This window comes from Alteribacillus sp. JSM 102045 (assembly GCF_041949975.1).
Lineage (GTDB): Bacteria > Bacillota > Bacilli > Bacillales > Marinococcaceae > Alteribacillus.
In genome coordinates, this window is record NZ_JBHFQG010000007.1 from 115,344 (window position 1) to 157,756 (window position 42,413).

Here is a 42,413-nt window from a genome sequence, read left to right on the forward strand (position 1 = left end):
GATAATGTGCATACTCCGTTTTTCTACTATAATGTTATTAATCAAGTAGTTATGCAGGATACTGGGGATAAATATTAATCTGTTCCCCTTATAGACAATCTACTCAACATGCCGTTGATCTGAAGGCTTCCTTCTTCCATCTAGAAAGAATTGGAGGCCTTTCTTGTCCTTTAAAAGTATTAGGGAACGGAAAACATTACGGACGAAAAGGAGGGGTCGACTTTTGGAGAATATTAAAGATTTATGGAATCAAACGTTAGAAGTTATGCGGAAAAAAGTTAGTAAACCCAGCTTTGAAACGTGGCTGAAGTCTACTAAAGCTTCGGAACTTCACGAAAATACCATAATCATTACAGCTCCTAATGAATTTGCGAGAGACTGGCTGGAAAATCGTTATTCTGGACTTATTTCTGATACTTTGCAAGATATTACTGGAGCTGAATTACAAGTAAAATTTATTATCCCTGATACTGGGGAAGAAAATGACATTTCCATAGAACAAGAAGTTAAAAAGATGCCGGCTGGTTCAGATAATCAAACAGACGAAGTTCCAAAAAGTATGCTTAATGATAAATATACTTTTAATACTTTTGTCATTGGTTCAGGAAACCGCTTTGCCCATGCAGCCTCGCTTGCAGTCGCTGAGGCACCAGCTAAAGCATATAACCCGCTTTTTATTTATGGAGGAGTCGGATTAGGGAAAACTCATTTGATGCATGCTATAGGCCACTATGTAATAGATCATAACCCGGAAGCTCGGGTAGTATACCTCTCCTCAGAGAAATTTACAAACGAATTTATTAACTCTATTAGAGATAATAAAGCGGTCAATTTTCGCAATAAATATCGAAGTGTTGATGTTCTTTTGATAGATGATATTCAATTCTTAGCTGGAAAAGAACAAACACAAGAAGAATTTTTTCATACTTTTAATGCTTTACATGAAGAAAGCAAACAAATTGTTATTTCCAGTGACCGTCCTCCAAAAGAGATTCCAACATTAGAAGACAGACTGCGTTCACGCTTTGAATGGGGCTTAATTACTGATATTACTCCGCCTGATTTAGAAACAAGAATTGCTATTTTACGAAAAAAAGCAAAAGCAGAAAAACTGGATATTCCAAATGAAGTCATGCTCTATATTGCAAATCAAATCGACACAAATATCCGTGAATTAGAAGGCGCATTAATCCGAGTAGTTGCTTATTCCTCTCTTATTAATCAAGATATGAATGCTGATCTTGCTGCAGAAGCATTAAAAGATATCATTCCAAGTTCCAAGCCTAAAAAAATTACCATCCCAGATATTCAGCAAATAGTGGCTGAACAATTCAGCATTCAGGTTCAGGAACTAAAAGCAAAAAAGCGAACGAAAACGATTGCTTTCCCGCGCCAGATCGCTATGTACTTATCAAGGGAGATGACGGAATCCTCTTTGCCAAAAATCGGTGAAGAATTTGGTGGGAGAGACCATACCACTGTAATCCATGCGCATGAAAAAATTTCAAAGATGCTTCATTCAGATACAGATCTGCAAAATCAGCTTCAAGAAATTATCGACAAGTTAAAAACATGATGTGTAAAAAACACAGAGGTTGTACACAGATTATCCACATGTAAATAACTCCGTTTTGAAGGATAATTCGCCATTTATCCACACAGTGCACAGCCTCTATTACTATTACGACTAATTATTTATTAATTAATATATATAAAGGGAGATGTAGTATGCATTTTGTCATTCAGAATGAACAATTCGTTCATAGTGTACAGCACGTTAATAAAGCTGTATCTTCCAGAACAACCATACCTATTCTTACAGGAATAAAGATAGAAGCTTCTTCAGAAGGGGTTACATTAACAGGCAGTGATTCTGACATATCTATTGAATCGTTTATCCCTGCTGCTGATGAAGAAAGAGAATACGTAGAAATAAAAGAAGAAGGCAGTATTGTTTTGCAAGCACGTTTTTTTGCTGATATTGTTAAAAAGCTGCCAGGAGAAGAAATAGAAGTTATCGTTCAAGATCAGTTTGCTACAACGTTACGTTCCGGCAGTGTTGTATTTAATTTAAACGGACTAGACCCAGAAGAATACCCGCGGCTTCCAAAGTTAGACGAAAGCCGATCTTTCAGTCTGCCTCAAAATTTATTGAGAGATATGATTAGGCAAACGGTATTTGCCGTGTCCACTCAGGAAACACGACCGGTGTTGACAGGTGTAAACCTTGAGAGTGAGGGAGGACAATTAACCTGTACTGCAACAGACAGCCACCGCTTAGCTATGAGAAAAGCTTCAATGGAATCAAACTCGGAAAACCTTGAACTTTCGAACATAGTGATTCCGGGGAAAAGTCTGAATGAATTAAGCAAAATTTTAGAAGATACAGATGAACTTGTAGAAGTAGTAGTAACAGACAGTCAGGTCTTATTTAAATTTAAATACCTGCTTTTCTTTTCCAGACTGCTTGAAGGAAAATATCCAGTAACTAAGAATATGATTCCTGAACAATCAAAAACCCAAATGGAACTATCTGTAAAAGAATTACTGCAATCACTTGAAAGAGCGTTACTTCTTTCCAAAGAAGCAAAAAACAATGTTATTAATTTAAAAACGTTAGAGGGAGATGAATTAGAAATTACTTCTATTTCATCAGAAGTAGGAAAAGTAACAGAGAAAATAACCTGCAGAGCTTTAGAAGGGGAAGAAATACGTATATCCTTCAATGGCAAAAACATTATGGATGCGTTAAAAGTAATTGATAGTGAAATGGTGCATATTATGTTTACCGGGGCAATGAGCCCATTTATCCTGCGTCCGACTGATCATAATCAAATGCTTCATCTGTTTTCTCCTGTACGTACTTATTAAGAAAAAGTTTAGGGCGGACTGCGATCTGGAAAAATATAACACAGTCCCTGGGGATTAAAGTAAACCCGGGGGCTTTCTTTCTCTTCTGAAACAGGAATTTGATGGTACTTCAGGTTTTCTTCTTTGTTCCTATTGGCGTTAGGCGTATAGTTTAGTAAAATATATAATGTATTCATATGTCGTTCGAAGGATAAATTTTCAACCTATTAAGTATGGAACGGAATTTACGGTCGATGTTGCAGGCACAGGAGGGATAAATATGAGCCAATCCATTGAGATAGAAACGGAGTATATTACTCTAGGGCAGCTTTTAAAAGAAACGGGCGTTATTGATAGCGGCGGTATGGCAAAGTGGTTTTTGTCTGAGCATGAAGTCCTTGTGAATCAGGAACCGGAACAGCGGCGCGGTAAAAAGCTATACCATGGTGACGAAATAAAAATTGAAGGAGCCGGTACTTTTATGGTTTCTTCAAAGTAAGAGGGATCTTCTTGTATATTAATGCGCTCCGTCTTAAGCAATTTCGAAATTACAGCCAAATAGAACTTAACGTAGAGAATAAAGTTAATGTCATCTTAGGAGAAAACGCTCAAGGTAAAACAAATTTAATGGAAGCTGTCTATGTGCTTGCCTTTGCTAAATCACATCGAACGTCCAAGGATAAAGAATTAATTGAATGGAATGAAGATTTTGCCCGTATAGAAGCTGATATTACTAAAAAGAACCACTCTCTATCTCTAGAAGTAATTGTTTCTTCTAAAGGGAAAAAAACAAAAGTAAATGGACTTGAACAAAAAAAATTAAGTGAATTTATTGGTTCTTGCAATGTTGTGATGTTTGCACCGGAGGATCTTAATCTTGTTAAAGGCGGACCGCGTATGCGGCGCCGTTTTATTGATATGGAAATTGGGCAGATCAGCGCTGTATACCTTCATGATCTTACTATTTATCAGCGTATCTTAAAGCAAAGGAATCAACTTTTAAAAAGTATGTTTCCTGTACCGGCCCAGGAGCAGGAAGTCATGCTTGATGTTTTAACTGATCAATTGTCTCAAGCTGCAGCAAAAGTGATAAAAAGAAGATTTTCTTTTCTCGAAATGCTGCAAACATGGGCAAAAGATATCCATCGGCAAATTACAAGAGAAAAAGAAGACTTAGTCATCACATACGTTCCCGCATCACAGGTATCAGAAGACATGGATTTGTCGAAGATAGAAGAAAGAGTAAATTACAAGTTAAGAGAGGACAGACAAAATGAAATTCGCCGCGGGGTTACGTTAAGCGGACCACACAGGGATGAATTGTCTCTTCTCATTAATAATAAAGAAGTACAAACATTTGGGTCGCAAGGCCAGCAGCGAACCGCTGCACTTTCTTTGAAACTCGCAGAGATCGAATTAATACACGATAATATCGGGGAGTACCCGATTTTATTATTGGACGATGTCCTTTCTGAATTGGATCACTACCGGCAGTCTCATCTGTTAAATACCATTCAAGGGAAAGTTCAAACATTTGTAACAACGACCAGTGCAGATGGAATAGAACACGAAACATTGAAACAAGCCTCCACGTTTTATGTGGATGAAGGTACAGTGAAGCAAAAGAAATGAGGTGGAAGCGATGTTTATTCATTTAGGCGGAGACACAGTTATCCGGTCTAAAGATGTTGTGGCCATACTTGATCAAGATACCCATGATTCTTCAAGTATAACAAGACAATTTTTATCCTCTCAGGAAAACAGTGACGTAGTAGAAATTTCAAAAGAGCTGACAAAGTCTGTAGTCGTAACGATAGATAGAGTTTATTTATCTCCTATTTCTTCTTTAACGCTAAGACGGCGGGCACAAGTAGTGTCAGAATTTGAAGATTTCAGTGAAGAAGTTGGGGAAAATGCCGAAACGTAAGGTTTTTTACACTTTTTATTGTTAAGTTTAAGAGCCCGGCAGGTCCAGGTTATATAACTTATCGCGGCTGAACAGGTTACGAAAGCTTTTCTCATTAGTCTGTCTTATGTTCAAACGGAACATGTATGGAAGTGAAGGTGAATAGAATTGTCAATAGAACAACACTCATACGATGAAAGTCAAATTCAAGTGTTAGAGGGGCTAGAAGCTGTACGCAAACGGCCTGGAATGTATATCGGTTCTACCAGCGGGCGCGGCCTTCATCATTTGGTTTGGGAAATCGTAGATAACAGTATTGACGAAGCCATGGGCGGTTATTGCGATTATATTTATATAACCGTAGAAAAAGATAACAGCATTACAGTCCAAGATAATGGACGCGGTATTCCTGTCGGTATTCAGGAGAAAATGGGAAGACCAGCTGTTGAAGTTATCATGACCGTACTGCATGCAGGCGGTAAATTTGGCGGCGGAGGCTATAAAGTATCCGGCGGCCTGCATGGTGTAGGGGCTTCTGTAGTGAACGCTCTTTCTGAAATGTTAGAAGTCGAAGTACATCGTGATGGCGAAATTTATTATCAAAACTATGAACGCGGTGTCCCTCAACAAGATCTGCAGGTCATTGGCAAGACAGACAAACACGGAACTAAAATTCATTTTAAACCGGATCCTGAAATTTTCAGAGAAACCGGAGAGTTTGATTATGATACACTTGCTACTCGATTAAGAGAGCTTGCTTTTTTAAATAAAGGGTTACACATTATTTTTGATGATAAACGCGATGAAGAAATTGAACCGGTAGAGTATTATTATGAAGGCGGCATTGCCTCTTTTGTTGAGTATTTAAACCGGCAGAAAGAAGCTCTTCATGAACCGCCAATATTTATAGAAAGTGAAAAAGACGGAATTCAAGTAGAAATAGCGGTTCAATACAATTCAAGTTTTACAAGCAACATCTATTCTTTTGCTAATAATATTAATACACACGAAGGCGGAACCCATGAATCCGGCTTTAAAACAGGTTTAACTCGTGCTATTAATGATTACGCGAGAAAGCACAATTTATTCAAAGAAAATGACCCTAACCTTGTAGGAGACGATGTTAGGGAAGGGTTAACCGCTATTATTTCGGTTAAAATTCCAGACCCGCAGTTTGAAGGACAAACAAAAACAAAACTAGGAAACAGTGAAGCAAGAACTATCACAGACTCGCTGTTTAGTGAAAATTTTTCAAGGTTTTTATCTGAAAATCCTGATACTGCGAAAAACATTGTAGAAAAAGGTCTTATGGCATCGCGTGCAAGAGAAGCAGCCAAGAAAGCAAGAGAACTAACGCGTAGAAAAAATGCATTAGAAGTAAGTTCCTTGCCAGGTAAGTTAGCAGATTGTTCTTCCAGGGATGCATCCATCAGTGAGATATATATTGTCGAAGGTGATTCTGCCGGCGGCTCTGCAAAGCAGGGAAGAGACCGTCACTTTCAAGCCATTCTGCCGCTGCGCGGTAAGATTATTAACGTTGAAAAAGCACGGCTGGATAAGATACTTGCTAACAATGAAATTCGTTCTATCATTACAGCATTAGGTTCTGGTATTGGAGACGAATTTGATATAGAAAAAGCCAGGTACCATAAAATCTTCATTATGACAGATGCTGATGTAGATGGTGCTCATATTCGAACGTTAATTTTAACTTTTTTCTATCGGTATATGCGGCCTTTGATTGAAAAAGGATATGTTTATATTGCACAGCCGCCTTTATACAAAATACAGCAGGGAAAAACAGTTCGGTACGCATATGTAGAGAAAGAGCTGGAAGAAATTCTTGCGGAACTTCCGTCTCAGCCTAAACCAGGCTACCAAAGGTATAAAGGACTCGGTGAAATGAATCCTTCTCAACTTTGGGAAACGACAATGGATCCTGAAACAAGAACGGTACTACAGGTTACGCTTGAAGATGCTATGAAAGCAGATGAAATCTTTGAGACCCTAATGGGAGACCGTGTAGAACCACGAAGGGATTTTATTCAAGAAAATGCTCACTACGTAAAGAATTTAGATGTGTAAAGACAGCAGGCGCCTGTAATAGCCATTCAGGGCGCTTCCGCTTTTCTTATCACAGCTCCATAATTTTGGGAGGTTGCAGGAATGGCAGAGAATGAATCAAGAGTCACAGAAATAAATATTGGCCAGGAGATGCGTACATCTTTTTTGGATTACGCGATGAGTGTCATTGTCAGCCGGGCGCTTCCGGATGTGAGGGACGGCCTTAAACCCGTACATCGCCGCATACTGTATGCGATGAATGAGCTTGGTATGACACCAGACAAGCCTTACAGAAAGTCAGCTCGTATTGTCGGTGATGTTATTGGTAAGTACCATCCGCATGGTGATTCTGCTGTGTATGAAACAATGGTTAGGATGGCACAGGATTTCAGCTACCGAAAAATGTTAGTAGACGGCCACGGAAATTTTGGATCTGTAGACGGAGATGCTGCAGCAGCAATGCGTTACACTGAAGCAAAAATGTCCAAAATTTCTATGGAAATGGTCCGAGACATTAATAAGGATACAATTGATTACCAAGATAACTACGATGGAAATGAGAAAGAACCAATCGTGCTGCCAGCAAGATTTCCAAATTTACTAGTTAATGGGGCAGCGGGAATTGCTGTGGGAATGGCTACTAATATTCCTCCACATCAGCTTGGAGAGGTAATTGACGGTGTACTAGAGCTGAGTAAAAATCCGGAAATGACAGTGCCTGAATTAATGGAATATATTCTAGGTCCTGATTTTCCAACCGGAGCTTTAATTCTTGGACGTTCTGGAATTAAAAAAGCTTATCAAACAGGACGGGGCTCAATTATTATACGTGCTAATGCTTATATTGATGAAAACAAAAATGGAAAACAATCAATTATTGTCGATGAATTGCCATATCAAGTCAATAAAGCACGTTTAATAGAAAAAATAGCAGAACTGGTAAGAGACAAAAAAATTGAGGGCATTACCGATTTACGCGATGAATCAGACAGAAATGGTATGAGAATCGTTATAGAAGTCCGTAAAGATGCTAACGCCAACGTACTGCTAAATAATTTATATAAACAAACAGCTCTTCAAACAAGCTTTGGAATTAATATGCTCGCTTTAGTGGACGGCCGGCCGCAAGTACTAAATCTTAAAGAATGCTTAAACCATTACCTTGAACATCAAAAAGAGGTAATTAAACGGCGTACTGCATTCGAATTAAGAAAGGCAGAAGCGAGAGCTCATATTCTAGAAGGATTACGGGTAGCTTTAGATCATTTGGATGAAGTGATCGAGCTGATTCGCGGGTCGGAAACGACGGATATCGCAAGAAACGGGCTGATGGAGAAATTTTCTCTTAGCCATGATCAGGCTCAGGCTATTTTAGATATGCGTCTGCAGCGACTAACAGGTTTAGAGAGAGATAAAATTGAACAGGAATACAAAGACCTGGTGGAGAGGATTAAAGAACTTAAAGCCATTTTAGACAGTGAAGAACGGGTTCTCGAGATCATTCGAGAAGAACTGGGAGAGTTAAAAGAAAGATTTAATGACGAACGCAGAACGGTTATTACAGCAGGCGAAAATCAAATTGAAGACGAAGACTTAATCCCTCGTCAAAATGTAGTCATTACTATTTCCCATCAAGGTTACTTGAAACGGATGCCTATTGATACCTATCGCAGCCAAAGAAGAGGAGGCCGCGGGATCCAGGGTATGGGCACCAATGACGATGATTTTGTCGAACACTTATTTACGACAAGTTCTCACCAGACGATTCTCTTTTTCACAAACAAGGGAAAAGTATACCGGTTAAAAGCCTATGAAATTCCTGAACTAAAACGGACAGCAAAAGGAATTCCGATTATTAATCTACTTCAAATAGAAAAAGATGAATACATTAGCACGGTAATCCCTATTGAAGAATTTTCGGATGATGCATACCTGTTCTTTTTAACAAAAAGAGGTATTGCAAAACGAACAGTACTATCAGCCTTTTCAAATATTCGTAAAGGCGGCCTGTTTGCCATTAATGTCCGAGAGAATGATGAACTGCATGGGGTCCGTTTAACCCATGGTGATGAAAGCCTGATTATTGGTACCAAATCTGGTATGGCTATTCATTTTAATGAAAAAGATGTAAGGTTCATGGGCCGTACTGCCACCGGTGTGAAAGCTATTTCATTAGATCAGGATGATGAAGTCGTTGGAATGGATATCACCTCTGAAGACAAAGATGTGCTCATGGTTACTAGTAAAGGGTTTGGAAAACGTACACCAATTGAAGAATTTAAAGTCCAAAACCGCGGCGGAAAAGGCCTTAAAGCGTGTAACTTAACAGAACGTAATGGAGACCTTGTTTCTATGCGTTGTATTTCAGAGGATTATGATATTATGATTATGACCATTCATGGGGTTTTAATAAGAATGCAAACCCAGGAAATATCTAGACTGGGCCGCTATGCTCAAGGGGTCAAATTAATCCGCCTTTCTGAAGGAGAAGAAGTTTCTACTGTAGCACCAGTAGAAACACCGGAAGAAGAGTCAGATAATGAAACAAACAGCCAAAACGAAAAACTATCAGAAGAAGCTCCGCCTTCTAATTCTAAAGAAGAAACTAATTCTGACGAATAATATCAACCTTCGGCTTTTATGGCCGGAGGTTTTTTATAGGAAAAAAGTTTATAAACCAATAGTCCTTGTTGTATAATGAAAGCATTAAGGAATTATTCAGATGTTCATTTTTTTTCACTGTTAGAAAAGTCGGCAAGTTTTTTTAAGCTGGTTACCTTTAAAGGGCGATAAACCGAGTGTTTCTTAAAGGGGAAGAGGAAGAATATGAAGGTACAAAGCCACCAATTAAAAGAAGGCTGTATACTCGATGTTTACGCAGTCACTTCTCATCCTGTTGTAAGAAAAAAGACTGTGCTAAATGCAGACCACTTAAAAGTTTTAGAAGTGTTTTTTATACAAGAAGTAAGTATAGAAAAAACTTTAATAGATAGCAGCCCTTTTTATCCGACTGTTCAAGAAGAAGAAGAGCAAGAAACTCACACATTTACTATAGATGAACTGAAAACATTTCTAGATCATTACTTAGAAGCGGTGCAATCATATAAGAGGTTATTTCAATCCTGGCTGGTGGAACAAAAGTAGAAACGGGTGAAGTAAGAAAGCTCTCCTCCCCGCTTGTTAATAAAATGATGGAAGAACCTAATAAAGTGTTAATGCTGCACCACTATAGCACTAGAGAAAATTATCTATATTCATCATGCAATTGCTACCGGGTTGTTAGCCGTATACTTAGCCAAAAAGCAGCATTTCCCAAAAAAATTATGGCAACGGGCAGGAGTTGCAGGGCTCTATGTGATGCTGGAATGGCAAGACTTCCAGCATCTATATTAAACAGTAAAGGTCATTTATCAGAAGAAAATTATGTGGAAGTGAAAAATCACCCTTATTACTCTTATAAAATGTTAAAAGAGACAAAGTCTGTTTCCGATCACGTGCTGAATGCTTCATTACAGCATCATGAAAGAGAAGATGGAAGCGGGTATCCCTTAGAAGTAAAAGGGGACAAGATACATAAAGTGAGCGTGAGCCGGGTAATTGCGGTTGCTGATGTCTATCACGCGATGACAAGTGAACGGTATTACAGAAAAAACAATCTTCATATAAAGTTATTGATAAAATGTCAAAAGAGCAATTCGGAAAACTTCACCCTAAAACTGTTCAAATATTTCTATTGGAACCAAAGTACGTTTAAGTAATGGAGAATCAGGAGAAATCATTTATATTGACAAAAAGTATCCAGCTGCTCGATTGGTACGCTTGCAAGATAAAAATAAAGTCATTCAAATAACAGCAAAAGAAGGACCATTTATTGAAGAGGTAGTGTCTAATTGAAAAACGGTTTAAAAAGGGAAGGAATGGACCCTTCGGCTGCCGTTAAATATGTTTTAATAAAAGGATAATCTTCAGAGTATTGCAATGAGATTAACTCTCCCCACCATTCTCCCTCATATCTGCAAATCATGCTCAAATTATATAACAGTAAATAATGTACACACAGTTTCGGAAGAAGGCGGTCATGAGCAGAACGCAATGGAGGCAAAAATAGCTGGTTATTATTTTCTAAAAAAAGAGATTTTTGATGCTCAGTTAATTTATTTATTTTCAAACTAACAGAAGTATCATTAACCTGTTTAATCCCCTGCAGTTGGATACCCATATTTTCAAGGGTATTTGAGAAAGATTTAATATCTTCCTGATAAATAGGCTGTGGTGTTTCTATCATTAAATATGAATTGTTTATATCAATTCGGGGAAGGTCCCCTGTTCCTTTGACTTTACAATATAGGGGGAGTATTTCCTCTATCAGCAAAAGCAATTCGCTCATTTTCCATTTTTCTCCGGTTGAATGTTTCATGTGAAACATAAATTGAGAAAAGTGAGGAAAAAAACCTTTTTTTTGAATTTTAATTTCGTCATCGAGAAAGGTATATCCTTTCTTTTTTCTTTTTCTTGAAGTTACTCCGTGAGCAAGAACTTCAACAGTGGAAGGATAACTGGGGTCTACAATTAACACCAGCCCTTTTAACAGATGAGTAAGTCCATAAAAAAGAAGAAGCGGTTTAACCAATAACGAAGAATGTATACCTTCTATCCAATAATTTCTTCCTATCAGCCATTCATAATGAAAGATGGAGGCATTTTGATAACTCCATTCATAAGCTTCTTTTTTTAAATCCGGCCGAAGCAGATATGTTTCTAAAAGCCATCGGCGCAGTACTTCTTGTGATTCGTAAGGAGAGAAATATGAAAAAAGTGCAGTATCGTTATTATTCACAATAAATGAGCACCTCCCTTTCATATTGTATTAGACGCTTCCAACTAATGCTGAGACTCTAATGCACGGTCTTCTATATTTAACAACCATTTGTAATGTAACAAGGGAAAAGGAAGCTAGTGTTAGAGTGAAAATTCTAAAGAAAAAAGGAATGTATTTTTCGGAATGTTTAAACTTATTCCATTTACTCGTGCCATTCCAAAAAAAATGATAAGATATTAGAAAATCTCAGGAATAAAGACGCACTAAAAGCTTACATAAAAAATCTGTGAGTTTAGTTTGAGCAGCAGACTGTTAATTTATGATGGAATGACCATCAGAGAAGTATTAATTATTCTCGGCTGTTTAGTTTAAACATAAAGAAAGGATGAGATAACTGTGAGAGAAGACAAGTTTGCAAAAGAAGGCCTGACATTTGATGACGTACTGCTGGTCCCAGATCGTTCTGATATCCACCCGAGGGATGTCTCAGTAAAAACAACTCTTTCAGAGAAATTAAAATTAAATATTCCAATTATTAGTGCTGGAATGGATACGGTAACAGAAGCATCATTAGCTATTGCAATTGCCCGTGAAGGCGGCCTTGGTATTATCCATAAAAATATGTCGATTGAAGATCAAGCCGAAATGGTAGATCAGGTTAAACGTTCAGAAAGCGGCGTAATAACTGATCCTTTCTTTCTAACTCCCGATCGGCAAGTATTTGATGCGGAACATTTAATGAGCAAGTATCGCATTTCAGGAGTGCCTATTGTTGATCATGAGCAAAAATTAGTCGGTATTTTAACCAATAGAGATTTGCGTTTTATTGAAGATTATTCAATTAGAATAGAAGAGGTTATGACAAGCTCTAATCTGGTTACTGCTCCTGTTGGTACTACTTTGCAAGAAGCAGAGAGTATCCTTCAAGAACACAAAATTGAAAAACTGCCGCTCGTGGAAAAAGATCAAACCTTAAAGGGTCTTATTACTATTAAAGACATTGAGAAGGTCATTGAATTTCCTCATTCTGCAAAAGATGAACATGGTCGTTTATTAGCAGGTGCAGCAGTAGGTGTTACAAACGATGCATTAAAGCGTGTCGAAGCGCTGATAAATGCAGAAGTAGATGTAATCGTTATTGATACGGCACATGGTCATTCTCAAGGTGTTTTGGATAAAGTAAGAGAAATTAGAGACGCTTACCCTTCACTAACCCTTATCGCAGGGAATGTAGCGACTGCTGAAGGTACAAAAGATCTTATTGAAGCAGGAGCAGATGTTGTGAAAGTTGGTATTGGACCCGGTTCTATTTGTACCACACGAGTGGTTGCAGGCGTAGGGGTGCCGCAAATCACAGCTGTATATGATTGTGCCCGTGAAGCTAGTAAACACGACATACCAATTATTGCAGACGGAGGCATAAAGTACTCCGGAGATATTGTGAAAGCATTAGCAGCAGGCGGACATGCCGTGATGCTCGGCAGTATTTTAGCCGGTGTTACTGAAAGTCCAGGAGAAACAGAAATTTATCAAGGCAGACAGTTTAAAGTTTATCGCGGCATGGGTTCCATGGGAGCTATGGAGCAAGGAAGTAAAGACCGTTATTTCCAGGAAAATAATCAAAAATTAGTCCCTGAAGGTATTGAAGGAAGAATCCCTTATAAAGGCCCGCTTTCTGATACTTTGCATCAATTAATCGGGGGTATCCGAGCCGGCATGGGTTACTGCGGAACAGCAACTATCCATGATCTAAGGAAAAATGCACGATTTACCCGTATTACAAATGCAGGGTTAAGGGAAAGTCACCCGCACGATGTTCAAATAACAAAAGAAGCTCCTAACTATAACTTATAAGACCCGCCTATAATTAGGATCTGCCTCAATAAGGTGTTTCTGTTTATGAATTGGCTGTTACCTCTCAATAAGAGAGAGCCCAGAAAAAAACCTTGTTGAGGCAGTTTTTTCTTTTCCCGGGAAATATTTAATTAACAGGAAATAGGTCTCATGACTATCTATTTTTTTACTTATTCCTGTGATAAAATATCGATTGTGCAAGTAGACCGTGGAGGTGCAAGATTTTGAAAAAAATGAAATGGATAAAAACAAGTATTGCTGCGTTTTTAAGCTTAGGCCTTCTATTTGGTGGGGATAAGGTTGTTTCAGGCCAAGAACCAGATCTAGAAGCAGATTCAGCTATTTTAGTGGAAGCAGAAACCGGGAAAATAGTATATGAAGACAATATAGATTTAATTTTACCACCGGCGAGTATGACAAAAATTATGTCAGAGTACCTCGTACATGAAGCTGTAAACAATGGAGACATTGCCTGGGATGAGGAAGTGGAAATTAGTGATAACGTACGGCAGCTATCGCTTGATACGACGCTTTCCAACGTGCCGCTTCGACAGGATGAGACGTACACTGTTCAAGAGTTGTATGAAGCATTGGCGATTTATTCTGCAAACGCAGCTACTGTAGCTCTGGCAGAACACATAGCTGGGTCAGAGAGTAATTTTGTGGATATGATGAACGAAAAAGCAGAAGAATTAGAAATGAAAGAATATGAGTTTGTCAATTCAACGGGCCTTAATAATAAATCAATGAACGGTGCTCACCCAGATGGAACAGAAGCGGATGCTGAAAATATGATGTCAGCTCGAGCAACCGCTATACTTACTTACCATTTATTGAAAGATTATCCAGAAGTACTCGATACGGTAAGTATTAATGAAAAAACATTCAAAGAAGACACTGAAGATTACATAGAAATGCAAAATTGGAATTGGATGCTTCCAGATGGACCAATGCCTTATGAAGGTGTAGATGGATTGAAAACAGGTTTTACTGATCTGGCCGGGAACGCATTTACTGGAACTGCCGAAAAAGACGGACTTCGTTATATTTCTGTAGTAATGCGAACCGCTTCAAGACAAGCCCGTTTTGAAGAAACCGCTAAATTGCTAGATTATGGTTTTGATAATTATTCCTTTGAAGAATTAGTGGCAGAGGGAGATCATTTTAAAGATCAAAATACCGTTCCTGTTACTAAAGGAAAAGAAAATGAAGTTTCAGTTTCTGCAGGTGATTCATTGTCTGTGTTAGTTGAAGAAGGAGAATCAGAAAATGTGAAGGCAGTTGTGTCGTTAGATGAAGAATTACTTGATGAAGACGGACAGTTAGAAGCTCCCGTAGAAGCCGGCGAAGTAGTTGGTACCGTTACGGTGGAAGATGAAGGAAATAATTATTTACAAGAAACCATGGCAGATCACAACCAAGTACCATTGGTTGTAGACAAAGATGTTGAAAAAGCAGGATGGCTGGCCCTGACTGCTCGCAGTATCGGCAGCTTTTTTGGTAATGTTTGGGACAATGCTGCAAGTTTTATGAGAGGTTTGTTTTAAACACACAGGCAATATCTTAAAAAGGCCTGCTCACTACCGCCGAAAGCGGAAAGAAAAAGTTCAGTACTTTATTCTCGGTAAAGGTAGTGTTACAATAAATAGCATAATAAAATCAATCTGTTTGCTCATGATTAGTATTACCCATATGTTAGCAAACAAATCATATATTTTAGGACAATAGCGGGAGGAATTAGAAGATGGCAGATAGAGGAACAGATAGAGTAAAACGTGGAATGGCAGAAATGCAAAAAGGCGGCGTCATCATGGACGTGGTGAATGCAGAACAAGCAAAGATTGCAGAAGAAGCTGGCGCTGTAGCGGTTATGGCGCTAGAGCGGGTACCGGCAGATATTAGGGCAGCTGGCGGAGTAGCTCGGATGGCTGACCCGACAATCGTAGAGGAAGTAATGAATGCTGTATCCATCCCTGTTATGGCTAAAGCACGTATTGGTCATATTGTGGAGGCGAGAGTTTTAGAAGCTCTTGGGGTAGACTATATTGATGAAAGTGAAGTATTAACTCCCGCAGATGAGGTTTATCATCTAGATAAAAGCGAATATACCGTACCTTTCGTATGCGGTGCGCGTGATTTGGGCGAAGCCCTTCGACGCGTTGGGGAAGGTGCTTCTATGCTCCGAACAAAAGGAGAACCTGGGACAGGCAACATCGTAGAAGCTGTTCGTCATATGAGAATGGTGCAATCTCAAGTGAAAAAGGTTACTGGGTTGTCAAAGGATGAACTCATGACAGAAGCGAAAAACTTGGGAGCCCCTTATGGATTGCTGCTTGAAATTAAAGAAAATGGAAGATTGCCTGTAGTGAACTTTGCTGCTGGCGGTGTCGCAACTCCATCTGATGCGGCGCTTATGATGCAGTTAGGTGCAGACGGCGTATTCGTAGGTTCGGGTATTTTCAAATCAGATGAACCAGATAAATTTGCACGTGCAATTGTAGAAGCAACGACTCATTATGAAGATTATGAATTGATTGGGCGTTTATCCAAAGGTCTCGGCACTGCGATGAAAGGTATGGAAATTTCTAATCTCGAACCTTCTGAACGTATGCAGGACCGCGGCTGGTAAAATCTACCCTCATCGTATCTTTTATCGTATATATGTGAAGGAGGGTTCCCATGATAAAAATAGGAGTACTAGCGCTGCAGGGAGCTGTTCGTGAACACGTGAAATCTTTACAAGCACCCGATGTAGAGGTCAAGGTAGTAAAGCGTGTGGAGCAGCTGGCCGAACTTGATGGTTTAGTTTTTCCCGGCGGAGAAAGTACCACCATGCGCCGTTTAGTTGGTAAATATGGATTTTTTGAGCCGTTGCAGCAGTTTGCTGAAGCAGGAAAACCTGTTTTCGGCACGTGTGCCGGGTTAATTTTAATGGCTGAAGATATTAAAGGCGAACCTCGAGGCTATCTTCAATTAATGGATATGGAAGTTCAGCGAAATGCTTTTGGCCGCCAACGGGAAAGTTTTGAAACAAAGCTTTTTGTCAAAGATGTAGGTGAAGAAGTCGAAGCAGTATTTATTCGTGCGCCGCTTATTACTGGTGTAGGAAAAGAAGTGGATGTTCTTTCTGAATATGAAGGAGAGATTGTAGCTGCAAGACAAAGTCATTTACTAGCTTGTTCATTTCATCCAGAATTAACAGAGGATGCGCGTTTCCATCAATATTTTGTACAAATGGTTAGAGAATCAAAAGAAACAACTGCTGATTCAATGGCAGTGACATAAAAAAAGCATGGAAGGGCATTAGTAATTGCATTTCTGATACCCAGAGAGCCGGTGGTTGGTGTGAACCGGCTGCAGAATGTAATGAATCCCGCTCTGAGTAAGAGAGTGAAAAGAAGTAGTTCTCTTCGTTTTATCCGCGTTACTGGGTTCAAAGAGGCAGGGATAATATCCATTTATCTTTGCAATTTGGGTGGCAACGCGGGCTATTCCCGTCCCTTTTGAATAAGGGGCGGGTTTTTTCACGCCAGATGCGAATCTTATGATCAAGCGCGCATTTGCAGACGTTATGCTCTAACTAAATCAACTTTTACTTAAATTATTATTACAATCGAAAAGTTTAGCTGAAGGAGGTTTTTATATGCTAGATGTAAAAAGACTTCGAAATAACTTTGACGAAGTAAAACAAAAGCTAGACAAACGAGGAGAAAATGTAAGTGAAATCGACAAATTTCAAGAACTAGATGAAAAACGAAGAACTCTTATCCAAAAAACAGAAGAATTGAAACAGCGAAGAAATACAGTTTCTCAAGAAGTAGCAAAGCTTAAAAGAGAAAAGAAAGATGCCGATCACTTAATAAAAGAAACAAAAGAAGTTTCTGCCAACATTAAAGCGTTTGATGAAGAATTAAAGGAAGTGGAAGATAAGCTGAACACCCTCATACTTCGCATTCCAAATATTCCTCATGAAAGTGTCCCATATGGAGAAGATGAGACGGATAACGAGGAAATTCGTAAATGGGGAAATATACCTTTTTTTCCTTTTGAGACAAAAGCACATTGGGACCTTGCCGATGAATTACAAATGATGGATTTTGAAAGAGGATCAAAAGTAACAGGCAGCCGATTTGTATTTTATAAAGGTGCTGGAGCAAGATTAGAACGTGCTTTGATTAATTTTATGATGGATTTGCATGAAGAAGAGCATGGCTATGAGGAGCTTCTTCCTCCTTACATGGTGAACCGTGATAGTATGACAGGAACAGGGCAGTTACCTAAGTTTGAAGAAGATGCATTTAAAATTAGAGAAGAAGATTACTTTTTGATTCCTACAGCCGAAGTTCCAGTGACGAATCTGTATCGCGATGAAATTTTAAAAGCAGAAGACCTGCCGCTGGCCTATGCTGCTTACAGTGCTTGTTTTCGTTCAGAGGCTGGTTCAGCAGGAAGGGATACCCGAGGTTTAATTCGTCAGCATCAATTTAATAAAGTAGAGCTTGTACGTTTTGTAAAACCGGAAGATTCTTATGATGAATTAGAAAAATTAACAGGACACGCGGAAAAAGTTCTTCAGCTTTTAGAACTCCCATATCGTGTTATGAATATGTGCAGCGGGGACCTTGGCTTTACTGCTGCTAAAAAGTACGATATTGAAGTGTGGCTGCCAAGTTATGAAGGTTATAAAGAAATTTCTTCCTGCAGTAATTTCGAAGATTTCCAAGCGCGCCGTGCTAATATACGATTTAAACGTGATCAAAAATCCAAAACAGAATTTGTTCATACGTTGAATGGTTCAGGTTTGGCTGTGGGAAGAACAGTGGCAGCCATTATGGAAAATTATCAGCAAGAAGATGGAAGCATTCAAATTCCACACGTCCTACGGGTATATATGGGTAACAAAGAATATATCACAAAGAAATAAAAAGAAGAGAAAGAAGGCGGATTTTCATAATTGCCTTCTTTTTTTGTCAAAAATATTGAATTGAAAGCGCTACCAATATATGATTCAAATGAATGATAATTTATTCTGTAAATACTTATAGAGAATAATATATCAAAAAGATTCCAAAAAAACAGAAAACTATATTGCAATATTGGAAACAATTACTTATAATAACCTTAATTATAGGTTTTTCTACGAATTCATAAAGAAAGATACTATAGTCCTGTTTTTTTCGTAACGTGAAGACGAAAATATTTATTAAATAGTAAATGAAAAGAAGTGAAGTGTATGAAAACTTTAGACCAAACTGATCTTTTAATTTTGGGGTACCTTCAGGAAAATGGGAAACGTTCTTATAGTGAAATAGCCCGCTTTCTTGATGTTAGTGAAGGTACAGTACGTTCGCGGATTAATAAAATGTTAAACAACAATGTTTTCGAGTTTATCATTCATACGAATCCAAACAAAGTTGGGCTGCAGGTCCAGGCAATCATAGGCTTATCTACAAAACTTGGAAAGCAGGAGAAAATTGCTGAATGCTTACAATCTTATTCTGAAGTACGTTTTATTGGCGCGTTTTCAGGAAAACACGATTTGATTATACAAGCTTATTTCAGAAATAATGAGGATTTAGTTAACTTTGTTAACGATGAACTTTCTCAGATTGACGGAATTTTGAATGCGGATGTAAATGTGGAATTAAAACAATATAAAGATTCGTTTTCTTATATACTCCCTTAAACATCGATTGAAAAATCTTGACATCTTGACACTAAACATAAGCGGGGTGGGTGCATGACAAGTGAAACGCTGCTGGATGTGAAGGGGTTAAAAACTTATTTTTCTCTTGAAAGTAATAAAACGGCTAAAGCAGTCGATGGAGTCGACTTTGACATACATAAAGGTGAAACTGTAGCTTTAGTCGGAGAATCAGGGAGCGGTAAAAGTATTACTGCGATGTCAATTATGCGGCTTATACCCGAACCACCGGGAAAAATTGTAGAAGGGTCCATGAAGCTGGAGGGGAAAGAATTACTTCAACTTTCTCATAAACAGATGAATAAAGTACGGGGCAATGAGATTGGAATGATATTTCAAGAACCCCTTACTTCCTTAAACCCTGTATTTACAGTAGGGATGCAAATAGCTGAACCGTTACGAAAACATAAAAAAATGAAGAAAAAAGAAGCATATAAAAAAGCTGTCGAGCTATTAAAAATGGTAGGTTTTCCAAATGCAGAACAAACAGTAAATGAGTATCCTCATCAACTATCCGGAGGAATGAGGCAAAGGGTAGTTATTGCTATTGCCATGGCTTGTAACCCTAAACTGCTGATTGCGGATGAACCGACTACCGCTCTTGATGTTACCATTCAAGCTCAAATTCTTGATCTGATGAAAGAATTAAAAGAACAAACTAATTCAGCCATTCTTATGATTACCCACGATCTGGGAGTGGTAGCTGAAATGGCCGATAAGATTATGGTGATGTACGGAGGTCAGATCATCGAAAAAGCTACAGTAAAAGAATTGTTCAATAATCCGAAGCATCCTTATACGGTGGGACTTTTAGCAAGTATGCCGAGAATAGAAGATGAAAAAGAAAGATTGGAATCTATTCAAGGAACAGTGCCGCCTTCTCATTCTTTCCCGGAAGGGTGTCGTTTTGCACCAAGGTGTAAGCATGCTATGGATGCTTGTACAAAAGCAGTGCCGGAACTAATAGAAAGTGAGAATAACCACAAGGTGCGATGTATTTTGTATAACGGGGAGGAGGTCATAATTCATGACAGTCATCAATGAATCCAAAGAAGCGCAAGATAACCTTCTTACCCCGCAGCAGCCAAAAGAAAAATTACTAGAAGTGAAAAACTTAAAAAAGTTTTTTCCTGTGAAAGGCGGTATTTTAAAAAGAACTATTGGCCACGTAAAGGCTGTTGATGATGTATCTTTGAGCGTTTATCAAGGTGAAACACTAGGGGTCGTTGGGGAATCAGGATCAGGAAAATCAACACTTGGCCGTTTAATATTAAAACTGCTTGATCCTACAGAAGGTCAAATTGTTTTTAATGGAAATGATATAACGAGCTATTCCCAACGAAAAGTACGTCCTCATCGAAAGGATATGCAGATGATCTTTCAAGATCCATACGGTTCACTAAATCCGAGAATGAGCGTAGGGGAATTAATTGAGGAACCAATGATGCTGCATGATCGTTTGACGAAAAAAGAACGCCAGAACAGGGTTATTGAGCTTCTTGACACGGTAGGTCTTGGCGGAGAGGCACGGTTTAAGTATCCGCACGAATTTTCAGGAGGACAGCGCCAGAGAATTGGAATCGCACGTGCGCTTTCTACACGCCCTAAATTTATTATTGGTGATGAACCTGTTTCTGCATTGGATGTGTCTGTTCAGTCACAAGTACTCAATTTAATGGATGATTTGCAAAAGGAATTTAATCTCACATACTTATTTATTGCACATGATTTAAGCGTTGTTAAACATATTAGTGACCGGGTTGCAGTTATGTATTTAGGGAGAATAGCAGAAGTTGCTCCGAAACATTCGTTGTATAAGCAGCCGCTTCATCCTTATACGAAAGCACTTATTTCCGCTGTTCCGGACCCAGATGTGAATAGAAAGAGGGAAAAAATTAAGCTCGAAGGAGATATGCCAAGTCCGTCGAATCCTCCTGCTGGCTGTCCTTTTCATACCAGGTGTCCTGAAGCGCATGAAAGATGCCGTTCTGAACGCCCTGAATTAACAAATATGGGCAATGAACATTATGTTGCCTGTCATCTCTATACAGAATCTTATAAAACCAATACGTAAAAATTTGCATTCTCACAGGGAGGTGAAGCCAGCTTTGTAGTTGGTTGCTGCGTTTAAAACGATTCCAAAATATTTAGGGGGGAACAAAAAGTGAAGAAGAAAAGTTTTCTGTTTTTCTTAATGGTACTTCTTTCCTTCGGGTTTATTCTTGCTGCTTGCAGCGGCGGAGATGAACCGACAGAAGGCGAGGAGACAGACACTGCTGAAGGGGAAGACGTAACGGAAGAAGGAGAAGAGTCAGCCGGGGAACCACAAGATGGAGGTATGATTACAGCTGCCATGTATTCTGCACCAGGCGGACAGTTTAATCCTATATTCTATGAAGATGCATATGAAGCGAATATTCTAGATTTTACACATGAATCCTTAGTTGCTCAGGATGAGAATCTGGAGTTTATTCCAGAATTAGCTCATGATTGGGAGTTCAATGACGATCAAACTGAACTTACTTATTTCCTTGAAGAAGGCGTTACCTGGCATGATGGAGAAGAGTTTACGGCGGACGATGTAGTATTCACCTTTACATCAATTGCTGACCCGGAATACGTAAATTCTGGAGGAGTGCGAACTGATTATGTTAATAAACTTGTTGGTTATGAAGAATACGCTGCCGGGGAAGCAGATGAACTAGAAGGTGTACAATCAGAAGATGATTATACCGTGACGTTTACCTTTGAAGAACCTAATGTGACAGCTCTTTATAACACTAGTTTTCCGATTATTCCAGAACATGTTTTTGCTGATGTAGCTGTAGAAGATATGCCTGAGAATTCTGCTTCTATTAATGCGGGTGAAGTGGTTGGCACAGGGCCCTTCCAGCTTACTGATATGCAAGAGGGGGAACAGTATGTTTTAGAGAAACATGAAGATTATTGGAAAGGGGAACCTCACTTAGATGGAATACAATGGCAGGTTATTGACCAGGAAATAATGACAGGAATGTTTGAAAACGGTGAACTTGATTTGGTAAAAGATCCAGGCGGGGTGCCAAAAGCTGACATCGAAACAGTAGAGCAGATGGATCACATTACGATGTTTGAACAGCAGGATCTAGGTTATCAACTCCTTGGTTTTAGACATAATAGAGGACCTAATGACTCCGTCACTGATACAGATACATGGGAACCAAATGAAAAAGTACAGGATAAACAACTTCGTCAGGCAATTGCTCATGCTATAAATCGTGAAGGAATTATTGAAGGATTGCTTTATGGCAGCGGTGAAGTATTGAACGCGCCATTCCCGGAAGCGTCCTGGGCATTTGATCCGGATGCGGTCCATCAATATGAGTATAGTGAAGAAAAAGCAAATGAACTCTTAGATGAAGCAGGTTATGAAGATACAAATGGAGATGGATTCCGTGAGAATCCAGATGGAGAAGAGTTTGTATTAAATCTTGATTATCCAACTGGAAATAAAGTACGGGAGCGAAGTGCGCCGGTCATTCAAGAGAATCTTGAAGCAGTAGGGTTGAAAGTAGATCTTCGAAATCCACGGGAAGCTGCTGCACACTTTGAAGAATTAGAAAAAAATGATACAGATTGGGACATGTATCTGGCAGGATGGAGTCTTGCTTCTGGAGATCCAGATCCTAACGGCATTCACGGTTCTGAATCGGCATATAACTATTTGCGCTGGGATAATGAAGAAAGCGACCAGCTTATCCAAGAAGCAATGCAGGCACCGGAAGCTTTTGAATTAGATTACCGTAAAGAAAAATACTCTGAATGGGCAGAGTTATTCTCAGAAGAGCTTCCAGAGATTCCGCTTTATTCTGAAAATCATGTGTTTGCACACAACAGCAGTTTGCATGGCATTACGAAAAAACCTCATACCATAGTGGATGATTCTCACGAATGGTGGTTGGAACAAGAATAAAATGAATGTGGAATTGCCAGGAGCGTTTCGGAAGCACCATGCCATCCGCCCCTGAACTATATGGATTTAGGAAAATTTTAGTCTCTGATTGAAATTTTTCTAAGTCCAATATGTTTTTGATACCTTTTCAGGAAAGTAGGAGGAGAAGAAAACATGTATAAATATGTCATACGCAGGATCCTACTTTTTATCCCTATGTTAATTGCTGTTTCCTTCATTGTATTCATGCTTGCCTATTTCGCCCCAGGTGATCCACTGACAGGCGAAAATATAGATCCGACGGTGGACGCCGAAGTGTTTGAACAACGAAGAGAAGCATTAGGGTTAAATGATCCACTTCATATTCAATACTTAAATTGGCTCGGTTCGGTGGCTAAAGGTGAATTAGGAGACTCTATTAACTATAATGGCCGCACGGTTGAAGGGCTGATTATGTCTAGAATAGACAACACTATATACTTATCTGTTTTTTCTTTATTTATTACTATAATAGTTGCTTTGCCTATTGGTATTTACTCTGCTAGAAAGCCTTATTCTCTTTTAGACTATGGCACCACCACATTTGCTTTTTTAGGGCTTGCTACTCCTAACTTTTTTGCTGGTTTATTGCTTATTTATCTTTTTGCATTTCAGCTGGGGTGGTTTCCATCACAAGGATCTATTTCAAATGTTGGATTAAGCGGTTTTGAGTATTTTATCGATAAAATAAGACATCTGATTTTACCGGGGATCACGCTCGGATTAGCCAGCACAGCTATTTATATGAGGTACATGCGGAGTGAAATGCTTGATGTGATGGGAAGCGATTTTATTCGAACGGCAAAAGCTAAAGGAATGGGAGATAGAAGTGTATTATACAAGCATACGCTTCGTAATGCCCTTATTCCAATTATTACTTTGCTTGGATTTGAGTTTGGGATGCTATTAAGCGGAGCGGTCATAACAGAAGCTGTATTCAATTACCCTGGTCTCGGTACTTTGTTTCTAGAATCAATCGTCAACCGGGATTACCCCGTCATCATGGGGATAAACCTAATTCTCTCGGTAACCATTTTAATTGGGAATCTATTGGCTGATATATTTTATGCCGTGGTAGATCCGAGAATTAGATACGATTAAGGGGGGAAGGTTATGGAAACGATACAGACAGCAGCTCCTGCTAAACTACAAAAGGGACACAGCCCCTTCAAGCTGGCCATGAAACGATTTATTAAAAATAAACTTGCTATAGCAGGAATTATTATTCTTTTGTTTTTTACATTAATTGCAATTTTTGCACCTTTTTTAACCACCCATGATCCTACTAAATCAGATTTGTTAAATGTGATGGCTGAGCCTAATGCTGAAAACTGGCTGGGCACAGATAGTTCAGGAAGAGATAATTTTGCGCGGCTTGTTTATGGTTCTCGGGTTACGCTTATCATTGGATTTATGTCAATGATCTGTATCATTGTTGTAGGGGTAATTTTAGGATCGCTTGCCGGGTATTATGGCGGCATTGTTGACGGTATTATTATGCGTGCTGCCGATGTTGTTTTAACGCTGCCATTTCTTTTATTTGTTTTAACTGTTATTGCGATTATTCAAGATATAACCATCACTTTATTTGTTATAGTTATTGCGGCAACTAATTGGCCGAATATCACAAGGATTTTACGAGGCACATTTTTATCATTAAGGGAAAAGGAATTTATTTTAAGCGCACGGTCGGTAGGATGTTCTGATTGGCGTATTATTACTAAACACTTTTTACCAAATGCTATTGGCCCTATTATAGTGAACGCAACAATTATGATGGCGACCATGATCATTCTTGAATCTGCCCTTAGCTTTGTTGGTTTCGGAATTCCGCAGCCAACCCCTACTTGGGGAAATATGGTAAATGAGGCTAGAAGTATGAGGGTGCTGACAGGAGCTCCCGAGGCCTGGGTTCCGCCGGGTATGGCTATATTATTAACTGTGCTTGCAATTAATTTTATTGGTGACGGCCTTCGTGATGCCTTTGACCCCAAAAGCAGTAAGCGGTAAGGAGTATTACAATCAATGGAGGGAGCTGCCTCTAATAGCAAGGAGTGCAGTTCCCTCTATCCTGTATACAGTGTTAAAATGGTGTCAGTATTCTCAGTATGGAAAAACATAAGTGGTCCGCCGTTTCTACAGGATGATTTTAATAAAGAAGGCTTTGCCATTAGAAATTTAACCCGATTAGAACATCTATTCAAATTTTTTTTGGAAATATGCTTGCTTCGTTTTTAGCTTTGTGCTAGTATATTCTTTGTCAGCAAAAAAATACATATTTCACACGGAGGAGTACCCAAGTCTGGCTGAAGGGAGCGGTCTTGAAAACCGCCAGGGGCTTCACGGCCCGCGGGGGTTCGAATCCCTCCTCCTCCGCCATATTACTTAATCGTTGATTTGACGCTACTTACAGGTTTCATTAACGGTAAGCAATAGCGAGATATGAGCGAAAAGTGCTAAACGGTTTAGGGCGAAAACAGCTAGCGTACATTGCCCGCAATTAAAAATTCGTTTCGCATTTTGAGCAATCAGTTACCGACATTCAGCGGCACATTACCGCAATACATATACGATTCAATCCGCCCCTCTAGGCGTAATCTAGGGGGGTTTTTTCGTGTCTAAATTCCCGGATAAACGAACAGGGCGCAAGACTATAACCATGCGGCAGCCTGTTGCGAGAAAAAGAGCTGTGCATACGTTAGACGACGCTTTTAAGTTTGTCATGAGCGTTAAGCGAGCGAACAATTTGAAGCCGCGGACATTAAAGGACTATGAGGTATACATGGGCTATTTTCGCGAATGGGTAGACGAGAATTACGGCAAAGACCTGCCAGTCGATCAAATCGACATTGACCTATTGAGTGAGTACGTCGTTTGGTGTTCGAAAGAAAAAGAGTACTACGGCGGCCACCCATTCAGAGAGCGCATGAACAAAGGTAAACGAGGCCTATCACCTGTAAGCGTCAATGTACGCATCAGATTGCTTCGGGCGTTCTTTAGGACGTTGTACAAGGAAGGCGTTATAAAAAGCAATCCTACGGCCAATCTGTCGCTAATGAGGACGGATGACGACACCGTACAGCCCTTAACGAAAGACGAGATAAAACGGCTACTAAAAGCACCCGATCAGCGTTACTTTGCGCAATTCCGGGATTATAACGTTATTACGCTTATGCTGGATACCGGCATGAGGATAAACGAAATATGTTCTCTTAAAGTACATGACGTGGACTTAGCTGCCAAGCGCATCATACTGCCGGCTGTCTATAACAAAAACTGAAAAAGCCGCGTTATGCCTATATCGAACAAAACGGCTAACCTACTAGCGCAACTGATAGAAGAAACGCAACTTAATTTCGATACCGAGGCCGTATTTACAACTAATTACGGCGAGCCGGTGAATGAGAAAACGATACAGAAGGTTCTGACAAAATACGCAAAAAAGGCCGGCATTGAAAAGCGAGTCACGCCGCACGTCCTCCGGCATTGCTTTGCTAAGTTTGCGTCGTTAAACGGTATGGACGTGTTCACTATTCAGCGCATGTTGGGACACGCGGATATTTCGACCACGCGCAAGTATGTACAAATGACCGATGACGACGTTATAAACCAGCACGATAAACATAGCCCAATTTCGTTCTTATAAAAAATAAAAAGGAGCGCGTACGAACACACAAAGGAGTCATACACACTCGTTACTAGTCATTTCGAGTATATCGAAAAAAGAGCAAAAAGCAAATTCTGCACGTATGCCCTTTTAACCGAATGCATGTTCGTGTTTTAGGCGCTCCAATACCGGGAGTGAATAAACATGTTAATCAACAAGTTAAGCAACGCCACGCCGGAAGACTACCGCAAGCTATCACCTTTTAAAACCGTCGATCAGCTTAACGAGGCGATACAAGCGCACCTATACGCCCACAGCCACGAATTGAGTAAGTCAGCCATTGCGGTATTTAAGTTAATCAAGAATGACGCGGCCAAGTACAGAGGCGTTGCGTTCATAAAATATGACAATATAGCGGAGGCTTGCAGCGTATCTTATGCGACTGTTAAACGTGCCATGAGAACGTTAAAGAAATGCGGCATTGTTGACGTTTACCGGACAACGCGTACCAAAGGCGAGGTAAAGGGCGGATATGGACATAATGTCATCGTTATAAAGCCGGCTGACCTATCGTCTGACCCGTCGCGGTTAAACCATCGCAAAGAGGCAGAGGATACCGACATACCAAACGATCAGCAGGCGGAAACAGGCGGGGAAGCTGTACCTAGTGAAGCTGATACCAATAAAGATATTATAAATAATACATCTTGCGATTCGTCTAGCCGCCCATATAGTCGTTTTAAAAAGGCGATCAGACAGTTTATTGACGCTAAACAACGCACAATAAGCCGGTTATATGGCGGTATCTTGCGCAAACGAAATACTTAAAGCTAGGCGGATATGAAGAGGCGGATCTATTAGATACGGCCTGTCGTGCGCTGTCTGTTACGTTCCAGGCGACAAAGAGGCGTAAGATACGGAATATACCGGGATACTATAACGGAGTGTTATCGCAAATGTATGACCGTATGTATGAGACGGAAATTATCGGGCTTGCCGGGCTGGAAGCGGAATAGGTAACGGATTTCCAATTAACTGGAAAAAACGGCCCAAAATGATACAACATATGTATTTATATTTTTTTTATTATTACGTGGAATAGAATACCGTTACTAACGCTTATAACGACTATACTTACGTACTATCCGACTATACCGTAATGACCGTCTATACTGCTGTACTATCGGTACTGTACGTACTAGACTAGGCTAGGCGCAAGCTATTGGGGCAGTGTTGAGCGTTATTATATGGCGGCAGGTAAACGGAAGGCCGGGCGGGGCGGATGAATGGGCGCAAACAATCCGATTTAACCGTTATTGTTGCGTAATAGGCAACGGGTAGTTAGGCGGTAAGCAGGCGGAGCAGGCCGGTAGGTGAGCGCTGGACAGGGGCGCATAGGTACGTGGGGCAGTCCGTTTACGTCTGCGAGAAGGGGCGCACTTAAAGACCGTCCGAAAAAAGCGGGGGTCAGGCTTCGGTCAGTTACGTCATAATATGCACGATTCTATGCAATATTGCGCCGATCACACCGAAAAGGGAGCGTTGATTTACCGCGGTATACAGCGTGCATAAAATAACCGGCCCTACCCTGCGTATTAATAACGACTGTAACCGTTGATACATAGAGATTATTTGCGGTGTTGAGACGTAACAAAAGCCAAGAACGTTACATCTTTAATGCGTAAAAATGAATGTTTTATTCATCGAAAAAGAACGCGAACAGGCGGAAAGGTACGGCAGCCAGCGGGGAAGGCCAAACCCCCCAAAGCCTATACCCGGATATGCGGTGAGATTGCGCTTTACAAAAACCGCGCGGTGAGAATAAACGCAGGGGTCGGAAATTACCGCCCCGGAAAATTTTTCTTGCACACCCGACCTATTTGCGCTAATATAAAATGTAACAAAACGTAATAGAACGTTACATATTACGCAGGGAGGCGTTACTATGCCGAATGAAGTGAACGCGATCAAGTCGAAACGTGACCGCAATAAAATGAAGTCCGCATTACATGGCCGGAATAGGTTACTATTTACGGTGGGCGTATCACTAGGCATGCGTATATCCGATCTATTAACGTTAAAGGTCGGAGATTTACGCGGGAAAGATACGCTCATTATTAACGAAGGAAAGACCGACAAGAAACGCCGTATCAAATTAAACGCGACTATTCGTAAAGAGGTTGCGCAATTAAAAGGTGTCCGCGATGACGAGTATTTATTTCGTAGCGCAAAAGGTGATAATAGGCCGATTAGCCGAGTACAAGCGTACCGTATCCTTAATGCGGCGGCTGAAAGAGCGGGAATTGCCGATAAGATAGGTGGAATAGGTACACACACTTTGCGGAAGACACACGGCTGGATTCTCCACGAAAACGGCGTTGATATTACACGTATACAGGCGATGCTTAACCATTCCAGCCCTGCTATTACTTTGCAATATATCGGCATTACCCAGGACGAAATTGACGACGCATACGAGGCAATAGAAATATGATAACGTTAATGGTAAAATGGTTATGCGCTCTCCTTTAACATTAGGTGCGAGGTCGGAACTTTGCCTAATGTTACAAGGAAGGGCGGGGAGTTTATGGGAGCGTTCGAAGTATTGGTACTCCTTTTTGCGGGCGGTAACTTTCTTTTAAAATTGATTGATACCGTCTTAAAACTCGATGAATAACATAATCCTTGAAAGACGGGCATAAGCTCGTCTTTTTATTGCCCTGAAATGGAAAAATATAGTATATTAGTAAAAAAGTAACGAATGGGAGAGGATTATATGGAACTTGATATCGTTCAAAGGTTATCTAATACTGCTAGTTGCTATGATAAGACATTTATACAAATAATAGAAAAAGAGTTGAAAGAAAACGAGGAGGAGGTAACAAGTCTAGAATTTAATGAAGACAACAAACATAAAGTGATAGCTATTAAAGATAACAATATTCTAATTTTTTCCTATCAAGAAGAAGATAGAGTTCACTCAAGTGTCACTAGACCTATAAGATTAAAAAAACAAATTATTCCTAGAGAAAGAATTGCTAAAATTGAGATTACTTATAATTATACCCGGTTGTTTAATAATGATGAAGACCGTATTGAGGGAGCTTATTTAACTCTTAAGGATGGTTGTGAAATTTCGATAAACCCGATAAATGATGGTTTTTCTTCTGAGTTTCAAAAATACTGGAAAAATGATTTAATAAAATTTATAGACAAACTACAAAAAGGATAGTATTAGGCAGTATGTACTGTTCATCTTAACTAAATAAAATTAAATAACGAGGTAGCAACTTTTTGGTCTACCTCGTTACTCTGTCTCTATATCAAACGGATTAGACGGCCCCATTATTTCGCTTTCTACTTCAAACGTTATTAGTTGCGATATATCCGTTATGTGCATAGCTGCCGCGATCTTTTCAAGCGTAGGAACGTGTATCTTTTCGACATGACCCCGCGATAGCTGGGAAATAGTCGCCTGTCTCACGCCTGACATTTCCGCGAGTTGTGTTTGTGTCAAATTACGTTCTTTCATACGTTGCTTTAAATGGATGACGAGGCGCACCGGATCCGGCTCATTGTCCGCCTCTGTTTCCGTGAATAACTCGTCAACGGCCGCCTTTCCTGTTTTTGCTGACTTATTTTTTGTCATTATTCGAATCACTCCTTGTTTACCTAATGTCAGTATATCATACGCTTAAACGTTTAAGAAAATATTTTTAAAAAGATTAAAGAATATAGTTGACCAGCCGATATATGTGATGTAAGATGAAATTATACTTTTAAACGTATAAACGAATAAAAGACCGGCAGTTTTATTTTTTACTCTTATTATACTTTTAGGCGTTTATTAGTATATAGTATAAATAAATGGGGGCGGTCATATCAAAGTTACAAATGATTCTACTAATCGCAATATTATAACAGTCATGAAATACGAGGAGGCGGCCATGCTCGTATTTGCGTTATCAGATTTTGCAAAGACGAGAAGACGATGAGGAAATCTGGGCTATGCTCGACAAGTTTCGTAATCCAATTTTAAAAGGAAAGGCTGATGTAAAATGAGTACCGCAATTGCTACTACTACCACACCTAATTTAATTCCAGAAGAAATCAAACATTTACATGTAGAAAATGATAAGTACATCGAAATACGGTATTATCCGATTATGAAAGGCGTTCAAGTTCTAACGTACAGCGATAAAGGGGCTCCGCCTGACCAAGCGTCTCTCGAAATAGGAGATGCGTCGATCGAATTGGAATATAACGAAGAAATCCGGGACTTAATAGAAAATATCGACACGTTCGAAGCCGTGGAATTATTAGCGTTAATTGAAGCGAACCTAGGAGAACAAATATAAAAGTAGTACGAAATACTCCGATGAAGTTTGCCCGGGCGTACTTGAACGCCGATAAGTCTACGTCTGGGACCGTCACACGGACATAAATAACGGGAGGGGATACCGTGACGATTAACAAAATACGTCGAATATTGTATGAGATTTCTCGGATATTAGGCGATGTAAACGCGGTCAAACGCGGCACCGTAGGTAAGAGGATCACAAGAAGAGGAGCCGGTAAAGTTACCGGACGGTTGTTTAAATAAAACCGAAAAAATTTTTGGAATAAATTTACGCAAAAATGTCCTTTTTTACGAAGCAATTTCTATATTAAGAAGTAGAGGGAATTTTTTCAGATCAGCCCCCTAATTTTTTTGCGTTAGAAAACGTTATACAAAGTATAGGATTGAAATTTGCCGTGCGAAATGGACAAGTATATACGCATAGTAGAATAGTAGGAAATTTCGTTACTGCCCATGCCATTTTTGAAAAATCGGTGTATATGATATTGGGGACTTTTTTAACCAAACGGGGAGGCGATCACATGGCATTTGAGCCGGTCGATTTTGGACGCAAGCAGAAGCCAGCACGACGACACTTAACACGATAGAAACGGAAATCAAGCAATATCAGGAACTAATAGGCGAGGCAATCATTGAAATAGGGAAACGTTTGCGCAAGGTTAAGGAAGAGGACTTAAAATTTACGGAATGGCTGGATAAGGTCGGAATAAAGCCACGCAAGCACAACGGATGATGCAGGCGGCAGAACAGTTTGGAAATGCGGCAACGGTTACGGGTTTGTCCCCGTCCAAAATTTACAAGATGCTGACGTTACCGGCGGAGGTAGACCGGGCGGAGTTTATCGAGCAGCCGCACGTCATACCGGAAACAGGCGAAGAGAAAACGGTGCATGATATGACAACGCGCGAACTGGAAGCGGTAGTGAAGGCGGAGAAACAGCCGGACAAGCCTATGCAAGCACAACCGGACAAGCAGGCGCGACGAGTTACGGAGCTTCCAATGGCCGAGGCTGTCAAACGTGTTAAACCGTCTTTGTGGGCGCAAGTAGACGACATGACCGTTAAGGAATTAAAAATGTTTGCGGTGCTTTCTCACACGGAGCAAGAGCGCTGTCTTAACGAATGGGCGGAGAAGTACCAGGCGGGCGGCTTATTGGAGTTTAGCGACTTAATCGGAAAATACGTTAAGGGAATTAGCGAGGATAATTTCGATATGTTCATCTTTATTGCGAAGGAAGTAGGCCGGCTGCAAAAGACCGCCTATGTCATGATTAACCGGGAAGTATCGCAAAGGCTGGACAAGGTTGCGCATGGGCTAGACGAGTTATTTAATAATCCGCCGGAAACTGACGAAGAGTTAAACAAAGAACTGAAATGCGTTTCAATGAAATTGAAAAGGAAGTGAAGGCAGCGCAAAAGGAGGCGGACGACTTTTTCAGAGACGCAAAGGAAGGCCGATCAAACGCCGGAGTAGGAAACGAGCAGCACTACAAGGCGCTAGGACTGAAACCGGACGCAAGTCAGGAGGACATCAAACAGAAATACCGCCAACTTATGAAAATAGTACACCCGGATAGAGGCGGCAATGCGTACCTATTCGTAATAGTTAAGGAAGCCTACGAAACTTTACACGAACAGGCGAAAGCAGCCGTATAAAGGCCGGGAAAAAGTCATGTAATTTATGAGACGGGGGATACCGTCTACTTTCTTTTTAGGAGGCCGATAAAATGAACGCGCAACTTTATACAATGACGGCACAAGGGCCGCGCCAGTTGAATATAAAGCCGGACTATCTGCCGGCAAGCAAGGTGGAAATAACGGACATGGAGGCGGTGCGATCATCGTTAAACCGGGCGCGTATGGATGTGCTTGCGTATATCGTCAAACTGGAAGACAGAGGACGTATGAGGCCCGGAAAAGGAACGAGCGTCATTATGCGGGCAAGGCGGAGCTATGACAGGGTATTGTGGACGGTCAAAGAACGTCAACAGTCGTCTGTTATCGCCCAATATTATAACCGCCTAGATGAACGTTTACAGGCAGAATATGACGCCCTTACAGATATGTTCGAGGCAGTATTACGCTTGAATAACGATATGTTCTCTATTGCGTTAGATACGTACTATGCGTTACTAGAAGACGATGTGTACGTTAATTGACGTTAAGTATATGGGCACTAAGTGCCGCACGTCATTTCATTCCGTGCCTAGTAGTCACATCTATTGCGTTAATTTTTCACGTAATAATAAAAAAAATAAATAAACATATGTTGTATCATTTTGAACACTTTTTACCATTAAATGTAAATGTGATGTCAGGAGGGAGTAAATGCAAGTATATGATATTCATAGCTTACCGGTACGCTGCCCGTTAACCGGCGAGCCTCTTTTGAGTTTCACAAAGGCGCACGCCCAAAATATGGGCTATTCGTCGTTATCAGCATACAAACGCGACAACGGCCTAACTTATAATACCTTGCCGCAACGATCAAAGGAACAGATTAAACGGCTGTATAACATCGACTTTACGAAATGGGTACAGGGCTTCCAGCAGGCAAGCGGTATGCGGTACGTAATGAGGCAATACTTTGCGGAATATGAAGAGGCGAAGGCGGCCGGCATAAGAAAGGAGTCAAAGTTTCCATTAAATGAGGCGGCTTTATATCGTCACTTTTCCGGGGAATCGCCCCTTGCTATATTTGCGCATGGCACACACGCCCGTTATTTCGGCTTTGATGTAGACAGCGAGGAACAGGTGGAAACACATGCCCGGCAATTAATTGCAACGTTACAGGCGGAAGGCATACCGGACGAACACATACACGTCAGTTACAGCGGCGGGAAGGGCTATCATATCGAGCTATTCACTGCGAAACACTTAACGTTTGCAGACTGGGAGCTAATTGGCCGGTATATTCGCGATCAAGCGAAGCTCACCGGTGAGGCTATCGAGTTTCGCCCTACGTCCACAAACGGACAAGCGTGGAAATTGCCATTAACGTTTCACTCGAAAACGGGCAACTTTGCCGGCTTTGTCGATAAGGAAACCTTTGCCGTTTACGACGTGCAGGCGCCCATGATTACCTATTCTATGTAGAGCAGATACAGGACATGTCAGCTATTTTTGCGATACTGGAACGAGCAAAGCGACACGCGGCAGTCATTGAACGAAGTGAGAGGGAAGCAAGACAACAAACGGAAGCGGAAAAAGAAAAAGCCCAGGAAGCAGAGCCGGACAAGGCCGTTAAGATAACGGAGTTTGATTTATTCAAGACAGCGGACGAGAAACGGAATACAGCCGTTAAGCTGCTACGCGATGGACTACTGGGCAAGGGTACGCGGTGGAAGGCTATGCGTAACGTTCTGATACCGTATCTTAAAACGGAGCTAGGGCATGACGCGGAAGAAACAAAGGAAATTTTAACGGAATGGACGGCGCGACTAGCATGGCCGCAACGCTGGACATATCGCGACTTACTACACCGGAAAATTAACATGGGCGCCAAGTCATTCGCTAGCGAGTACATGAATGAAAGCTATGCAGACGATGAGGCGATTTTCCGCGTGGATGAATACGACTACTACCGCCGGGCCTTCAACGAAAACAGCGAGACGCTAGAGTATAACGGCGAGTATTATAAGTTTCGCGATCTTACTATAGGTTAAGAGTGGTATGCGTTGAACATTCCGATAATCCTAAACTTATAGACTTTTACGAAAGTAATGACTTTAAGCATCTACAAACTAACCCTGATAACGGTTATATTGTGAGTTACACGAGACTATGATTACTCGAAAACAATCCGCTTAGCATAACGGGTTGTTTCTTTTTTTATGCCTACGTCCCATATACATAAATGACGTGCAGAGATTCGCCTATACGCGCAATTAACTTTAGTTTTGCCGGTAGTTGTCCGTTTCGTTGCAAATAAACGCAAATTTCTAAATAACGCTTGACTACGTTACCAAATTGCGGTAAGGTGACGGTACAAATAATCGCCGAGCAGGGAGCGGAACAGTTTCGTGTACCTTGCGGTAAGCAAACGTTGATATAGACGGTAATACACGCATTTTGCATGTCTGACGGGAATTTTTTCGGTCTTGAAAACCGCCAGGGGCTTCACGGCCCTCGGGGGTTCGAATCCCTCCTCCGCCATATTCATTAAACCATTTAACATAATAATATAATTGAAACCAGTGTAACTTCGCATTCTTTTGCAAAGTTACTTTTTTTTGTGGTTTTTATTGGATTGAATAATATAAAATCAATATAATGGTGGAAGATACTTTATAAGATAGGGAGAGGTGAAATTGATGAAAGCAGGATATTGTGCTCTGTTACTTGGTACTATATCTTTTTTGTCTGCTTGTTCCTCCTTTCCTGCACAGCAAAATGATGAGAGCAGTTCAGCAGAAGAATTACATGTGGCAGCTGCGTCGGATTTATACCATGCGTTTACAGAATTAGGAAAGGGATTCGAGGAGGAAACAGGCATAGAAGTAACATTTAGTTTTGGTTCAACAGGACAGATTACCCAGCAGATCGAACAAGGCGCCTCTTCTTATGACGTATTTGCCGCAGCGCATGAATCGTACATAGACCGTCTTATTAAAAGCGGAGTGATGGATAAAGACACCAAAGAAAGGTATGCTTTAGGGAGAATTGGATTAATGTATGACAGCGGTACATATGAAACGGTAACGCCTAAAGACTTAACGGAGAAGAATATTGAGAGAATAGCTATTGCCAATCCGGATCATGCACCCTACGGCAAGGCTGCCAAAGAAGCGTTAAAAACATGGGGCATTTGGGATGAGGTGGAAGAAAAATTAGTGATAGGAGAAAATATTCGGCAGACCCTTCAATATGTTGAATCGGGGAATGTAGAGGTCGGAATTGTAGCTGTGGCGTTATCTAAGCAATCTTCTCTTTCTTTTGAGCCCATTCACTCAGAAGATCATGAGCCTCTCTTACAGGCATTAGGTGTTCCTAATAGAAGTGGACAAAAAGAAGAAGCGAAGTGGTTTATTGATTATATGTTTTCAGACGAGGGACAAGCTATTATGAATAATTATGGTTTCTCACTGCCGGAGGAAGAATAAATGTTAGAAGTAATTGGAGTTCCTCTTTTATTATCTTTGCAAGTAGCCGTTATTGCCACGAGCATTTCCTTTATTTTTGGTGTTATCTTTGCCTGGCTGTTTACGTTGTATCAAAACAAGTGGACGGAACTTTTGTCTTTATTGATGATGCTGCCATTAGTGCTGCCACCTACTGTTTTAGGGTATTATTTAATGATTTTCCTTGGGAGCAACAGTTGGATTGGTCAAACGATTGAAGCGGCAGCTGGCGAAACAGTATTATTTACATGGCAGGCGGCCGTTATAGCTGCAGCCATTGCTGCACTTCCATTAATTATCCGACCGATGCAAGCTGCATTTGAAACGATCAGCCCAAACATTTTAGGGGCTGCTCAGTTAGACGGAGCAACCAAATGGCAGATATTTATCCGTATTATGGTACCTCTTTCTTATAAAGGGATGATTGCTGGAGTGGTATTAGGGTTTGCGAGAGCAATAGGGGAATTTGGAGCGACACTAATGGTAGCAGGTAATATCCCTGGTAAAACACAGACCTTATCCATAGCTATTTATGATGCGGTGCAAGCAAATAGGATGAGTGAAGCGCATCTTATGGTTGTAGTATTAAGTATTACTACTATTTCGTTTTTATTGTTAACGACAAAGTTTTTAAAGCGGTAAAGCAAATAGGTATAGATATTTTAATCTTGAGGTGACAAACATGGAGGATGCTTTACAACATGAAAAATGGATGAAACTGGCGGTGGATGAGGCATACAAAGCTCAAGAGAAGGGTGAAGTTCCGATTGGATGTATTATTGTTTACGAAGGAACCGTGATCGGCTCTGGATTTAATCAAAGAGAAACGAAGCAGCAGTCAGCGGCTCATGCAGAGATGATAGCTATTCAAGAAACATGTGAATATTTAGGAAGCTGGCGTTTGGAAGAATGCACGCTTTATGTCACGCTGGAGCCGTGTCCCATGTGTGCGGGAGCCATTGTTCAGTCTAGAATTCCATATGTAGTGTTTGGAGCCTCAGATCCGAAAGCAGGCTGCGCTGGTACCTTGATGAACCTCCTAGAAGAAAATCGTTTTAATCATCGTGCGGAAGTGACTGGAGGGGTATTGGAAGAGGTATGTACAAACCTGTTAACTTCTTTTTTTCGACAAATTCGTGAAAGCAAAAAGCAAATACGTCAAAAAAAGTGCAATTATTAATAAAACGACAGAAGGTCGATTGGATTCCTTCTTCGGCCATGGTATATTGAATACAGTAATGTTAAAAGCGGGAGGGGAAAGCGTGCGTCCAAATCAATTTTCTGCTGAAACAGCTCAAAAATTGGCTGAAAAACTGAATATGCCAATAGAGCATATCGTCCATACGCCGCCTCATGTGATTATGGAAAAAATAGCTGAACTTGAAAAAAAAGAACAAGAAGCACAAACAGCTGATAGTGAAAAGTAAATGGGAAAATTCATTAGTCTATTTAAGAAGGTTGAAACAATATATTTAGTATAAACAAATTCTACTGTTGCATTCTATTTCTATAAAAGATATAATGAACAATGCGCTGTTAAAAAGCGCCTGAAAAAGTTATCAAATTTGCCGTGCTAAGTGGGGAGGTAGCGGTGCCCTGTACTCGCAATCCGCTATAGCGAGACCGAATCCCTTCTTTAGGCTTTGTTTCCGTGAGGTCTGCCCCGCGTAAGTGGTGTAGACGTCCGGGTTCTGCGCAACGAAAACCCGTGAACCCTGTCAGGTCCGGAAGGAAGCAGCAGTAAGCGGACTCTTTTGTGTGCCGCAGAGTAGCCTGGGCCGAGCTAACTGCTCGGGTAACGCTCATGGAAGCATTGCCGACAGAAGGTGCACGGCTTTATACATATTATGATGCAGAGCGGCTCCATTGGAGCTGTTTTTTTATTGTTTAGGAAATTATGTTTTTACAAGTTGTGGATACTATCTCCATATTGTTTGATCCGCGTCTAGCTTCAGCGCCCAGCCTCTCGGGGTTAAATAACCTCCAGTCATTAAAGGCAAAGAGCGTCTTTAGTGACTGGAGAACATTTACCTGTCGAGGCTGAACAGGGCGCTTGCGCTTTTGTTCTATTATAATAAAAAGTAAAGGGTTCATTCCTTGGATTCAATTGATGAAGCCGGACATTTTGTACTTTGAAAAGTAACAAGTGAACGAGTATAATTAAAGTTAGAAAAAGTAAAGAAAGGAGGTCCCGGGAGTGAGTTACAAGGCGCTTTACAGAGTGTGGCGGCCCCAGTTTCTACAAGACGTGGTTGGACAGGAACATATTACAAAGACGATTCAAAATGCTTTAGAGCAGCAAAAGTTCTCTCATGCATACTTATTCAGTGGTCCAAGAGGAACGGGGAAAACAAGTGCTGCTAAAATAATCGCTAAAGCTATAAATTGTGAACAGGCGCCTGTTAAAGAGCCATGTAACGAATGTCGTGCGTGTCGGGGAATTGCAGATGGTTCCGTTGTAGATGTTATTGAAATTGATGCCGCTTCTAATAATGGAGTAGATGAGATAAGATATATACGTGACAATGTAATGGCTGCTCCCAGGGACATTCATTATAAAGTATATATTATTGATGAAGTTCATATGCTTTCCACAGGTGCTTTTAACGCCTTATTAAAAACACTAGAAGAGCCGCCGAAGCACGCCATTTTTATTTTGGCAACAACAGAACCTCACAAAATACCGTTGACCATTATTTCCCGCTGTCAGCGTTTTGATTTCAAGAGAATTACAACAAACGATTTAGTTGCAAGAATGAAATATATTATGGAAGAGCAAGGATGGGAAGCCGAAGAAGAAGCGTTACATTTATTAGCTCGTTCAGCAGAAGGCGGTATGCGGGATGCCTTGAGCTTGCTTGACCAAGCTATCTCTTTTTCAGAATACAGGGTGACCTCAGATGATGTGTTAGCCATCACGGGAACTGTGTCACAGAGATTTTTAACAAAAGTCGTGCACTCTTTAAAAGAAAAAGACACGGCATCTGCTGTAGAGGCAGCAAACACGCTGATTCAGGAAGGAAAAGATCCGCTTCAGTTTATGGAGGATTTGATATACTACTTCCGGGATATGCTTCTATATAAAACCGCCCCTCGTCTTGATGAAGTATTGGACCGAGTTACAGTTGATGAAGCATTTAAGGAATTAGCTGAAAATACGGAAATGCCTTGGATATATGATGTAATTAATCGTTTAAACGAGTATCATCAAGAAATGAAATGGGCGAGCCATCCTAAAATTTTTCTTGAAATGGCTCTTATTAATATATGCCATTCGAAAGAAAGCTCTTCCAATGGAACAGCTGCTGCAGCACCAAATGAATTAGATTCGCTAAAAGAAAAAATTTCTCATTTAGAGAAGGAAATAAAGAAGCGGCAGCAAGCCCCGCCGCAGCCTGAAAGAGAAACTGCTCCAGCAGAAACGATTCAAAAAAGTAAGGCTGCGCGTTCCCAAACCTCTAAAACGATAGCAACTAGTCTTGGAGGAGAAGGTAAAATTAAGGAAGTTCTTAATAATGCAACAAAGCAAGAACTTCAATTTGTAACTAGTAAATGGTCTGACGTGATGAAACAGGTAAAACAGCAAAGTGTTCCTGCCTATGCCTGGTTAAGTGACGCTAAACCAGTAGTATCAGATGGAGCAACAGTACTGCTTTCCTTTCAAAATGAAATGCACCGAAATATGGTGGATACAAAATTTCGTTCATTAGTACAGGATGCGTTAGAAGGTGTTTGCGGGAAAGCTTTACAGCCCTTGACGATTCTATCCGCCCAGTGGGAGAAGTTGAAAGAAGGATTTAAGAAGCAGAAAACATCAGAAGAAACTTCTTCAGAAGAGAAGCAGGGAAATGATCCTCTGATTGATGAAGCCATTAAATTAGTTGGTCCTGAATTAGTGGAGATTAAAGAAGACTAATTACTATAAACTGGAGGCTTTAAAATGAAAAATATGGGTAATATGATGAAGCAAATGCAAAAAATGCAAAAACAAATGCAAAAAGCACAGGAAGAATTAAAAGAAAAAACTGTAGAAGCAACAGCAGGAGGCGGGGCAGTGAAAGTAACAGCTGCCGGAGATAAAAGAATTGTAGACATTGAAATTGATGAAGATGTAGTAGACCCAGATGATGTGGAAATGCTGCAAGACCTTATCCTTGCTGCAATGAATGAAGCATTGAAAAAAGTAGATGAACTGGCAGAACAAGATTTAGGTAAGTTCACTAAAGGAATGAATATCCCCGGAATGTTCTAGGAGGAGGATGCGGTGCAATATCCAACGCCTATATCAAAATTAATAGAAGGTTTTATGAAATTGCCGGGTATTGGCCCAAAAACGGCGAGCCGCCTGGCTTTTTACGTGCTTGACATGAAAGAAGATGACGTATTAGATTTTGCTAAATCCCTAGTAAGTGCAAAACGGGACTTAACGTATTGTTCTGTATGCCATCACATCACCGACATTGATCCTTGCAGAATTTGCGAAGACAAACAACGTGACCAATCTGTGGTTTGTGTCGTACAGGATTCCAAAGATGTCATAGCAATGGAAAAAATGCGGGAATATTCCGGCTTGTATCATGTGCTGCATGGTGCTATTTCACCAATGGATGGTGTTGGACCGGAAGATATTAAAATTCCCGAGTTAATTAAACGTCTGCAGAATGACGAAATTCAAGAAGTAATCGTGGCGACAAACCCTACGATTGAAGGGGAAGCGACAGCTATGTACATTTCCCGGCTGATTAAACCCACTGGTATTAAAGTGACCCGCATTGCGCATGGACTTCCGATCGGGGGAGATTTAGAGTATGCAGATGAAGTAACCCTCTCAAAAGCTATTGAGGGGAGAAGAGAACTTTAGAGGGGGAACTTGCATGCTGTTTCGGAAAAAAACTATACGGAAAGCAGAAAATGAACGACTTGTTCAATTGATTCATGCTGCAAAACAGGATCTTGATCGTTACGAGTATATCGTTAAAAACAGCTTGGAGCCTTCTCAGGAAATTCAGGCGGATTTAAAAAAGAAAAGAGCTAAATATATGTTTTTGCTAAAAGAAGCCCGCTATCGTGAAATAAATGGGGATCATAAAAAGTAAGTACTGTAAAACTGCTTCCTTCGGACATTCCGAAAGCAGTTTTTTTCTATTTAAGGATAAATCATCAGCTTGTACATATATATGAAAGGTAAAGAATTTATGATAGGGGGAAGGAAAGATGGATCCTATTCTTTATATTTCAATAGCAGGAATCGGTGTTTGTTTATTTTTGTTGCTAGGCGGAGGTTCGAAGACATTTAGATGGGCAGGTGGAGTGTTTGTTCGCTTGATTATAGGAGCATTAGCTTTATTCTTTCTTAATGTCTTTGGAAGTGCTGTTGGTTATCATCTGCCAATCAACGCGTTTACAGTAACTGTGTCGGGATTACTTGGCGTCCCGGGAGTATTAATGCTGGTTGCCGTAGATCTTTTAATCCCTTTGTAGGATCTAAAAAAGAAATTTAAAATTGTAGTTGACATTTAAACTAAAGAAGTTATAATAGAAAATCCGTGGCAAAAACAAATAAAAAAACAAACAAAATTTAATTTTATTTTTTTTGATTAAACTATTGCGTATTGCTGTCACGGATGTTATATTATTTATTGTCGCTGAAAAGCGAAGGGGTTTCAAAAAAAGTCCAAAAAAACTCCAAAAAAACTTCAAAAAAATATATTGACTTATTCGTAGGTGATTGTTAATATATATTATGTCGCCAATTGAGAGCGAAAGAAGTTGTCCTTTGAAAATTGAATGAAAGTCAAGCGTCTGTTAATTTCTTTAACAAATTATTTTTAAGATACAGCTTGTATCAATCTCTTTTCATGGAGAGTTTGATCCTGGCTCAGGACGAACGCTGGCGGCGTGCCTAATACATGCAAGTCGAGCGCGGGAAGCAGGCAGATCCCTTCGGGGTGATACCTGTGGAACGAGCGGCGGACGGGTGAGTAACACGTGGGCAACCTGCCTTGCAGACTGGGATAACCCCGGGAAACCGGAGCTAATACCGGATGACCAAAAGAATCGCATGATTCTTTTGTAAAAGTGGGGACTTGTTCCTCACACTGCAAGATGGGCCCGCGGCGCATTAGCTAGTTGGTGAGGCAACGGCTCACCAAGGCAACGA

41 protein-coding genes, 1 tRNA gene, 1 rRNA gene, 1 other RNA gene, 1 pseudogene and 1 other annotated feature are annotated in these 42,413 nt (G+C 40.4%); of the genes and pseudogenes, 43 read left to right on the forward strand and 2 right to left on the reverse strand.

The window, feature by feature from the left end; translation table 11 throughout:
• Nucleotides 1-223 precede the first annotated feature (223 nt).
• The 9 genes from dnaA to ACE1TI_RS07345 all read left to right on the forward strand — a co-directional run bounded on the left by dnaA (nucleotide 224) and on the right by ACE1TI_RS07345 (nucleotide 10,578).
• The gene (gene dnaA / locus ACE1TI_RS07305) at nucleotides 224-1,576 is read left to right on the forward strand and encodes a chromosomal replication initiator protein DnaA (RefSeq protein ID WP_375006924.1); all 1,353 of its coding nucleotides are present in this window, start codon (nucleotides 224-226) and stop codon (nucleotides 1,574-1,576) included.
• Nucleotides 1,577-1,728: 152 nt separating this feature from the next.
• Nucleotides 1,729-2,871, forward strand: a complete 1,143-nt coding sequence (gene dnaN, locus ACE1TI_RS07310; RefSeq protein WP_375006925.1) for a DNA polymerase III subunit beta — start codon at nucleotides 1,729-1,731, stop codon at nucleotides 2,869-2,871.
• Between the two features lie 259 nt (nucleotides 2,872-3,130).
• The gene (gene yaaA / locus ACE1TI_RS07315) at nucleotides 3,131-3,349 is read left to right on the forward strand and encodes a S4 domain-containing protein YaaA (RefSeq protein ID WP_375006926.1); all 219 of its coding nucleotides are present in this window, start codon (nucleotides 3,131-3,133) and stop codon (nucleotides 3,347-3,349) included.
• An 11-nt stretch (nucleotides 3,350-3,360) separates the two neighbouring features.
• Complete coding sequence (gene recF, locus ACE1TI_RS07320; protein ID WP_375006927.1) at nucleotides 3,361-4,482, forward strand: DNA replication/repair protein RecF; 1,122 nt, start codon at nucleotides 3,361-3,363, stop codon at nucleotides 4,480-4,482.
• A gap of 10 nt (nucleotides 4,483-4,492) precedes the next feature.
• Nucleotides 4,493-4,777 carry an extracellular matrix regulator RemB gene (remB, locus tag ACE1TI_RS07325; RefSeq protein ID WP_375006928.1) on the forward strand — a complete coding sequence of 95 codons (285 nt, stop codon included), beginning with the start codon at nucleotides 4,493-4,495 and terminating at the stop codon, nucleotides 4,775-4,777.
• 147 nt (nucleotides 4,778-4,924) lie between these two features.
• A complete protein-coding gene (gene gyrB / locus ACE1TI_RS07330; protein WP_375006929.1) occupies nucleotides 4,925-6,841 on the forward strand; it encodes a DNA topoisomerase (ATP-hydrolyzing) subunit B in 1,917 nt (638 codons plus the stop codon).
• Between the two features lie 81 nt (nucleotides 6,842-6,922).
• Entirely contained in the window at nucleotides 6,923-9,442 is a 2,520-nt protein-coding gene (gene gyrA, locus ACE1TI_RS07335; protein ID WP_375006930.1) for a DNA gyrase subunit A, read from the forward strand.
• 204 nt (nucleotides 9,443-9,646) lie between these two features.
• Nucleotides 9,647-9,964, forward strand: a complete 318-nt coding sequence (locus ACE1TI_RS07340; protein ID WP_375006931.1) for a hypothetical protein — start codon at nucleotides 9,647-9,649, stop codon at nucleotides 9,962-9,964.
• Between the two features lie 71 nt (nucleotides 9,965-10,035).
• Nucleotides 10,036-10,578 carry an HD-GYP domain-containing protein gene (locus ACE1TI_RS07345; protein ID WP_375006972.1) on the forward strand — a complete coding sequence of 181 codons (543 nt, stop codon included), beginning with the start codon at nucleotides 10,036-10,038 and terminating at the stop codon, nucleotides 10,576-10,578.
• A gap of 128 nt (nucleotides 10,579-10,706) precedes the next feature.
• Here the strand turns inward: ACE1TI_RS07345 and ACE1TI_RS07350 are convergent, their stop codons facing one another.
• Nucleotides 10,707-11,657, reverse strand: a complete 951-nt coding sequence (locus ACE1TI_RS07350) for a YaaC family protein (RefSeq protein WP_375006932.1) — start codon at nucleotides 11,655-11,657, stop codon at nucleotides 10,707-10,709.
• 378 nt (nucleotides 11,658-12,035) lie between these two features.
• Between ACE1TI_RS07350 and guaB the strand changes: the two genes are divergently transcribed.
• The 16 genes and pseudogenes from guaB to ACE1TI_RS07430 all read left to right on the forward strand — a co-directional run bounded on the left by guaB (nucleotide 12,036) and on the right by ACE1TI_RS07430 (nucleotide 30,006).
• Nucleotides 12,036-13,493: an IMP dehydrogenase gene (gene guaB, locus ACE1TI_RS07355; protein WP_375006933.1), complete on the forward strand. Its 1,458-nt coding sequence runs from the start codon at nucleotides 12,036-12,038 to the stop codon at nucleotides 13,491-13,493.
• Between the two features lie 233 nt (nucleotides 13,494-13,726).
• Entirely contained in the window at nucleotides 13,727-15,040 is a 1,314-nt protein-coding gene (locus tag ACE1TI_RS07360; protein WP_375006973.1) for a serine hydrolase, read from the forward strand.
• 197 nt (nucleotides 15,041-15,237) lie between these two features.
• A complete protein-coding gene (gene pdxS / locus ACE1TI_RS07365) occupies nucleotides 15,238-16,122 on the forward strand; it encodes a pyridoxal 5'-phosphate synthase lyase subunit PdxS (protein ID WP_375006934.1) in 885 nt (294 codons plus the stop codon).
• A 50-nt stretch (nucleotides 16,123-16,172) separates the two neighbouring features.
• Entirely contained in the window at nucleotides 16,173-16,778 is a 606-nt protein-coding gene (gene pdxT, locus ACE1TI_RS07370; RefSeq protein ID WP_375006935.1) for a pyridoxal 5'-phosphate synthase glutaminase subunit PdxT, read from the forward strand.
• Nucleotides 16,778-16,998: a binding site (T-box leader), on the forward strand. Its footprint overlaps the gene before it by 1 nt.
• 138 nt (nucleotides 16,999-17,136) lie before the next feature.
• Nucleotides 17,137-18,417: a serine--tRNA ligase gene (gene serS, locus ACE1TI_RS07375; protein ID WP_375006936.1), complete on the forward strand. Its 1,281-nt coding sequence runs from the start codon at nucleotides 17,137-17,139 to the stop codon at nucleotides 18,415-18,417.
• Nucleotides 18,418-18,726: 309 nt separating this feature from the next.
• Entirely contained in the window at nucleotides 18,727-19,179 is a 453-nt protein-coding gene (locus ACE1TI_RS07380) for an Lrp/AsnC family transcriptional regulator (protein WP_375006937.1), read from the forward strand.
• 54 nt (nucleotides 19,180-19,233) lie between these two features.
• Nucleotides 19,234-20,241: an ABC transporter ATP-binding protein gene (locus ACE1TI_RS07385; protein WP_375006938.1), complete on the forward strand. Its 1,008-nt coding sequence runs from the start codon at nucleotides 19,234-19,236 to the stop codon at nucleotides 20,239-20,241.
• Nucleotides 20,225-21,271 carry an ABC transporter ATP-binding protein gene (locus ACE1TI_RS07390; RefSeq protein WP_375006939.1) on the forward strand — a complete coding sequence of 349 codons (1,047 nt, stop codon included), beginning with the start codon at nucleotides 20,225-20,227 and terminating at the stop codon, nucleotides 21,269-21,271. The genes ACE1TI_RS07385 and ACE1TI_RS07390 overlap by 17 nt, the downstream gene beginning before the upstream one ends.
• A gap of 90 nt (nucleotides 21,272-21,361) precedes the next feature.
• Complete coding sequence (locus ACE1TI_RS07395; RefSeq protein ID WP_375006940.1) at nucleotides 21,362-23,149, forward strand: peptide-binding protein; 1,788 nt, start codon at nucleotides 21,362-21,364, stop codon at nucleotides 23,147-23,149.
• Nucleotides 23,150-23,302: 153 nt separating this feature from the next.
• Nucleotides 23,303-24,268 carry an ABC transporter permease gene (locus ACE1TI_RS07400; RefSeq protein ID WP_375006941.1) on the forward strand — a complete coding sequence of 322 codons (966 nt, stop codon included), beginning with the start codon at nucleotides 23,303-23,305 and terminating at the stop codon, nucleotides 24,266-24,268.
• 12 nt (nucleotides 24,269-24,280) lie between these two features.
• Entirely contained in the window at nucleotides 24,281-25,177 is an 897-nt protein-coding gene (gene opp4C, locus ACE1TI_RS07405; protein ID WP_375006942.1) for an oligopeptide ABC transporter permease, read from the forward strand.
• A 276-nt stretch (nucleotides 25,178-25,453) separates the two neighbouring features.
• Nucleotides 25,454-25,546: transfer RNA gene (locus tag ACE1TI_RS07410), tRNA-Ser, on the forward strand.
• Nucleotides 25,547-25,889: 343 nt separating this feature from the next.
• Nucleotides 25,890-26,813, forward strand: a pseudogene (locus ACE1TI_RS07415) (tyrosine-type recombinase/integrase).
• Between the two features lie 165 nt (nucleotides 26,814-26,978).
• Entirely contained in the window at nucleotides 26,979-27,602 is a 624-nt protein-coding gene (locus tag ACE1TI_RS07420; protein ID WP_375006943.1) for a helix-turn-helix domain-containing protein, read from the forward strand.
• A gap of 1,117 nt (nucleotides 27,603-28,719) precedes the next feature.
• Complete coding sequence (locus ACE1TI_RS07425; protein ID WP_375006944.1) at nucleotides 28,720-29,268, forward strand: tyrosine-type recombinase/integrase; 549 nt, start codon at nucleotides 28,720-28,722, stop codon at nucleotides 29,266-29,268.
• A gap of 282 nt (nucleotides 29,269-29,550) precedes the next feature.
• Nucleotides 29,551-30,006: a hypothetical protein gene (locus ACE1TI_RS07430; protein ID WP_375006945.1), complete on the forward strand. Its 456-nt coding sequence runs from the start codon at nucleotides 29,551-29,553 to the stop codon at nucleotides 30,004-30,006.
• A 75-nt stretch (nucleotides 30,007-30,081) separates the two neighbouring features.
• Here ACE1TI_RS07430 and ACE1TI_RS07435 read toward each other — a convergent pair whose 3' ends face one another.
• Nucleotides 30,082-30,435, reverse strand: a complete 354-nt coding sequence (locus tag ACE1TI_RS07435; RefSeq protein WP_375006946.1) for a helix-turn-helix domain-containing protein — start codon at nucleotides 30,433-30,435, stop codon at nucleotides 30,082-30,084.
• A gap of 397 nt (nucleotides 30,436-30,832) precedes the next feature.
• On the opposite strand from ACE1TI_RS07435, the gene ACE1TI_RS07440 reads away from it, so the two are divergent.
• The 18 genes from ACE1TI_RS07440 to ACE1TI_RS07525 all read left to right on the forward strand — a co-directional run.
• On the forward strand, nucleotides 30,833-31,132 hold the full coding sequence (locus tag ACE1TI_RS07440) for a hypothetical protein (RefSeq protein WP_375006947.1): 300 nt from the start codon (nucleotides 30,833-30,835) through the stop codon (nucleotides 31,130-31,132).
• 104 nt (nucleotides 31,133-31,236) lie between these two features.
• A complete protein-coding gene (locus ACE1TI_RS07445; RefSeq protein ID WP_375006948.1) occupies nucleotides 31,237-31,377 on the forward strand; it encodes a hypothetical protein in 141 nt (46 codons plus the stop codon).
• A 486-nt stretch (nucleotides 31,378-31,863) separates the two neighbouring features.
• Nucleotides 31,864-32,538 (forward strand): hypothetical protein, encoded by a 675-nt coding sequence (locus tag ACE1TI_RS07450; protein WP_375006949.1) that lies wholly within the window; start codon nucleotides 31,864-31,866, stop codon nucleotides 32,536-32,538.
• Nucleotides 32,508-32,789: a J domain-containing protein gene (locus tag ACE1TI_RS07455; RefSeq protein ID WP_375006950.1), complete on the forward strand. Its 282-nt coding sequence runs from the start codon at nucleotides 32,508-32,510 to the stop codon at nucleotides 32,787-32,789. The genes ACE1TI_RS07450 and ACE1TI_RS07455 overlap by 31 nt, the downstream gene beginning before the upstream one ends.
• A gap of 71 nt (nucleotides 32,790-32,860) precedes the next feature.
• A complete protein-coding gene (locus ACE1TI_RS07460) occupies nucleotides 32,861-33,292 on the forward strand; it encodes a hypothetical protein (RefSeq protein ID WP_375006951.1) in 432 nt (143 codons plus the stop codon).
• A 169-nt stretch (nucleotides 33,293-33,461) separates the two neighbouring features.
• Nucleotides 33,462-34,229, forward strand: a complete 768-nt coding sequence (locus tag ACE1TI_RS07465; RefSeq protein WP_375006952.1) for a TOTE conflict system archaeo-eukaryotic primase domain-containing protein — start codon at nucleotides 33,462-33,464, stop codon at nucleotides 34,227-34,229.
• Between the two features lie 14 nt (nucleotides 34,230-34,243).
• On the forward strand, nucleotides 34,244-34,798 hold the full coding sequence (locus ACE1TI_RS07470; RefSeq protein WP_375006953.1) for a hypothetical protein: 555 nt from the start codon (nucleotides 34,244-34,246) through the stop codon (nucleotides 34,796-34,798).
• Between the two features lie 648 nt (nucleotides 34,799-35,446).
• Entirely contained in the window at nucleotides 35,447-36,235 is a 789-nt protein-coding gene (gene modA / locus ACE1TI_RS07475; protein ID WP_375006974.1) for a molybdate ABC transporter substrate-binding protein, read from the forward strand.
• Complete coding sequence (gene modB, locus ACE1TI_RS07480) at nucleotides 36,236-36,895, forward strand: molybdate ABC transporter permease subunit (protein WP_375006954.1); 660 nt, start codon at nucleotides 36,236-36,238, stop codon at nucleotides 36,893-36,895.
• A gap of 40 nt (nucleotides 36,896-36,935) precedes the next feature.
• Entirely contained in the window at nucleotides 36,936-37,433 is a 498-nt protein-coding gene (tadA, locus tag ACE1TI_RS07485) for a tRNA adenosine(34) deaminase TadA (protein ID WP_375006955.1), read from the forward strand.
• An 82-nt stretch (nucleotides 37,434-37,515) separates the two neighbouring features.
• Nucleotides 37,516-37,680, forward strand: a complete 165-nt coding sequence (locus ACE1TI_RS07490) for a YycC family protein (protein WP_375006956.1) — start codon at nucleotides 37,516-37,518, stop codon at nucleotides 37,678-37,680.
• Between the two features lie 141 nt (nucleotides 37,681-37,821).
• Nucleotides 37,822-38,087: signal recognition particle sRNA large type (gene ffs / locus ACE1TI_RS07495), an RNA gene on the forward strand.
• A gap of 363 nt (nucleotides 38,088-38,450) precedes the next feature.
• The gene (gene dnaX, locus ACE1TI_RS07500) at nucleotides 38,451-40,169 is read left to right on the forward strand and encodes a DNA polymerase III subunit gamma/tau (protein WP_375006957.1); all 1,719 of its coding nucleotides are present in this window, start codon (nucleotides 38,451-38,453) and stop codon (nucleotides 40,167-40,169) included.
• A 24-nt stretch (nucleotides 40,170-40,193) separates the two neighbouring features.
• A complete protein-coding gene (locus ACE1TI_RS07505) occupies nucleotides 40,194-40,505 on the forward strand; it encodes a YbaB/EbfC family nucleoid-associated protein (protein ID WP_375006958.1) in 312 nt (103 codons plus the stop codon).
• 12 nt (nucleotides 40,506-40,517) lie between these two features.
• Entirely contained in the window at nucleotides 40,518-41,114 is a 597-nt protein-coding gene (gene recR, locus ACE1TI_RS07510) for a recombination mediator RecR (protein ID WP_375006959.1), read from the forward strand.
• A 13-nt stretch (nucleotides 41,115-41,127) separates the two neighbouring features.
• Complete coding sequence (locus ACE1TI_RS07515) at nucleotides 41,128-41,349, forward strand: YaaL family protein (protein ID WP_375006960.1); 222 nt, start codon at nucleotides 41,128-41,130, stop codon at nucleotides 41,347-41,349.
• Between the two features lie 118 nt (nucleotides 41,350-41,467).
• Nucleotides 41,468-41,734, forward strand: a complete 267-nt coding sequence (locus ACE1TI_RS07520; protein ID WP_375006961.1) for a pro-sigmaK processing inhibitor BofA family protein — start codon at nucleotides 41,468-41,470, stop codon at nucleotides 41,732-41,734.
• A 374-nt stretch (nucleotides 41,735-42,108) separates the two neighbouring features.
• Nucleotides 42,109-42,413, forward strand: a 16S ribosomal RNA gene (locus ACE1TI_RS07525); the annotation flags it as partial.

What these genes read in the sequence shown, in the direction of transcription:
- dnaN (WP_375006925.1), top strand. Translation starts at nt 1,729, where the DNA reads ATGCATTTTGTCATTCAGAATGAACAATTCGTTCATAGTGTACAGCAC.
- yaaA (WP_375006926.1), top strand. Translation starts at nt 3,131, where the DNA reads ATGAGCCAATCCATTGAGATAGAAACGGAGTATATTACTCTAGGGCAG.
- remB (WP_375006928.1), top strand. Translation starts at nt 4,493, where the DNA reads ATGTTTATTCATTTAGGCGGAGACACAGTTATCCGGTCTAAAGATGTT.
- gyrA (WP_375006930.1), top strand. Translation starts at nt 6,923, where the DNA reads ATGGCAGAGAATGAATCAAGAGTCACAGAAATAAATATTGGCCAGGAG.
- ACE1TI_RS07340 (WP_375006931.1), top strand. Translation starts at nt 9,647, where the DNA reads ATGAAGGTACAAAGCCACCAATTAAAAGAAGGCTGTATACTCGATGTT.
- ACE1TI_RS07345 (WP_375006972.1), top strand. Translation starts at nt 10,036, where the DNA reads ATGCTGCACCACTATAGCACTAGAGAAAATTATCTATATTCATCATGC.
- ACE1TI_RS07360 (WP_375006973.1), top strand. Translation starts at nt 13,727, where the DNA reads ATGAAATGGATAAAAACAAGTATTGCTGCGTTTTTAAGCTTAGGCCTT.
- pdxS (WP_375006934.1), top strand. Translation starts at nt 15,238, where the DNA reads ATGGCAGATAGAGGAACAGATAGAGTAAAACGTGGAATGGCAGAAATG.
- pdxT (WP_375006935.1), top strand. Translation starts at nt 16,173, where the DNA reads ATGATAAAAATAGGAGTACTAGCGCTGCAGGGAGCTGTTCGTGAACAC.
- serS (WP_375006936.1), top strand. Translation starts at nt 17,137, where the DNA reads ATGCTAGATGTAAAAAGACTTCGAAATAACTTTGACGAAGTAAAACAA.
- ACE1TI_RS07380 (WP_375006937.1), top strand. Translation starts at nt 18,727, where the DNA reads ATGAAAACTTTAGACCAAACTGATCTTTTAATTTTGGGGTACCTTCAG.
- ACE1TI_RS07385 (WP_375006938.1), top strand. Translation starts at nt 19,234, where the DNA reads ATGACAAGTGAAACGCTGCTGGATGTGAAGGGGTTAAAAACTTATTTT.
- ACE1TI_RS07390 (WP_375006939.1), top strand. Translation starts at nt 20,225, where the DNA reads ATGACAGTCATCAATGAATCCAAAGAAGCGCAAGATAACCTTCTTACC.
- ACE1TI_RS07400 (WP_375006941.1), top strand. Translation starts at nt 23,303, where the DNA reads ATGTATAAATATGTCATACGCAGGATCCTACTTTTTATCCCTATGTTA.
- opp4C (WP_375006942.1), top strand. Translation starts at nt 24,281, where the DNA reads ATGGAAACGATACAGACAGCAGCTCCTGCTAAACTACAAAAGGGACAC.
- ACE1TI_RS07420 (WP_375006943.1), top strand. Translation starts at nt 26,979, where the DNA reads ATGTTAATCAACAAGTTAAGCAACGCCACGCCGGAAGACTACCGCAAG.
- ACE1TI_RS07425 (WP_375006944.1), top strand. Translation starts at nt 28,720, where the DNA reads ATGCCGAATGAAGTGAACGCGATCAAGTCGAAACGTGACCGCAATAAA.
- ACE1TI_RS07430 (WP_375006945.1), top strand. Translation starts at nt 29,551, where the DNA reads ATGGAACTTGATATCGTTCAAAGGTTATCTAATACTGCTAGTTGCTAT.
- ACE1TI_RS07440 (WP_375006947.1), top strand. Translation starts at nt 30,833, where the DNA reads ATGAGTACCGCAATTGCTACTACTACCACACCTAATTTAATTCCAGAA.
- ACE1TI_RS07450 (WP_375006949.1), top strand. Translation starts at nt 31,864, where the DNA reads ATGATGCAGGCGGCAGAACAGTTTGGAAATGCGGCAACGGTTACGGGT.
- ACE1TI_RS07455 (WP_375006950.1), top strand. Translation starts at nt 32,508, where the DNA reads ATGCGTTTCAATGAAATTGAAAAGGAAGTGAAGGCAGCGCAAAAGGAG.
- ACE1TI_RS07460 (WP_375006951.1), top strand. Translation starts at nt 32,861, where the DNA reads ATGAACGCGCAACTTTATACAATGACGGCACAAGGGCCGCGCCAGTTG.
- ACE1TI_RS07465 (WP_375006952.1), top strand. Translation starts at nt 33,462, where the DNA reads ATGCAAGTATATGATATTCATAGCTTACCGGTACGCTGCCCGTTAACC.
- ACE1TI_RS07470 (WP_375006953.1), top strand. Translation starts at nt 34,244, where the DNA reads ATGTCAGCTATTTTTGCGATACTGGAACGAGCAAAGCGACACGCGGCA.
- modA (WP_375006974.1), top strand. Translation starts at nt 35,447, where the DNA reads ATGAAAGCAGGATATTGTGCTCTGTTACTTGGTACTATATCTTTTTTG.
- modB (WP_375006954.1), top strand. Translation starts at nt 36,236, where the DNA reads ATGTTAGAAGTAATTGGAGTTCCTCTTTTATTATCTTTGCAAGTAGCC.
- tadA (WP_375006955.1), top strand. Translation starts at nt 36,936, where the DNA reads ATGGAGGATGCTTTACAACATGAAAAATGGATGAAACTGGCGGTGGAT.
- ACE1TI_RS07505 (WP_375006958.1), top strand. Translation starts at nt 40,194, where the DNA reads ATGAAAAATATGGGTAATATGATGAAGCAAATGCAAAAAATGCAAAAA.
- ACE1TI_RS07515 (WP_375006960.1), top strand. Translation starts at nt 41,128, where the DNA reads ATGCTGTTTCGGAAAAAAACTATACGGAAAGCAGAAAATGAACGACTT.
- ACE1TI_RS07520 (WP_375006961.1), top strand. Translation starts at nt 41,468, where the DNA reads ATGGATCCTATTCTTTATATTTCAATAGCAGGAATCGGTGTTTGTTTA.